At 62.4% G+C, this 57,671-nt stretch carries 47 protein-coding genes and 1 riboswitch (1 of these 48 cut by a window edge); of the genes, 20 read left to right on the plus strand and 27 right to left on the minus strand.

Features of this window, described 5'->3' with window-relative positions; all coding sequences use genetic code 11:
- The first annotated feature begins 205 nt into the window (after window positions 1-205).
- The 4 genes from GWQ27_RS08540 (at window position 206) to GWQ27_RS08555 (ending at window position 5,164) form a co-directional block, all read left to right on the plus strand.
- On the plus strand, window positions 206-1,033 hold the full coding sequence (locus GWQ27_RS08540; RefSeq protein WP_275907125.1) for a CPBP family intramembrane glutamic endopeptidase: 828 nt from the start codon (window positions 206-208) through the stop codon (window positions 1,031-1,033).
- A 241-nt stretch (window positions 1,034-1,274) separates the two neighbouring features.
- On the plus strand, window positions 1,275-2,834 hold the full coding sequence (locus GWQ27_RS08545) for a PAS domain-containing methyl-accepting chemotaxis protein (protein WP_275907126.1): 1,560 nt from the start codon (window positions 1,275-1,277) through the stop codon (window positions 2,832-2,834).
- A 225-nt stretch (window positions 2,835-3,059) separates the two neighbouring features.
- Window positions 3,060-4,376, plus strand: coding sequence for a sphingomyelin phosphodiesterase (locus GWQ27_RS08550; protein ID WP_275907127.1), 1,317 nt, complete (start codon window positions 3,060-3,062; stop codon window positions 4,374-4,376).
- Window positions 4,373-5,164, plus strand: coding sequence for a hypothetical protein (locus GWQ27_RS08555; RefSeq protein ID WP_275907128.1), 792 nt, complete (start codon window positions 4,373-4,375; stop codon window positions 5,162-5,164). The genes GWQ27_RS08550 and GWQ27_RS08555 overlap by 4 nt, the downstream gene beginning before the upstream one ends.
- Before the next feature lie 75 nt (window positions 5,165-5,239).
- On the opposite strand, the gene GWQ27_RS08560 is transcribed toward GWQ27_RS08555, so the two are convergent.
- Window positions 5,240-6,724 carry an alkaline phosphatase D family protein gene (locus GWQ27_RS08560; RefSeq protein WP_275907129.1) on the minus strand — a complete coding sequence of 495 codons (1,485 nt, stop codon included), beginning with the start codon at window positions 6,722-6,724 and terminating at the stop codon, window positions 5,240-5,242.
- A 90-nt stretch (window positions 6,725-6,814) separates the two neighbouring features.
- Entirely contained in the window at window positions 6,815-8,035 is a 1,221-nt protein-coding gene (locus GWQ27_RS08565) for a DEAD/DEAH box helicase (protein WP_169046801.1), read from the minus strand.
- Between the two features lie 149 nt (window positions 8,036-8,184).
- On the opposite strand from GWQ27_RS08565, the gene GWQ27_RS08570 reads away from it, so the two are divergent.
- Window positions 8,185-8,997, plus strand: a complete 813-nt coding sequence (locus tag GWQ27_RS08570) for a transporter substrate-binding domain-containing protein (RefSeq protein ID WP_265451796.1) — start codon at window positions 8,185-8,187, stop codon at window positions 8,995-8,997.
- 69 nt (window positions 8,998-9,066) lie between these two features.
- On the opposite strand, the gene tpx is transcribed toward GWQ27_RS08570, so the two are convergent.
- A complete protein-coding gene (gene tpx / locus GWQ27_RS08575) occupies window positions 9,067-9,567 on the minus strand; it encodes a thiol peroxidase (protein WP_005313625.1) in 501 nt (166 codons plus the stop codon).
- 238 nt (window positions 9,568-9,805) lie between these two features.
- Here tpx and GWQ27_RS08580 point away from each other — a divergent pair, with 238 nt between their 5' ends.
- The gene (locus tag GWQ27_RS08580; RefSeq protein ID WP_275907130.1) at window positions 9,806-12,229 is read left to right on the plus strand and encodes a zinc/cadmium/mercury/lead-transporting ATPase; all 2,424 of its coding nucleotides are present in this window, start codon (window positions 9,806-9,808) and stop codon (window positions 12,227-12,229) included.
- Between the two features lie 207 nt (window positions 12,230-12,436).
- On the opposite strand, the gene pulA is transcribed toward GWQ27_RS08580, so the two are convergent.
- Entirely contained in the window at window positions 12,437-16,471 is a 4,035-nt protein-coding gene (gene pulA / locus GWQ27_RS08585) for a pullulanase-type alpha-1,6-glucosidase (protein ID WP_275907131.1), read from the minus strand.
- Between the two features lie 267 nt (window positions 16,472-16,738).
- On the opposite strand from pulA, the gene GWQ27_RS08590 reads away from it, so the two are divergent.
- A complete protein-coding gene (locus GWQ27_RS08590) occupies window positions 16,739-17,149 on the plus strand; it encodes a hypothetical protein (RefSeq protein ID WP_275907132.1) in 411 nt (136 codons plus the stop codon).
- A 69-nt stretch (window positions 17,150-17,218) separates the two neighbouring features.
- Here GWQ27_RS08590 and dmeF read toward each other — a convergent pair whose 3' ends face one another.
- Complete coding sequence (gene dmeF / locus GWQ27_RS08595) at window positions 17,219-18,166, minus strand: CDF family Co(II)/Ni(II) efflux transporter DmeF (RefSeq protein ID WP_042869051.1); 948 nt, start codon at window positions 18,164-18,166, stop codon at window positions 17,219-17,221.
- Between the two features lie 71 nt (window positions 18,167-18,237).
- Here dmeF and GWQ27_RS08600 point away from each other — a divergent pair, with 71 nt between their 5' ends.
- From GWQ27_RS08600 to GWQ27_RS08610, 3 genes are all read left to right on the plus strand, one after another.
- Entirely contained in the window at window positions 18,238-18,513 is a 276-nt protein-coding gene (locus tag GWQ27_RS08600) for a metal/formaldehyde-sensitive transcriptional repressor (RefSeq protein ID WP_021138847.1), read from the plus strand.
- A 190-nt stretch (window positions 18,514-18,703) separates the two neighbouring features.
- Window positions 18,704-19,900 carry an amino acid aminotransferase gene (locus tag GWQ27_RS08605; protein ID WP_275907133.1) on the plus strand — a complete coding sequence of 399 codons (1,197 nt, stop codon included), beginning with the start codon at window positions 18,704-18,706 and terminating at the stop codon, window positions 19,898-19,900.
- A 58-nt stretch (window positions 19,901-19,958) separates the two neighbouring features.
- Window positions 19,959-20,882 carry a LysR family transcriptional regulator gene (locus GWQ27_RS08610; protein ID WP_275907134.1) on the plus strand — a complete coding sequence of 308 codons (924 nt, stop codon included), beginning with the start codon at window positions 19,959-19,961 and terminating at the stop codon, window positions 20,880-20,882.
- A gap of 111 nt (window positions 20,883-20,993) precedes the next feature.
- Here GWQ27_RS08610 and GWQ27_RS08615 read toward each other — a convergent pair whose 3' ends face one another.
- The 6 genes from GWQ27_RS08615 to GWQ27_RS08640 form a co-directional block, all read right to left on the minus strand.
- Window positions 20,994-21,317 carry a DUF1820 family protein gene (locus tag GWQ27_RS08615; RefSeq protein ID WP_005313662.1) on the minus strand — a complete coding sequence of 108 codons (324 nt, stop codon included), beginning with the start codon at window positions 21,315-21,317 and terminating at the stop codon, window positions 20,994-20,996.
- Between the two features lie 199 nt (window positions 21,318-21,516).
- Entirely contained in the window at window positions 21,517-22,437 is a 921-nt protein-coding gene (locus tag GWQ27_RS08620) for a YjjW family glycine radical enzyme activase (RefSeq protein ID WP_275907135.1), read from the minus strand.
- A complete protein-coding gene (locus GWQ27_RS08625; protein ID WP_275907136.1) occupies window positions 22,427-23,953 on the minus strand; it encodes a YjjI family glycine radical enzyme in 1,527 nt (508 codons plus the stop codon). Before GWQ27_RS08625 ends, GWQ27_RS08620 begins: the two co-directional genes overlap by 11 nt.
- 116 nt (window positions 23,954-24,069) lie before the next feature.
- On the minus strand, window positions 24,070-24,411 hold the full coding sequence (locus GWQ27_RS08630) for an AzlD domain-containing protein (RefSeq protein ID WP_017412656.1): 342 nt from the start codon (window positions 24,409-24,411) through the stop codon (window positions 24,070-24,072).
- Window positions 24,412-24,413: 2 nt separating this feature from the next.
- Window positions 24,414-25,133, minus strand: coding sequence for an AzlC family ABC transporter permease (locus GWQ27_RS08635; RefSeq protein WP_099991577.1), 720 nt, complete (start codon window positions 25,131-25,133; stop codon window positions 24,414-24,416).
- 136 nt (window positions 25,134-25,269) lie between these two features.
- Window positions 25,270-25,746, minus strand: a complete 477-nt coding sequence (locus tag GWQ27_RS08640; RefSeq protein WP_034284004.1) for a L,D-transpeptidase family protein — start codon at window positions 25,744-25,746, stop codon at window positions 25,270-25,272.
- A 265-nt stretch (window positions 25,747-26,011) separates the two neighbouring features.
- Here GWQ27_RS08640 and GWQ27_RS08645 point away from each other — a divergent pair, with 265 nt between their 5' ends.
- Window positions 26,012-29,161, plus strand: coding sequence for a S41 family peptidase (locus GWQ27_RS08645; RefSeq protein WP_275907137.1), 3,150 nt, complete (start codon window positions 26,012-26,014; stop codon window positions 29,159-29,161).
- Here GWQ27_RS08645 and GWQ27_RS08650 read toward each other — a convergent pair.
- The 5 genes from GWQ27_RS08650 to pgaA form a co-directional block, all read right to left on the minus strand.
- Complete coding sequence (locus GWQ27_RS08650; protein WP_275907138.1) at window positions 29,144-30,439, minus strand: ferric reductase-like transmembrane domain-containing protein; 1,296 nt, start codon at window positions 30,437-30,439, stop codon at window positions 29,144-29,146. The genes GWQ27_RS08645 and GWQ27_RS08650 overlap by 18 nt on opposite strands.
- Window positions 30,440-30,617: 178 nt before the next feature.
- Entirely contained in the window at window positions 30,618-30,932 is a 315-nt protein-coding gene (locus tag GWQ27_RS08655) for a hypothetical protein (RefSeq protein WP_017412598.1), read from the minus strand.
- The gene (gene pgaC, locus GWQ27_RS08660; RefSeq protein WP_169046810.1) at window positions 30,919-32,169 is read right to left on the minus strand and encodes a poly-beta-1,6-N-acetyl-D-glucosamine synthase; all 1,251 of its coding nucleotides are present in this window, start codon (window positions 32,167-32,169) and stop codon (window positions 30,919-30,921) included. The genes GWQ27_RS08655 and pgaC overlap by 14 nt, the downstream gene beginning before the upstream one ends.
- Window positions 32,166-34,130: a poly-beta-1,6-N-acetyl-D-glucosamine N-deacetylase PgaB gene (gene pgaB, locus GWQ27_RS08665; RefSeq protein ID WP_275907139.1), complete on the minus strand. Its 1,965-nt coding sequence runs from the start codon at window positions 34,128-34,130 to the stop codon at window positions 32,166-32,168. Before pgaB ends, pgaC begins: the two co-directional genes overlap by 4 nt.
- Window positions 34,130-36,514: a poly-beta-1,6 N-acetyl-D-glucosamine export porin PgaA gene (gene pgaA, locus GWQ27_RS08670; RefSeq protein WP_275907140.1), complete on the minus strand. Its 2,385-nt coding sequence runs from the start codon at window positions 36,512-36,514 to the stop codon at window positions 34,130-34,132. Before pgaA ends, pgaB begins: the two co-directional genes overlap by 1 nt.
- A gap of 669 nt (window positions 36,515-37,183) precedes the next feature.
- On the opposite strand from pgaA, the gene GWQ27_RS08675 reads away from it, so the two are divergent.
- Window positions 37,184-39,373 carry a glycoside hydrolase gene (locus GWQ27_RS08675; protein WP_275907141.1) on the plus strand — a complete coding sequence of 730 codons (2,190 nt, stop codon included), beginning with the start codon at window positions 37,184-37,186 and terminating at the stop codon, window positions 39,371-39,373.
- Window positions 39,374-39,441: 68 nt separating this feature from the next.
- On the opposite strand, the gene GWQ27_RS08680 is transcribed toward GWQ27_RS08675, so the two are convergent.
- The gene (locus GWQ27_RS08680; protein WP_275907142.1) at window positions 39,442-41,292 is read right to left on the minus strand and encodes a M3 family metallopeptidase; all 1,851 of its coding nucleotides are present in this window, start codon (window positions 41,290-41,292) and stop codon (window positions 39,442-39,444) included.
- Between the two features lie 280 nt (window positions 41,293-41,572).
- On the opposite strand from GWQ27_RS08680, the gene GWQ27_RS08685 reads away from it, so the two are divergent.
- Window positions 41,573-43,270: a methyl-accepting chemotaxis protein gene (locus GWQ27_RS08685; protein WP_275907143.1), complete on the plus strand. Its 1,698-nt coding sequence runs from the start codon at window positions 41,573-41,575 to the stop codon at window positions 43,268-43,270.
- Window positions 43,271-43,533: 263 nt separating this feature from the next.
- A riboswitch (cyclic di-GMP riboswitch) is annotated at window positions 43,534-43,619 on the plus strand.
- Window positions 43,620-43,685: 66 nt separating this feature from the next.
- Complete coding sequence (gbpA, locus tag GWQ27_RS08690) at window positions 43,686-45,110, plus strand: N-acetylglucosamine-binding protein GbpA (protein ID WP_275907144.1); 1,425 nt, start codon at window positions 43,686-43,688, stop codon at window positions 45,108-45,110.
- A 74-nt stretch (window positions 45,111-45,184) separates the two neighbouring features.
- Here gbpA and cbl read toward each other — a convergent pair whose 3' ends face one another.
- The 6 genes from cbl to GWQ27_RS08720 form a co-directional block, all read right to left on the minus strand.
- The gene (cbl, locus tag GWQ27_RS08695; RefSeq protein WP_275907145.1) at window positions 45,185-46,132 is read right to left on the minus strand and encodes an HTH-type transcriptional regulator Cbl; all 948 of its coding nucleotides are present in this window, start codon (window positions 46,130-46,132) and stop codon (window positions 45,185-45,187) included.
- Between the two features lie 185 nt (window positions 46,133-46,317).
- Complete coding sequence (locus tag GWQ27_RS08700) at window positions 46,318-47,385, minus strand: sulfate ABC transporter ATP-binding protein (RefSeq protein WP_275907146.1); 1,068 nt, start codon at window positions 47,383-47,385, stop codon at window positions 46,318-46,320.
- An 85-nt stretch (window positions 47,386-47,470) separates the two neighbouring features.
- Complete coding sequence (gene cysW / locus GWQ27_RS08705; RefSeq protein ID WP_275907147.1) at window positions 47,471-48,364, minus strand: sulfate ABC transporter permease subunit CysW; 894 nt, start codon at window positions 48,362-48,364, stop codon at window positions 47,471-47,473.
- A complete protein-coding gene (gene cysT / locus GWQ27_RS08710) occupies window positions 48,361-49,200 on the minus strand; it encodes a sulfate ABC transporter permease subunit CysT (protein WP_275907148.1) in 840 nt (279 codons plus the stop codon). Before cysT ends, cysW begins: the two co-directional genes overlap by 4 nt.
- 277 nt (window positions 49,201-49,477) lie before the next feature.
- Window positions 49,478-50,053, minus strand: coding sequence for an alpha/beta hydrolase (locus GWQ27_RS08715; protein ID WP_219591740.1), 576 nt, complete (start codon window positions 50,051-50,053; stop codon window positions 49,478-49,480).
- 68 nt (window positions 50,054-50,121) lie between these two features.
- Window positions 50,122-51,123, minus strand: a complete 1,002-nt coding sequence (locus GWQ27_RS08720; protein ID WP_275907149.1) for a sulfate ABC transporter substrate-binding protein — start codon at window positions 51,121-51,123, stop codon at window positions 50,122-50,124.
- A 208-nt stretch (window positions 51,124-51,331) separates the two neighbouring features.
- Between GWQ27_RS08720 and GWQ27_RS08725 the strand changes: the two genes are divergently transcribed.
- From GWQ27_RS08725 to GWQ27_RS08745, 5 genes are all read left to right on the plus strand, one after another.
- A complete protein-coding gene (locus GWQ27_RS08725) occupies window positions 51,332-52,594 on the plus strand; it encodes an MgtC/SapB family protein (RefSeq protein WP_275907150.1) in 1,263 nt (420 codons plus the stop codon).
- 79 nt (window positions 52,595-52,673) lie between these two features.
- Complete coding sequence (locus GWQ27_RS08730) at window positions 52,674-53,264, plus strand: sugar O-acetyltransferase (protein WP_275907151.1); 591 nt, start codon at window positions 52,674-52,676, stop codon at window positions 53,262-53,264.
- On the plus strand, window positions 53,261-53,602 hold the full coding sequence (locus GWQ27_RS08735; RefSeq protein ID WP_265434303.1) for a DUF1294 domain-containing protein: 342 nt from the start codon (window positions 53,261-53,263) through the stop codon (window positions 53,600-53,602). Before GWQ27_RS08730 ends, GWQ27_RS08735 begins: the two co-directional genes overlap by 4 nt.
- A 175-nt stretch (window positions 53,603-53,777) precedes the next feature.
- Window positions 53,778-53,990 (plus strand): hypothetical protein, encoded by a 213-nt coding sequence (locus GWQ27_RS08740; protein WP_111588049.1) that lies wholly within the window; start codon window positions 53,778-53,780, stop codon window positions 53,988-53,990.
- A 202-nt stretch (window positions 53,991-54,192) separates the two neighbouring features.
- Window positions 54,193-54,648 (plus strand): hypothetical protein, encoded by a 456-nt coding sequence (locus tag GWQ27_RS08745; RefSeq protein WP_275907152.1) that lies wholly within the window; start codon window positions 54,193-54,195, stop codon window positions 54,646-54,648.
- 66 nt (window positions 54,649-54,714) lie between these two features.
- On the opposite strand, the gene GWQ27_RS08750 is transcribed toward GWQ27_RS08745, so the two are convergent.
- From GWQ27_RS08750 to GWQ27_RS08765, 4 genes are all read right to left on the minus strand, one after another.
- A complete protein-coding gene (locus tag GWQ27_RS08750; protein WP_275907153.1) occupies window positions 54,715-55,356 on the minus strand; it encodes an FMN-binding negative transcriptional regulator in 642 nt (213 codons plus the stop codon).
- A gap of 240 nt (window positions 55,357-55,596) precedes the next feature.
- The gene (locus GWQ27_RS08755; RefSeq protein ID WP_275907154.1) at window positions 55,597-56,121 is read right to left on the minus strand and encodes a DUF4865 family protein; all 525 of its coding nucleotides are present in this window, start codon (window positions 56,119-56,121) and stop codon (window positions 55,597-55,599) included.
- Window positions 56,118-56,510, minus strand: a complete 393-nt coding sequence (locus GWQ27_RS08760) for a tautomerase family protein (RefSeq protein WP_275907155.1) — start codon at window positions 56,508-56,510, stop codon at window positions 56,118-56,120. Before GWQ27_RS08760 ends, GWQ27_RS08755 begins: the two co-directional genes overlap by 4 nt.
- Window positions 56,501-56,827, minus strand: coding sequence for a carboxymuconolactone decarboxylase family protein (locus tag GWQ27_RS08765; RefSeq protein WP_005313751.1), 327 nt, complete (start codon window positions 56,825-56,827; stop codon window positions 56,501-56,503). The genes GWQ27_RS08760 and GWQ27_RS08765 overlap by 10 nt, the downstream gene beginning before the upstream one ends.
- A gap of 96 nt (window positions 56,828-56,923) precedes the next feature.
- Here GWQ27_RS08765 and GWQ27_RS08770 point away from each other — a divergent pair, with 96 nt between their 5' ends.
- Window positions 56,924-57,671, plus strand: the 5' portion of a protein-coding gene (locus GWQ27_RS08770) for a LysR substrate-binding domain-containing protein (protein ID WP_111588054.1). The gene runs 146 nt beyond the window's last position; only the first 748 of its 894 coding nucleotides appear in the window; the start codon lies at window positions 56,924-56,926; its stop codon lies beyond the right edge, outside the window.

A 57,671-nucleotide genomic window follows, 5' to 3' on the forward strand; every position in this document is an offset into this window, starting at 1 on the left:
CCCGTGTGATTGCCGGGGCGGGTCGCTAAAACGCCCCCAACCTGGCAATGCCGTATCAGAAAAGCCGGAGCCTCAGCTCCGGCTTTTTCATGGCAGCTCCCCGCCGCAGGCTTACCCTTGCAGGGATCCGACCAGCCTATTAAGCCTTGTGTCATGATGTGACGACTTGTTAAGGTGCGGGACTTTTATCGGCCTTGGAGACTCAATGTTACCTCTACCTGATTCGCTCATCTGGGGAGCACTGGCGCTGGCCGTCTTGCTCTGTCTGGCCCGGCAACGCCTGCCCGGCCTGATCCTGCTGGGGGTCGCCCTGCTGGCCGCCCTCTACCTAGACCACCTCAGCCCTTCCGCCCTGCTGATCACGCTGGCGGGCCTGTTGCTGGCCTGGCGCACCCCCAACCTGCCCCAGCCCTGGCATGGTGTAGCCTTGACCCTGATACTGCTGTGGGCCATAGCGCTGATGCTGCACCTCATCCCCGGCTTCAACAATCTGAAGGTGCTGGATCAGGTGCAGGCCGGTCCCGCCAGCGTGCCCTTCAACATGTACCTCAACTTGGACAAGCCGCTGGTCTTCTTCGGCCTGCTGCTGGCCTGGCCCGCCTTGCTCGGCCAGGGCGGTGCGATCCGCTGGCGAGCGCTGGCCCTGCTGCTGCCGCTGGCGGCCCTGCTGATCACCGCCTGGCAACTGGGGGCGCTCAAGCCCGAAGCGGGCCTTCCCTACTGGTGGTGGCTGTTTGCCCTCAACAATCTGCTGTTCACCTGCGTGGCGGAAGAGGCGCTGTTTCGCGGCTTCATCCAGCAAGGGGTGGCCGCCCGCAGCCGGCTCTGGCTCGGCATCCTGGTCGCCAGCCTGCTGTTCGGCGCAGCTCACCTCGCCGGTGGCCCGCTGCTGATGCTGTTTGCCGCCCTGGCGGGCGCCTGCTACGGTCTGGCGTTCCACTTCAGCGGTCGTCTGAGCGTCGCCATCGTCATCCACTTCCTGTTCAACTTCGCCCATCTGGCCCTTTTTACCTACCCATTGGCCAGTCGCTGATCCCTGGCGCCCCGGTCGGGGCGCCATCACATTCCCCTTTGTCTGCCACCCGGCGCCCCTTTTCCCCATGACAGCAACCTGAACCCTGCGGGCTTTCTATTTGCACTATTTCACCAGGCTAGAGTGTCGATTAATTGACCCAAGCCAAGATAGTGTCATCTCCGCCCCATAGAATGAGCCGGTAACCATCACAAAAATAAAAACAAAATTATCAGTTACTTGACTCACTCAGGATGCTCACATGACTACAAGCCAACGGGAGGGGGAGATACGCTTCCCCGACCACCTATCCCTGATCTCGACCACGGATCCCACCAGCCACATCACCTATGCCAACCAGCACTTCTGCGAGGTAGCCGGTTACAACGCCGCCGAGATGGAAGGGGTGCCCCACAATCTGGTACGTCATCCCGACATGCCCAAGGCTGCCTTTGCCGACATGTGGCAGCGACTGCGCCAGGGCAAGAGCTGGATGGGACTGGTAAAGAATCGTGCCAAGAGCGGCAGCTTCTACTGGGTCAACGCCTACGTCACACCGATCCTCAACGACCAGCGGCAGATCATAGAGTACCAGTCGGTGCGTACCCGCCCGAGCGAACAGGACATCGCCTGGGCTGAGCAGCTCTACGCCCGCATCCGGGCGGGCAAGGCGCTGCCCTGGCCCAGCCGGCTCACCCTGGAGCCGGGCCAGCTCACCCAGCTCCTCTCCGGCACGGCCCTGCTCGCCCTGCTGACGGCCCTCGTTACTGGCCATCCCTTGTGGGGGGTTATTGGCACAACGACCCTGCTGGCTCAGATGATCCACGGCTGGCGGCTGCAACAGCGGCTCAACCGGCTGGCTACCACGGCAGGCGAGGAGATGGGCACCCCGCTCTGCCAGGTGCTCTACACCAAACGGCGGGACACACTGGCGGCTCTCGAGCTGGCCCTGCGCATGAAGCGGGCCGAGCTCAAGGCGGTGGTGGGGCGCAGCGCCGACACCAACCAGCAGATACTGCAGGCCGCCGAGGATGACAGGGGCAATATCCAGACCATAGACACCCACCTGCAACAGCAGCGAGCCCAGAGCGAGCAGCTGGCCGCCGCCATCACGCAAATGAGCCAGTCGATCCGTGACGTGGCCAACAGCGCCCATCAGGCCAACGCCCTGGTGGGCGAGGTACAACAGGTATCGGCCGAGGGATTGCAGGCGCTGGCGACCACACAATCATCGGTCAATCAGTTGCATGAAGAACTTGATGCCAACCATCAGGTGCTGGCGCAACTGACCGGTGACAGCCAGAAGATCAGCGGGATCCTGGCGGTGATCAGCCAGATCGCCGATCAGACCAATCTGCTCTCCCTCAATGCGGCCATAGAGGCGGCGCGGGCCGGTGAGCAGGGGCGTGGTTTTGCGGTAGTGGCCGACGAGATACGGGCACTGGCTCAGAAGACCCGCAGCTCCACCGGCGAGATCCACGAGATGATCCAGGCGCTGCAGCAGACCACCCGCCAGCTGGCTGATGGCATGACCCAGGGGGCCCAGACCTCGGAGCGTTGCCAGCAGCACGTGAGCACCACAGCCGAGGTGCTCAACCAGATCAACCGCATGCTGACCCAGGTCACCCACACCAGCGACGAAATTGCCCAGGCCGTCAGCCAGCAGGCGGATGTCACCAGTACCCTGGATCACGGCATCCACCAGATCCACCAGCTGGCCAGCCACACAGCCGACAACAGCAGGCAGGCCCTGGACGGCATCACGCTGTTGGTGGAGCGGCTGCATGCCCTCTCCCGCCTGATCAACCAGTTCCGCCACTGACCCGTCACCCGGGGTGCGTGCCGACCGGTACGCGCCCCCTTGATTACCAAGCCTGATCTAGATCCTCCGCTTGAACGGCCACTGACCCGCAGCCTTCCCCTCAATGCCACCCCCTCTCCCCATATGGGGCCTTTCATTTGTTTGTAACAAAAATGTAAATAAAATGACCTCTATGCCCGCCATAACAGTCACTTTCCATCGTGCCTCAACCAAAAGGACTTAATGATGCACAAGCCCCTCAGTTATGCCGCCCTGCTGCTGGTCAGCCAGTTTCCATTGCAGGCGCTGGCCGATACCGATGTCTACCTCACCAACAACGGCCCGGAACCCCTGCAGCTGGCAATCAGCCAGAGCGGCAGCGGCCAGCTGCAGGCGGGCAGCCAATGGATCCAGCACAGAACGGAGGTGGGCCCCTGGGAGAGCGCCATGGTGCTCAGCTTCAATCGCTACGAGGGGGTGAAGGCGGGCAAAAGCTATCTGTTCGAAACCCGTGTCACCACGGCCAGCGGCGACACCTATCGCCTCAACCAGTTGATGGAGGGCACCTGGTGGAACACCACCCTGCAGCACGGTGGCGACACCCCGACCGTCAGCTCGGGGTGGAAGAGCGACCGCGCCCTGCATCGTACCCAGGGGCCGCAGGAGCTGGCCTTTGCCGCCAAATTCACCGGCCGTTACGACGATCTGCACTACATGCTGACCCCGCCACAACCACGGGAACAACCGGAGCCTTCGGAGAGCAAGCTCAAGGTGGCCAGCTACAACGTCTGGGCCCTGCCGGTGATCGCCTCCAGCATTGGCGAACGGTTAACCTTGCTGCCCGATTACCTCAAGGGCTATGACGCCCTGCTGCTGCAAGAGGTGTTCGACGGCCGCCGCGAGGGCTTCCTGCAGGCGCTGGCCAAAGAGTACCCCTATCAGACCAAGGTGCTCGACAAGCCGGGGGTCAACATCCACGACGGCGGCGTGGTGATCGTCAGCCGCTACCCAATCGTGCGGGAGGCCCAGCTGGTCTATCCCCAGTGCACCGGCACCGACTGTTTCGCCGACAAGGGGGTGATGTACGCCGAGGTGATCAAGGGGGGCAAAGCCTGGCATCTGTTCGCCACCCACACCGCCAGCTTCGACACCGACGAGGCGAGACGGCTGCGCCAGATCCAGTTCGGCCAAATTCGTACCCTGGCCGCCAGCCTCAAGATCCCCGCCAGCGACACCGTCATCTATGGCGGCGACTTCAACGTCAACAAGCGCAAGTTCGCCGACGACTACGCCAGCATGCTGGCCAATCTTGACGCCCATGAACCCGGCTATGGCGGCTATACCGAAGCCACCTTCGACCCCAGGATCAACCCCTACGCAGGCGGCCCCCTCTCCGGTGGCGCCAACGTCGAGTACCTGGACTATCTGGTGGTGAGCCGGGAGTACGGCGCCGCCAGTCATAACCTCAACAGCGTCTGGATCCCGCGCAGCAGCGATGGCAGCCTCTGGCCCGCCAGCAACCTCTCCGATCACTTCCCGGTCAAGGGCGAGATCAGCCGATGAAGCGCCGCTACGGGATCCTGGCCCTGGCAGTCCTCTCGCTCTTGCTGCTCAACCTCGGCTGGCAGAATGAGCCAGGGTCCGCCCCGGCAAACGCCGAGGTTAATCAGCATGGGGGAAGTCAGCCGCAGCAGACGCCAGCAGCGCCGATGACAACCCTCATGCCCCGGCTCACCCCGGCGGTCAGCGGGGGCCAGTCCACCCAACAGCCCCCCAGCTGGCGAGAGATGCCTGCGGAGCTGAGCCAGCAGCTCGCCAGCGAGATCAGCGACACCGACCAGCCGCTGAGCGAGCGGCTGGTCAATCTGATCGCGCTGGAATCCCAGTGGATGAGTGAGGGGGAGAGCCTGACACGGTTGCAGGGGCGTTACGCCCAGGCCCTGGATCAGTTGGCCGGCGACAGCGAACAGCTGGCGCTGGCCGAACGGCTGGCAGCCCTGACCCGGCTGCAAGATGAGTGGGCGGCGGATCACCCGGATCTGGCGGCGGATCTGTTCAACCCGGATGCCCGCCTCTTGCAGGCGCGCCAGTTGTGGGGGGATGAGGAGCTGGAGACATTGGCCCGCCACTTCCTGCCTGCGGATCGGGCCGAGGCCAGCGTGGCGTTTGCCGGTGCGCGCCAGCAACAGCTGGATCAGCGCGGCCGCTACCAGCAGCAGCTGACCGAGCTGGAGCAACAACTGGCGGCCAGTCAGGGGAGCATGGATCCCGAGCGCTGGCAGCAGCACAGAGAGGAGGTGCTCGGCCAGTTTAGGCGCGACTTCTTCGCCCAGGCACAAGGCAAGCCCTGAGCATGAAACGGCCCGGGGAGCATGACGTGGAAAAGAAAAAAGGGCCCGCCGGGGCCCTTTGTGTTTGTCCGACCATCAGGCCAGCGGATAGCTGGCGGCCAGCCCGTTCTCGCAATGCCAGTTGACCCACAGCTTGTGGTCGCTGCCCATCAGCAGGGTGGCGAAGTTGCGGGTGCGCAGGTAGACGGGGGCGCCGAACGGCTTGATGAGCTCGGCGCGTATCAAGCGGTTCTCGTCGAGGTATTCGGGATTGTCGTTGGTCATGGCGAGGATCCCCATCCACTGAAACTGGGTGGGACAGGGATGGACTATGCCGGAGGAGACCAGCTGGTGCGCATTGGTGACCCCTTCCCGCTTGTCCTGGATGACGCCCAGGCAGCCCACGTGCACGTCGCCGGAGAGGATCAGTGTCTTGCTGCCCTGATCCTGCTGGCGCCGCAGTCGGGCGTTGTCCAGCAGCCGCATGATGAGACGGGCCCGCTCCCCCTGATGGGCCTTGGCCCGCCAGTGATCCTTGAGATCGTCGGTCAGCTCCTCTTCCCAGGGGGTGGCATCCAGCGCCGCCTCTGTGAAGGAGAAGTCCCGATAAACCACGGGCACCCCCGCCATGACCAGCAGGTGGCCCGCGTCGCAGGCGGCCAGCGCACCGTTGACCTGCTCCCACTGGGACCGGCTCATCACCTGGGCCTGGGTGCGGGTTGCTCTGTTGTCCAGCGCCAGGATCCGGTAACCCCGAAACGTCAGCAGCCAGGAGTGGTGATTCAAATTGACCGGGTCCAGCAGGGAGGCATTGGCGCTGCTGCGCAGCTGGAACAGCCGGAAATAACGGGACGCGGCAGCATAGATGGCCCGATAGACATCACAGCCCTGCAGATCCTCGGGATAGCTGCCCCAGCCATCGAAGATGTCGTGGTCATCCCACATCATGGCGCTTGGCACCCGGGCCAGCAGGCGGGCCACCTCGGGCCGGCTCCACTGCTTGCAGTAGAGATCGCAATAGAAGCGATCGAGCTGCTCCTCCATGGTGCGGGTCGCCTTGCGTTTGACCTTCTCCGTCCTGTCCAGCTCGTTCCAGGCCTTGAGGCTGGGAACCGTGGTCCAGAGGGAATCGGCATAGACCTGATCCCCCCCCATCAGCAACAGCGAGAAGGGATGCGCGGCGTGTTCGGCGGCAAGCCTGTCCCACATCACATAGGGCTGAGGCGTGGAGGTGAGCAGCTTGAAGTCGGAAAAACCGTTGCAAGAGGCGTAACCGATGCGCACCGGCTCCGCCAGCCCCGGCAGATGAAACTGCCAATGGTCGTCCCCGGCCAGATCCCGGGCGGGTTCCCCATCTAGCAGGATGCGGTACTCCACAGCAGCACCCTCGGCGGCCGGGCTTGCCGTCCAGCTGGCCCGCCACAAGCCCCCTCTGGGGGTATCCGCCTGCTTGCTGGCAGGCAGCAAGGCGCCGTTGATCCTGATGCTGGCGCCCTTGCAGCCGGGCCCAGCCAGAAAGCAGATGCTGTACTGCGTCTCCGCTTCGAGCCCCAGCAGGGGCCCCATTAACAGGCTTGTCATCTTCTATCCCTCCATGGTTAAACCCATGGAGCATAGTGAAACCGGCGTCCTTTGGTACTGCCCAATCGGGCAGTCCAACTCACCCTTGAACTAGACCTTGCCCTTGAACTGCTTGACGCTGCGCTTGTTGGCGGTGCGACGGTTAGCCTGCTTGTCGCGAGGTGGGCGCTTGCCCTCCCCGCTGGCGGGCAGGTCGGTCACCGGGAAACCTGCGAGTTCCCCCAGCGGCAGCTCACGGCCGGTCAGGGTGCGGATCGCCGCCAAGATATCGCTCTCGCCGTGACACACCAGCGAGATGGCCAGCCCCTCGCACCCGGCGCGAGCGGTACGGCCGATACGGTGAACATAAACGGGGGCGCTGGCGGGCAAGTCCAGGTTGATGACCACAGGCAATGCCTCCACATGTATGCCCCGCGCCATCAGGTCGGTGGCCACCAGCACCCGCACCTTGCCAGCCTTGAAATCGTCGAGTGCCAGCTCTCTAACCGCCTGTTCCTTCTCCCCATGCAGGGCGGCAACCGGGATCCCCGCCCTGGCCAGCTTCCTGGCCACGCCGTCGGCATCGTCCCGCGCACTGATGAACACCAGCACCTGCGGCCAGGCCTGCTCCTTGAGCAAGCTGATCAGCGCAGGCACCTTGCTGCTCTTGTTGACCAGATAGAGCCGCTCCTCGATCTCGTTGACCAGGCTGTTGAGGGGATTGGCCTCGATGCGGGTCGGTGCTGTCAGCAAGCCATTGGCAAGGTCATCCAGCTCGGCAGGTAGTGTGGCGGAGAAGAGCAGGGTCTGACGCTGCGAGGGCATCTCATTCATCAGCCACTGGATATCGGGCCAGAAACCCATCTCCAGCAGGCGATCCGCCTCATCCAGCACCAGCTGTTGCAGGCCATCCAGCCCCAGCACTTGCTGAGTGAGCAGATCCCGCAGTCGCCCCGGCGTCGCCACCAACAGTTGCGGCCCCAGCGCCAGCTCTGCCTGTTGCCGCTCCTGTGTCACGCCACCGCACAGGGTCAGGACGCGTAGCCCCAGCGCCTCGGCGACCCCTTGCAAGGCAGCGCTCACCTGCATCGCCAGCTCGCGGGTCGGCACTACGACCAGTCCCTGCACTAGGCAGGAGGCGGGATCCAGCCGTTGCAGCAGCGGCAGCCCGAACGCCAGCGTCTTGCCGCTGCCGGTCTGGGCCAGCGCCAGCAGGTCCTGCCCCGCCAATACCAGGGGTATTGCAAGCTGCTGGATGCGAGTCGGCGTGTGCAGGGTGGCAGGCAGGGCAGCCAGCAAGGCGGGATGGAGGTCGAGTTCGCTAAAGGTCATGGGGGTACGCGGATAAAGAAGTGGGAGGCGAAGTCTAGTTAGCGGGGCATAAGAAGTAAAACCCTATCCGCAAGCGGCAAGAGGAAGAGCACTGTGCCCGGGTCATGGCTGTCTACAATAGTATTATTCACCTCGAAGGCAGACAGACCATGCTCAGACATATCCCCATGCTATTGCTCGGCCTGCTCGGTATCACGACCATAGGTCTCTCCCAGACCTCGTCGACCACCTCCAGCCCCCCAGCCCAGCCGGTCCGCGTCATCAAGGCCCACCTTGGTGAATTGCCAGGCCTTATCAACGCCGACAAGACAGGCCCCTTCGTCGATCTGGTCCATGAGATTGACGCGCTCTACCCCGATATGACTATCGAGATCACCATCTACCCCATTGCCCGCGCCATGGCGGGGGTGATCAACGGCAAGGCCGATTTCAGCCTGCCCGCCATTCGCAATCTGCACGATGCAGACATGCTGCCCTATCGCTTCAGCACCCGCAGCTTTGGCAAGGTAGCCCATGTCATCTACAGCAATACAGCGAATCCTGTCACCACCGACATGGCCTATGGCATCGAAGCGACGCAACGGGATTTGTTAATCGAGGCCGTACCCGGTGAGCTCCCCTTTCAAGTACAACGTTCCATGAGTATCGAGCAATCCCTTCGCAAGCTCTCCCGTGGCCGTATCGATGCCTTTATCTGGGCACAGGAGGAAGCGGACCTGATGCTTCGCCAGCTGGGGTTGACCAATATCCAGCGAGAATTTTTTGGCGACTTTGAAGATGTGTTTATTATTCAGAAGGGCGCAGCCGGCAATGAGATGGATGCGTTTTTGGCGCAAGCCATAGAAAGGTTGGCGGCATCAGGCAAGCTGGAGGAGATATACAGCAAGATCCACAGACCCTACGAACACTGGCAGCCACACCCTGAGCCATTACCCGCCACCCAGCCTGTAAAGACCCCCTGATAACCGGGTTCCATCCATAAAAAAATCCCGCCACGGGCATACCGTGGCGGGATTTTTGCGCTCGGAAGCTTACAGGGCAGCCAGGGCGGCCGCGTAGTTCGGCTCATCGGCTACTTCGGCAACCATCTCGCTGTGCAGCACCTTGTTGTCTGCATCCAGCACCACGATGGCGCGGGCAGTCAGGCCCACCAGCGGACCGGAGGAGAAGGCCACACCGTAATCCTGCATGAAGGCAGCACCACGCAGGGTGGAGAGGGTCACCACCTTGTCCAGACCTTCGGCGCCGCAGAAACGGGACTGGGCGAACGGCAGATCGGCGGAGATGCAGAGCACGACTGTGTTCTCCAGCGCGCTGGCCTGTTCGTTGAATTTGCGCACCGAGGTGGCACAAGTCGGGGTATCGACGCTCGGGAATATGTTCAGGATCTTGCGCTGACCGGCGAAGCTCGCCAGGGTCACGTCAGACAGATCCTTGGCAACCAGGGAGAAAGGCTTGGCCTGCTCACCGGCAACAGGGAAGTGACCGGCTACGGAAACGGGGTTGCCTTGCAGAGTAACGGAATTGCTCATGTTATGTCCTTGATTATCGAGGGAGGATAGGGCCACCCAGTATAGGCGCCCCGGGCGAGGACAAACACCCGTCAATCACAAGGATATAGCGGCACTTGCTCCTGGACCGAACTGGCAGCCCCTCTCAAACGAGAGAGGGAGATAAAGAGGCTTGACCTTGGACTTAACACCAAGGTTTACACTCGGCTCAGTTATCCAAGGTTCCGCACCGGCGGGATCCATCCAAGAGGGATTCATCATGAGCAAATCCTGCTGCAGCCATCAACATACAGCGGCCACCGGCAAGGCCGTCACCAGCCAAGTCGAACATCAACACGACAGCCACTGCTGTGACAATGTCGAACCGGTCAGTTGCTGCGCCAGCAAGGCACCCCATGATCATCAGGATCAGGGGGTGAGTGAATCGCCGGGGGATGAAGAGCCCCCCAGAGGAAGTTGTCAAAGCCAGAGCTGCTGCAGCCCGCAGCCGCCTCATGACCATGACCATGACCATGACCATGACCAGCATGATCACCATGAGCACACCACCGACACCACCGAGCCGTTAGTCGCGCCGGAGCAGGACAGCCGCCGCCACAGCTGGCAGGTACTGGGAATGGATTGCCCCAGTTGTGCCCGCAAGATAGAAACCGCCGTCAGCCGGGTGGCGGGCGTGCAGCAGGCCCGCGTGCTGTTTGCCACCGAGAAGCTGGTGGTGGATCTCGCCCCCGGCCTCTCCCCCGACCCCGTCACCGCCGCCGTGTTGGCCGCGGGTTTCCGGCTCAAAGACGCAACTCAGCCCAGGGACGACAACGCCAGGCGCAGCAGCCCGCAGATGGCCATGCTCGCCAAATATTGGCAGCCCCTGTCGCTGGCCGGCCTGATGCTGGTGGCGGCCCTGCTGCCGAAAGAGTTCGGCCAGCCGCTGTTTACCCTGGCCACCCTCTGGGGCCTGTGGCCCATCTCCCGCAAAGCCTGGGCCCTGACCAGGAGTGGCTCCCCCTTCGCCATCGAGACCCTGATGACGGTGGCTGCGCTGGGCGCCCTCTTCCTCGGTGAAACCGCCGAGGCGGCCATGGTACTGCTGCTCTTCATGCTGGGGGAACATCTGGAGGCCTACGCCGCCGGCCGTGCCCGCGCCGGCGTCACCGCCCTGATGGCGCTGGTGCCCGACAAGGCACTGCGTATCCGCACTAGGGCTGACGGTGACATACGGGAAGAGGTGGCTGCCGACCAGCTGCGTCCCGGCGACATCATAGAAATCGCCCCGGGTGCCCGCCTGCCGGCGGATGCCCGTTTGCTCGACGCCCTTGGGGCGTTTGACGAAAGTGCCCTGACCGGTGAGTCCATTCCGGTGGAGCGTCGCCAGGGCGACAAGGTGCCCGCCGGCAGTCTGGCGGCGGATCGGGTGTTGCGCCTCGAGGTGGTGTCCGAACCCGGCAACAACGCCATCGACCGCATACTGCACCTGATCGAGGAGGCCGAGACCCAGCGCGCCCCCATAGAGCGCTTCATCGACCGCTTCAGCCGCTGGTATACCCCTGCCATGATGCTGGTTGCCCTGCTGGTGGTGATAGTGCCACCGCTGGCCTTTGGCCAGAGCTGGGACGAGTGGGTCTATCGCGGACTGGCGCTGCTGCTTATCGGCTGCCCCTGCGCCCTGGTGATCTCTACCCCGGCGGCAGTGACCTCCGCCCTGGCGGCGGCAACCCGCCAGGGGGCCCTGATCAAGGGCGGCGCCGCGTTGGAACGACTGGCCCATATAGACACAGTCGCGTTTGACAAGACAGGCACCCTGACCCTGGGCAAGCCGCAACTGACCGAACTGGTCAGCCTCAATGACCAGCCGGAGGCCGAACTGTTGGCACTGGCCGCCGCCATAGAGCAGGGATCCCATCATCCGCTGGCCCGCGCCGTGGTGGCCGCCGCCCGTGAGCAGGGGCTGACTCTGGCCGCAGCCCGGGATCTGCGCGCCCTGCCAGGCATGGGGGTGGAGGGACGCATCGACGGCACCCTCTGGCAACTGCTGGCACCGAGCCGGATTGACCCGCTGAGCAATGCCCTCAACGCACAAATAGCCACCCTTGAGCAGCAGGGCAAGACGGTGGTCGTGCTCGGCCAGCCGGGCGCAGCACCGGCGGCCCTGTTGGCGCTGCGGGACCAGATCCGTCCCGAAGCGGCAGCGGCCCTGGCGGAGCTCAAGGGGCTGGGACTGCGCAGCATTATGCTGACCGGTGACAACCCCCGCGCCGCCGAGGCGATTGCCAACGAGCTCGGCATGGGCTGGCGCGCCAGCCTGCTGCCGGAAGACAAGGTGGAAGAGATCGCCAAGCTGGCCGCCAGCCAGAAGGTCGCCATGATAGGGGATGGCATCAACGACGCCCCCGCCATGAAGCGGGCCAACATTGGCATCGCCATGGGTGGCGGCACAGACGTGGCGCTGGAGACGGCCGATGCCGCCCTGACCCACAACCAGCTCGGCGGCATCGCCGCCATGATCCGGTTGTCGCGGGCGGCACTGGCCAACATCCACCAGAACATAGCGCTGGCGCTGGGACTCAAGGCCATCTTCCTGGTCACCAGTCTGCTCGGCATCACGGGTCTGTGGATTGCCGTGCTGGCGGATACCGGTGCCACCGCCCTGGTGACGGCCAACGCCCTGCGTCTGCTGCGCAAGCGCTGATCCAGCCCGCAAACGAGATCGCCATATGCAAAGCCGTCCCCCGACAGGGACGGCTTTTCTCTTTCCCCCCACCTCACACCTGCAAAGAAAAAGCGCGGCTGCCGGTTGGCAGTCGCGCTTTGTTTACTCTCTCGGAGTTATCCCACCCTTGGCAAGGTGGAATTCAACCCGGGGCTGCCGAGCCAGCCCCGGACTCTATGGGTGTGCTTACTTGGCACTGCACTCCTGAATGACGGCGGTACCGGCCTTGGTACCAGCCGGGTCAACCTTCACCAGCACGCTCCACAATCCTTGCGGCAATGTGATGCTGTTGTTGGCACTGCCAGCCTGGGAGAAGCCGAGAGAGTAGCCCGTCTCGGCAGTGACAGCGCCACCGCCGTTGAGCAGGTACTCCTTGCTCCAGTCTTCATTGGCGACCTTGAACTCGCTGGTGCCAATGTAGTTGAACGCGGCCTGATAGATGGCGAGGTCGCCGTCCATCCCCTTGTAGCTCAGCTGATACTGGGGCTGGGCAGCCCAACCGGACAGCTCACCCTTGACGAACAGGTTGTAGCCGAGTGGATTGCCCGCCACCGTATCCAGCACCTTGCAGCTCTGCACCGGCTCGGTGAAGCTGACGCTCAGGGTCGGTTTGTCCTTGTTCATTGCCGTGAACACAAACTTGTAGCTGCCCGCCTTGTCAGCGTTGAACGGCAGATCCCCGCCATTGGCACAGAGCACGCTGACCTGACCTGTCGCCAGCTGGTCGGTGTCACTGCACTTGCCGTAGTTGATCGGGCCGTCCCAGTCACTACCGGCAATCTTCACCTGGGTGGTACCAAGCTGATCGGTCGTCACTTCGGTGGTGAACTCGTAGGTAAAGTTGCCACCAAAGATCATTTTGTTGACCGGATCCCACTCGTTCAGGAAACCACGCACGAAGACATCGGTGTCACCAAAGGGCGGAACCGTGCTCAGGTCTATCTTCTTGCTCACCGGCAGACCCGCGCCCTGGGCTCCGGCCTGCGGTTTGACGAACACGGCGACAGACCAGGCTCCCAGGGTCAGTTGACCACCACTGGCAAGGGCGCCATCGGCGATGCTGCTACCGGCATGGTGGGCCGGGCTCAGCTGCAGCGTGCTCAGATCGATGGGCTGATCCTTGCCATCACGGAAGTCGCTGATGCTCTGGGGCTGGTTGGTGGCGTTGATCATCACCACCAGACCCTCGATGGCGGGATCCAGATCCGCACCGGCATTGACGCCATCATCCACCGTCATCACGATAAGTCCCGGCACCTGGTCAGGCCCGGTATTGCGGAAATCAACCCGCTTGATCACCTCGGCGCCGCTGCCAAGGCGCAGCAGACGGGAGGATTGGCGCAGCTCGGCCAACTCCTGATAGAAGCCCACCATGGTCGCCATGTCGGCCCCGCTCGGCTTGACGTGCTTGCCAAGTACCTGCTCGATCAACGGGTAGTTGTCCCCATCCTTGTCCTTGCGCGGCAACCCCTTGTCGAAGTTGTTGTCGGCAAGGGTGTAGTCGACCCGGTTGTACCAGTCACCCGAGTCGTAGCTGTCCCGCTCCATGGACTTGGAACGCAGCAGCTCGACACCTGCGTGGGTAAAGGGAATGCCCTGCCCCAGCATGGCGGTGGCCAGCGATACCCCCTGCATCCGCACCAGATCGGCTCCTTCCGGCGCCTTGTAGATCAGGTTGTCGAACAGGGTCTGGTTGTCGTGCTTGTCGACATAGTTCTGGATCTCGGTCGGATCCTGGGCATAACCCGCAGCTTGACCGTTGTAGTCGATGTCGGAGCCCTTCTTCGGCATGCCGTCCTTGTCGGTCAGCACGAACTCCTTGAGGTTGCCGGCCATGCCGAGGCGAACCAGGTCGGATTGGTGCAGCGCGGTAGCCAGCTCGACGCCGTCCATCTCGTTGGCATCCACCAGGGCGCCGTTGCCAAAGCCCTGGGTCTTGCGAATGGTATCGCCGCCGTCAAACGGACTGCCGCCGCGCACCGCATCACGCAAGCGGTCGGAGAAAGAGCCGATGCCGGTGCCGGCCAGGTGCTTCTGGGTCGCCTGCACGAAGCGCTTGTCATCCTGCACCTCGCCGAAGTTCCAGCCCTCGCCGTAGAAGTACATCTCGGGGTTGACCTGCTTCACTGCGGCCAGCGCCTGCACCATCTGATCTTTCGGGTGGTGACCCATCAGGTCGAAGCGGAAGGCGTCGATCTTGTAGTCGCGGGCCCAGGTCACCAGAGAGTCATCCATCAGCTTGGCGAACATGGCGTGTTCCGGCGCCGTGTTGGAGCAGCAGGTGGAGTTCTCGACCGAGCCGGTCTCCGGATTGAGGCGCTGGTAGTACCAGGGCACTATCTTGTCGAGCACCGACTTGGGACCGAGGCCGGCTTCGTTGGTGTGGTTGTAGACCACATCCATCACCACGTTCATGCCGATGTTCTGCTTGATGGCCTTGACCATCTCGCGGAACTCCAGGATCCGCTGGCTGCCTTCGGCATCGGTGGCATAGGAGCCTTCCGGCGCAGTGTAGTGATAAGGGTCATAACCCCAGTTGAAGGAGTCAACGCCACGCAGATAGCCGGAGAGCTCCTGCACCTGCGGGTTCTCCTTGCTGTCGGCCCCTTGCAGATCGGCCAGCACGGCTTCTATGGTCTGGCCACCGCCGCAGTAACCGCCAAACTTGGAATCCTTCACCTCGGCATTGACCTGACACAGCTTGCTGAAGTCATCCTGGAGGTTGGCGACCTTGGCCGGATCCTCGTTGACGGTGGCGATGTCGAACACAGGCAACAGGTGCAGATGGCTGACGCCGCTCTGGGCAAGGGATTGCAGATGCTTGACCGGTACGCTGTCGCTGTCGGTCAGGCCGAGGAACTTGCCTCTGTGTTCCGGCTTGGTGGACTCATCGTTGCCGGTCAGATCCCGGACATGGGCCTCATAGATGGTGATGTCGGCAGGGTTCTGCTGGCTGTGGGGGGCCTTCAGGCTGTCCCACCCTTCCGGCTTGAGGGCCGGATCATCGAGATCCACCACCTGACTGAACTCGGAGTTCATCGCCAGGCTCAGGGAGTAGGGGTCTGTTACCTGATAGGATTCCAGCTTGCGACTGAGCGGGTGATAGACCTGGATATCATAGCGGTAGAATTTTCCGACCAGCTCCTGACCTCCTTGCACGCTCCAGCTGCCGCTGGCGTCGTCTTGTGTCATGGTGCGCTCGCCGAGGGCCTTGTGCTGCTCGTCGAACAACGCCAGCTTGACCGACTTGGCGGTTGGCGCCCACAGCCGGAAGGTGACATTGCCCCCTTCAACGATGGCGCCATAGGCCAGCTTGGTGGCTTCCTCTGCGTAGAGGGCATCGAGGGCGCCGGCGCTCTGCACCAGAGTCGCCCCCTGCAAAATGCCGTCGGCATCCGTGCCAATGGCCACCAGCTCGCCCTTGAGCAGGGGCTTGAGATCTTTGCCGGATGGCAGGGCGAAGGCCGCTGCATCCTTGAGGTGCGGGTACTTGGCCTGCTGCTCGGCGGTCAGGCTGGTCGCGGTCAGGCTGAGATAGGGGAAGTCGAACACACCCTCGGCATTGGCCTTGATGGTGCCCGACTCCGTGTAATAGAGGCGCACATGGGGCTTGTCCTTGCCCCCTTGCCAGATCAGGGTGTTGCCATCGATCAGATGGGCGCTGGCCCCGGCCACGCCAAAGGCGGCGGTAAAGGCATCGGCACGACTGTCGAAGACTTCGCTCTTGCCTGCAACTATGGCCACGGTGCGATCAGGGTGATCGCTGAAGACCACCTTCATGTCGGCGCCGGTCAGGTTGGCGAGATCGCCGTTGCGGGCAATAAAGTTGATACAGCCTTCCAGCTTGGCCAGCGGAACCACCCAGCTGGGGCCGAAACTGTCGACCGCCGTCGGGGTATTGGCCTTGTCATCCCAGCCCGAATTCAGACCGCTCTCGGCGGTAGCGTTACAGGCGTCGTTGTTCCACAGGTGCAGGCTGTGGTTGGCAAAGGGCCCTTCTATTCCGCGCGCGGCGCTGGTCTGGGTATCCACCAGGGCGATCACCGCCTGATCGGGGCCGGCAACCAGTTGCTCGGCAGGGGGTTGCACATCGGGCAGACGGGCGACAGGCCCATCCGTAGGTTCAGGGGTAGAGGGTGAAGAGCTGTTGTCATTGCAGCCGGACAAAAGCGCGAGCAGTGAGGCTGTTACCAGCGCCACTTTGGTCTTTTTCATATCCATTTTTTTATAATTCCCGCTGTAGTTAGTCTCGATATCCGAGTACCCGGTCATTGCCGAGCGATGCCATATTAATCAGCGGCAATCGTTTCAAATGTGAGCAGCAGGGCAAAAAAACCAACCCTTTTCAACAAGATAACGTTTTCATAACGAAAGTTGGATCCGGCTCACAGACCCGGCCACCATTTGGCGCCATATCTGGTCGAACCCGCTGGCACCTTGAAAAAAACCAGTTTTCAATCAGCCAGATAGCGTGAGCAGGAGCAACAGATGAAAAGGATTGAAGAGCAGGCCAAACGGCTGGATCAGGAATATCAGGGGATTGCGCAGCTGTTTGACCAGTTTTGCCAGCAGGCGGGCGGGCTCGCAGAGCAGTATCACTTCTTCAATTGGCCCGACTTTGAAGACACCCCTCCCCTGAGTCGGGCCTTCACCCTGCTGGGAGAACCCCGTGATCTGCGGCTGCGCTGCCTGCCGGGAGAACGCGGCACCTTGAGCGGCCTCATCCAGGTGCGCGGTGAGGATGGCACAGTGCATGCCAGCCTGGGTTTTCGGGCGGATGGCCACCTGCAGCTGGAGTCGGGACACTTGCTGGACAACCCGCCAGGGCTGCTGCTCAAGCTGCTGCTGGGGGCCATCTGGCAGCACAAGCCGGACGATGACCACAGCCAGCATCACTGACGCGAACCACAGAAGGGGCCTTGGCCCCTTCTTCACATCCTGTCTTGAGCATCCACTCGACGCGTCTGCTTATGGCTGGGCGATCTCTATGGTGACGTGGACCAGTTCCTCATGGATGGCGAGCCGCTCACGGATCTGGCCAGCCGGGATGGGCGTCGCCATCAATAGAGAGAGTACGCAGGCATACTGCTCCTGCCCCACCCGCCAGACGTGCAGATCGCGGATCTCGGCGTCCGGCAAGTCGGCTATCACCTCGCGGATCTCCGCCACCAGCGGGGTATCCATCTCGGCATCCAGCAGTACCCGGCCCGAGTCGCGCAACAGTCCCCAGGCCCACACCGCCACCAGCACGGCCCCCGCTATGCCCATCAGGGGATCCAGCCAGTCGGCTCCCCACAGCATGCCACCCACCAGCGCCAGGATGGCCAGCACAGAGGTGGCCGCATCCGCCAGCACATGGATGTAGGCGGCACGCAGGTTCAGATCCTGATGGCCGTGATGATCAGCATGGTCATGATGATCATGGCCGTGATGGTGGTCATGGCTGTGACCGTGATGATGGCCATGATCGTCCTTGAGCAACCAGGCACAGGCGAGGTTCACCAAGAGGCCCACCAGCGCGATGGCGATCGCCTGTTGATAGTGGATCGGACTGGGATCCAGCAGCCGGAACACCGACTCGAACAGCATCAACCCGGCCACCCCCACCAGCAGCAAGGCGCTGGTGAAGCCCCCCAGCACCTCTATCTTCCAGGTACCGAAGCTGAATCTGTGGTCGCGGGCAAAATGACGTGCGGCACGATAGGCCAGCACGGAGAGGCCCAGCGCCAGCGCGTGGGAACTCATGTGCCAGCCATCCGCCAGCAGCGCCATTGAGTTGTAGAACCAGCCACCGCTGATCTCCGCCACCATCATGATGACGGTGAGCAGCACGGCCCAGCGGGTTTTCTGTTCCGCCAGCGGATTACCCTGGTGCACGACGGGTTGATGGCAGTGGGATGAGACGAGGGATGACATGGATTTCTCCTGAGAGCGATGATGCAATATACTATACCCCAGTATAGTTTTATTGATCGAGAGGATCCTCCATGTCACACACCATTCACGGCAAGAAGAAGCTGCTGGCGCGGGTGCGCCGCATCAAGGGCCAGACTGGGGCGCTGGAAACCGCACTGGAGCAGGAGGGTGACTGCGCCGCCATTTTGCAGCAGATCGCCGCCATCCGCGGCGCCGTCAACGGCCTGATGCTGGAAGTGCTGGAAGGTCATATGCGCGAGCATCTCGGCGCCGAAGAGGCCACCCCGGCCGAGCGGCTGGAGGATCTGGATCAGGTGGTGCGGGTGCTGAGATCCTACCTGAAGTAAAGGCTCCCCGGCCTGCTCGCCACTGGCGCCAGCCATGGGAGCAAGTCCGGACCCGAGCCCTTTACAGCAAAGGGGACCATGGCCGTGCACGGCAGGTCCGTTTCAGACTTGAGCCCTCGCCCGCTTTACGCCATCATGACCGCCGATCATTGATCCCCTTACCCTGGATTCCACTTCGCAAGGACCCCCCATGTTTGAACACGTCGATGCCTACGCTGGCGACCCCATACTGACCCTGGTCGAGACCTTCCACAAAGACACCCGTGAGCAAAAGGTGAATCTGGGGATCGGCCTCTATTACGACGAGCAGGGCCGCATCCCGCTGCTGGCGTCCGTGCAACAGGCTGAAGCCCGGCGCGCCGCTGCACCAGCTCCGCGCCCCTATCAACCGATGGAAGGGGCCGCCAACTACCGCACTGCGGTGCAGCACCTGCTGTTTGGCGCTGACCATGAAGCGGTCAAGGCCGGCCGCATCGCCACCATCCAGACCATAGGCGGCTCCGGCGCGCTCAAGATCGGGGCCGACCTGCTCAAGCGCTACTTCCCGACCTCCGAGGTGTGGGTCAGCAATCCGACCTGGGACAACCACAAGGCCATGTTCGAGGGGGCCGGCATCCAGGTGCACGACTACCCCTACTACGACGCTGCCACCGGCGGCGTCCAGTTTGATGCCATGATCGACTGCCTGAGCGCCCTGCCGGCCAGGAGCATAGTGCTGCTGCATCCCTGCTGTCACAACCCGACCGGCGTGGATCTCTCCTCTGCCCAGTGGGACAAGGTGATCGCGCTCGTGGTGGATAAGGGGCTAATTCCCTTTATGGACATCGCCTATCAGGGCTTCGGCGATGGTCTGGAAGAGGATGCCTACGCCATCCGAGCCATGGTAGCCGCCGGCGTCAGCTTCTTCGTCAGCAACTCGTTTTCCAAGAACCTCTCCTTCTACGGCGAACGCTGCGGCGGCCTGTCGGTCATCTGCAAAGATGCCGAAGAGGCGGGTCGGGTGCTGGGCCAGATGAAGGCGACAGTGCGTCGCAACTACTCCAGCCCCCCCACCCACGGCGGCCAGATCACAGCGGCCGTGATGAACGATGCCAGCCTGCACGCCCTCTGGGTTGATGAGGTGAGCGAGATGCGCATCCGCATCAAGGCCATGCGCCAGAAGCTGTTTGAGGTGCTGAGCGCCAAGGTGCCTGGTCGTGATTTTGGCTACTTCATCAGCCAGCGCGGCATGTTCAGCTACACCGGCTTCACGCCGGAGCAGGTTGACCGCCTGCGCGAAGAGTTCGCCATCTATCTGGTGCGCTCCGGTCGCATGTGCGTGGCGGGCCTCAACAGCCGCAACGTCGACTATGTGGCCGACGCCATGGCCGCCGTGCTCAAGGGCTAACCCGTGCAAGCCCCGCTCAAGCGGGGCTTTTTGTTTGTCCCTATGTTGTGGAGCTGTCATGGATCTGATTGCACTGTCCAGGCTGGGAGGCCGTCATCTGGTCACCCTGCATCTGCTGCTCGACAGCCAGAGCGTCACCCGCACGGCCGAGCGGCTCTGCACCACCCCCTCCACCGTCAGCAAGACCCTCAACCAGTTACGGGATCTGCTCGGCGATCAGCTGCTCTACCGCCAGGGCAACCAGCTGTTGCTGACCTCCTTTGCCGAGCGACTAGGTCCTACCCTGCACCGACTGCTGAGCGAGCTGAACAATCTCACCAGCCAGGACGGTTTTGACCCCGAAACCTGGCAGGGACAACTGAGGTTTGCGCTGCGGGAAAGCAGCATGGTCTGGCCGATGGGGCCGATTCTGGGCCAGCTGATGCAGGAGGTACCGGGCCTGGAGCCCAATGTCTGGAACAAGGATGAGCAAGGTCTGACGGCACTGGCCGCGGGCAAACTCGACTTTGTTATCCTGCCCCACGACCAGAGCCAGCCCCTGCCCCGCCAGCCGGGTCTGGTATGGGAAACCCTGCGGGAAGACAGGCTGGTCTGTCTGCTGCGGGCGGACCATCCGGCGCTGGACAAGCCCTGGGATCTGGATGCCTACCTGAGCTGGCGCCATATCGCCATTCGCGATCAGGAACTGGCCAACCCCTTCTTCGAGCAGAGCCTGGCCCAGCTGCAGGTACGCCGGCAGATTGGTGCCACTCTGCCGGATTTTGGCAGCGCGTCAGCCCTGCTGCGCCAGAGCGATCTCATCCTGACCGCCATCGAGGGTTGGGCGTTACAGAGCGCGGCTTTGGGGTTAGCGATCCGTCCAGTCCCGTTCGACTATGGCGCCGTCACCCACAGCCTGGTGTGGTATGGGCCGGCGGGCGAAGAGCCGGCGCTGCGCTGGTTCAGACAGCGGATCCTGACACTGGCCAGTGAGCTGGGTTAACGCACCGGGGCTGCACCCATTGCAGATCCTGCGGGCGCCATTACCGACCCGAAGAGGAGATGGCCCCACCAGGGGAACTCCCATGGCAAGGCTCGCAGAGAGGAGAAAGCCTCAGGGCTTCCTGGTATAGATGGGGTTGGGGAAGGGCGCGATGTTGTTGCCCAGCTCAGTGATGCGGGCGGCCCCCTGTTTGCGCACCTGATCGACCCGCAATACATGGTGCATGGGGATCATGGTGCGGTCGACGTCGGCAAATTCACTCTTCAATTTCTCGTGGCTGGGATCGACGATCAATGCCGTGTGGTTATCCCACACGAAGTGAGCGATCTCGATAAAGCCGAACAGCTGACCCTGACTCACTTCCCTGACATAGACTTCATAACGCTCGCTGTGGCAAATGAACTGCACTCGGTATAAGGCGTTGGATTCACTCATGTTCGTCTGTTGATTGTGGGCGAATGCCCCATTCTAGCCGCCCCCTCGCAGAGCTCAAATAGACAGCAATCACAGTTACGTCATCTTCAGACTCAGACTGCAAAAAAGCCGCCACCAGACTCAACATCAGAGCAGGGGGCTGGCAAAAGCATCCCATCAAATTGCTTTGCGATCAGTTAATGAGCCAGCAAGCACAGGGTCAGATAATGGCCGGCAGGGAAACGGGTCCAAGTCCCCTGTCGCTCACCGCCCTGGCAAGGCGGGTCAGCTCATCTCTGCCCGCCTCCGGCCAGCTCGTCGCCACCCCGCGCACACCATGCTGACGAAAGCCGTTGAGGCGAATGGGCACTGGTCCCAAGTTCTGCAGAAAGCTGGCCAGACCCGTTTCCAGCTTGCCGTCGGCATCCAGAAAATCGCTGCGTCCCGGCACATGGAGCAACCGCAGTTCGGTCAGCTTGCCGTGGCTTGCCAGCAGTTGCAGCGAGGCCAGCACCCGCTCGCGGCCAACACCTGTGAGTGAATGGTGCACCGAGTCGCGCCACCCCTTGAGATCTATCATGGCGCCGTCCAGTACCGGCAGCAGCCGCTGCCAGCCCGTCTCGGCCAGGGAGCCGTTGCTGTCGAGCAGACAAGTCAGGTGCGAGAGATCCTGTGCCTGCCTGATGGCCGTGAACAGGGCGATCACAAACGGCAGCTGAGTCGTGGCCTCGCCGCCGGAGACGGTAATGCCGGTCAGCAGAGGACCGTAGCGGCGCAGCAGGGCCAGCACCTCGGCTACCGACATCTGGCTGGTCTTGGGGCTGGCATGGCGCGGGCAGCCGTCGATGCAGCGATCGCAATCTGTGCAGAGTGCCGCCTGCCAGCGCACTTTTCTCTCGCCAGGACGGCCCTCGACGAGCGTCAGGGCACCGCTCGGACAAGTTGCCACGCAGTCACCGCAGTGATCGCACAACCCCATGGTATGAGGGTTATGACAGCCGGGGCAGCGAAAGTTGCACCCCTGCAGGAAGAGCACCAGCCGATTGCCGGGGCCGTCCACGCAGGAGAAGGGCAGCCAGCGGCTGACCGTTGCGGTGCGCTCCGTTGGCTCCCTCCTTTCCTTGCCGCATTCAGTAGTCACACAGGGTCGCCTCACGGCCAACCACTCTCGGCGCTCGCTGACGAATGGCCGTCAGTTCACTCGCCTCGGCACCGAGACAGGTGGTCTGCAGCCGCGACCCTTCGGTCGCGAAACGGGCCACGTCGCTCTTGCGGATCATGTAGCCGGTCACCCGTACCAGATCGCTGTCCGCCACGTTGGCGGTAAACTCGCGCATGCCGATGGCGAGGGCCCCCTTGCAGAGCTGAAGCAGCGCCTGCGGGTTCTGGCGTATGGTGGGATCCAGGGTCAGGATCTCGCTGATCCCGGAGTGATAGAAACCGTGGTGCGGCGCCAGGGCCAGCACATGGCTGGCGGGATCCGGCTCCTGACCATAAGGGATGCGCACCCCGGGAGTCACACCGCGATCCACGCTGAGCCCGCCCTGAGAGTGGAGCAGGGCGCGACCACCCCAGGCGTGTACCTGTGGCGTCTCGGTCACATGGCGGGAGAGCTGGGCCGAGATGCGATAGCCAAGCTGGTTGGCCTCCTCGTCATGTCCGTAGCGCTCGGGCAGATTCTCCTTGTCCATCAGCAAATTGACCGCCTCCGCCATGCCATAGATGCCGAACATGGGCACGAAGCGGTCTTCGTCGATCAAGCCCTCCTGCACCAAAAAGCTGTCGAAGAAGCCGGACTCCTGATGGAGGAAGGCGGCGCGCGCGCCGATCAACTGAGAGGCGAGACGGCAGTAGTGGGGTAGCAGACAGCCCATGAAGTCGTCTATGCCGTGGGCCTGCTCGGCCACCCGCTTGAGGGAGAGTCGCACCAGGGTATTGGCGCCACCGGCCTGGGGCAGAGCGTTGTAGCAGCTGACGATGCCAAAGCCACGCTGGTCGAAGGTGTTGCTATGGAGCGGATAGTTGGCAATGTGCGGCTTGCTGCAGCTGGCTATGTTCTGCACCGCCAGCATCAGCAGGTTGTCCGGAGTCTGCGCCGGATCGTGGAACAGGGTCAGGTTCGGCGCCACCTGCTTGAGCTCGCCGTCGATGCGCAGGATCAGGCGGCAGAGACGGTTGTCATCGGGGCCTATGTTGACGTGCATGAAGGCGTCCGGCAGTACCCGATCCAGGTAGATCCAGAACCCTTTCAGCTTGCGATGGAGGGTCTCGTCATCCAGCTCGCCCGCAAAGGGCAGCAACAGATGATCGAGGCGCCCCAGCCAGACCGGCATGCCGGTGACGGAGGGCACATGGTGGTAGAGGATGCGCAGGGCATCGAGCGCCTCGTCAAAATCCTTGGGGGGCGCCAGCTCCAGCCAGGCGGAGCCCTGACTCAGGAACTTTGCATAATCCGGCAGCACGTAGCGCGGCTTGTAGGGAGCATGTCCCTCGAACATGTCACAGAGAAACCCCTGCGTCAGCGCCTCGGCGACCGCCGGTGGCAACTCTGGGTAAGGCAGCGCATTTTCGGCGGCCAGCGCCAGGGCATGGTTCTTCTGAGCGGGCGAGAGCAGGGGATCGCGCACTATGCGCTGACAGGTTTCGGTGAAAGACATGGGGAGCTCCTTGGCGGATAGTCCCTAAATCCTCACACTTGAGAGGTGTTTTTTGAAGTGACATTCACAACATGGCGGATATCCATAAAGGACATCCACCATGCCAGATCACGGACCTACCCCAGCCAGGGCAAGAGGGCGGCCATGCCTCCCTGCCAGCGCAGCAGGAAGAAGCCCCCCATGCCCACCACGACCACCAGCAGGGTCGGCAGCCGCAGCAGGGTCAATGCCGTCACCAGCAGGGTGGCGGCCAGGTAGTCCGGATCCCAGTCCAGCCCCTTGCCCGGCTCATAGCTGAAGACGATGGGCAACCAGATGGCGGTCAGCACCGACTGGGCCGAGAAGCTGAGGAATGCCCCCATCTCGGCGCCGGGTTGATAACGGGTCAGCCGCGAGAAGAAGGCGAAGCGATTGAAAAAGGTGATCAGGGCCAGCAGGCCTATCATCAGCCAGCTCATTGTCATCTCCTCATCCGGTGCAGCACATAGCCCACCACCATGCCGGCCAGCGCCGATATGATGATGTAGACCTCCGCCAGCAGCGGCTTGGTGAGCAGCGCTGTGCCGCCGCTGACCAGGGTCGCCGCCACCATGGGCAGGTTCTTGAGGGCGGGTATGGTCATGGCGATAAAGGTGGCCGCAATGGCGAAGTCCAGTCCCATCTTGTCCAGGCCGTCTATGTACTGACCGGCGGCGATACCGAGCAGGGTCGCCAGATTCCAGAACAGGTAGAACACGAAGCCCGCGATCAGGGCATAGCCGGGATGGAAGCGGCCGCTGCGCTCCCTGTCCTTGAGCGCCACCGCAAACATCTCGTCGGTCAGAAAGAACGCCAGACTGGCACGCCAGCGCAGGGATAGCGGCAAGACATCACGGCGGAAGGTAAAGCCATAGAGCAGATGCTGGGAGGTGATGACGAAGGTGGATCCCATGATGGGCAGCAGGGGCGTACCCGCCCCGAACAGTGTGGTAGCCGAAAGCTGGGCAGCACCGGCATAGACCAGCAGGGACATGCATTGGGCCTGTAGCGGGCTCAGCCCCACCTGCAATGCCAGGGCGCCGCACAATATCCCCCAGGGGATGACGGAAATGGAGAGCGGCAAAATATCGATGGTGGCGCGCCACCAGAGCGTACGGGCGCTCTCGGTACCGGCGGGAAGGGCACTCGTTGCTGACGGCATTGGGTCATCCTTGTTGCATCCACGGCGAGCGGGAAAAACTAGCACGACACAAGGCCGCAGACCAAGGACTAAAACGGATACTGCAAGGGTTCATAAATTCAGTGCGCCCCCATGAAGGGGGCGCGCAGAGAGGCAATCAGGGCTGGATGATGATGGGGGTGCCGGGCTCGATGGCGTTCCACACTTCGTCCAGATCATGGTTGAGCATGGCGATGCAGCCATTGGTCCAGTTGGACGGCTGCAAACGTGTGTTGCCTATGCTGTTGCGCTGACCATGGATCATGATCATGCCACCCGGATTCACGCCCATTTCGTTGGCCGTCTTGATGTCGTCCAGATTCGGGTAGTTGATGTGGATGGCTTTGTAATAGTTGGAATTGGTTTTCTTGTAGTCGAGGATGTAACGCCCTTCCGGCGTACGCTGATCCCCTTCACGCTGCTTGTGTCCCTTTGGGGCCGGCCCCAGGGCAATCCAGTAGCGTTTGACCTCCTTGCCATCCTTCATCAGGGTCAGGCTGTAGGAAGACTTCTTCACCACTATCATGTCGGCAGACAAGGTGGCAAAACTCAATGCGGGCCACAGCCCCAGCAAACACAGTAATACGGCTCTCATTCCATCCCTCGACAAGCCTCTGGTTAGGGCTTTTCTTGTTACCAAATCATCTGAATGGCACCACCCCGTGGGGCGGGCGAGCGCCATCATATTGGATCGCCATCAATACTCAATATATCCAGAGAAACATATCCCGTGCCATCTTTTATAAATTGTTACAATTAACAGCCAAAACAAGGGGATATCCCCCCTATATCGGGATAGTGCCCCCCGGGCGATTGGGGGGAAGATAAGGCGCTTTTTCACCTACTTGGAAACTTCCATCATGCGATGCCGACTCTCCTTGCTGATCCTGCTGATCTGCTCCCCCTTGCAGGCGGCCGAACCGCTCTGGCTGCGCGAGCCTGCGCTCTCCCCCGATGGCAAACAACTTGCGTTCACCTGGCAGGGCCGAGTCTACCTGAGCGCGGGGGATGGCGGACTCGCCATGCCGCTCACCGACAGCGACTACCTGAGCCAGCGCCCGCTCTGGTCACCGGATGGCAAACAGATCGCCTTCGCCGCCAACTTATATGGCAACGAAGATGTGTTCGTGGTACCGAGCGCAGGGGGCGAGATGGTGAGACTGACCCGTGACTCCCGCCCCGATCTGCCCCAGGCATTCAGCGCCGATGGCAAGCAGTTGTTGCTGAGCAGCCAGCGACTGACTACGCCCGAATCGGATCACTTCGTGGCGGAAGGATTCCAAGCCAGCGCCCTCTACTGGACTCCGGTCGGTGGCGGCGCCCTGACGCCGGCACAACCTCTGCCCGCCACCCTGGCTCGCCCCCATGGCAAGCAACTGGCCTATCAGATGCCGGGCATGGATCAACCGTTTCGCAAACATCAGCACTCGTTTGCCGTCTCCCGCCTCTGGCTGTTCGATGGCAAAGCCCATCACCAGCTGACCGAAGACAGAGTGGCCGCCAGCGATCCCGTCTGGGATGACAAGGGTGAGGCACTCTATTACCTGAGCGAGCGCAGCGGCGATTTCAACGTCTGGCGGCGGGATCTGGCCAGCGGTCAGGATCGTCAACTCACCCACTATCAGGGTCACCCTGTGCGCGGCCTCTCCGCCTCCCGCCAAGGGGATCTGGTCTGGTCCTGGCAAGGGGAGCTGTACCGTCTCGATGCGGGCAGCAAGACACCGCGCAAGCTGGCCATACAGCCGCTCTTTGCCAACGCACCCGCCGAGAGGAGCTGGATGCCAGGCCCCATCGACGAGGCCCTCGCCCGCCAGGATGGTGACGAGGTGATACTGGTGAGCCAGGGGGACTTGTATGCCATCGATACCCGCCGCGAGCGAGTGCGCCAGCTCACCCGTCATCCCAGCGAGCAGTCATCCCCCCTGTATATGGACAAAGAGAAAGGGCTCATATATCTCTCGGAGCAGGATGGCCCGGCCGCCCTCTATCGCCTGAACAAAGCGCAGCCGGATGGCTTGTTCAGCGATCCCGGCACCCTCACGGAACAGAAGCTGCTGGCCATGCCGGATGCTGCCATCAGCAAGCCGACCCTCTCCCCCGATGGCAAGCAGGTCGCCTTCGTGGTGGATGGTCAGGCCGTCCACCTGCTGGATCTGGCCAGCGGCAAACAGCGACCGCTGGTCGCCGCCGAGTTCAACCCCTCCCGCCACACAGTGGAGCTCGCCTTCGCCCCCGATTCCCGTCATCTGGCGCTGACCATTCAGCCTGACTCGGCCCAGCAGGAGATCGCCGTCATCGACATCGCGGACCCCAAAGCCGAGCCGATCAATGTCAGCCTCAACGGCTATCGGGATATGAGTCCTGCCTGGAGCCAGGATGGCGGCATCCTCTACTGGCAATCCACCAAATACGGGGTTCTGGGTGCCGATGGGGAGCCGCTTGGCGGCAGCCTGCTCGGCCTCTACAGCAGCCGCGCTGCCAAGAGCGACTTCATCGCCGAGCAGACGCCCCCCAAAGCGGGTTACGGCTTCGAATCCGACCGGTTGGCACACAGAGAGGCGCTGCAATTGCAGCCCCCAGGCCTCATCCTCGCCAGCCGCATCGTCGATGATCACCTTATCTCGCTGGTGGAAGAGAGTGACACCAACGGCGAGAGCGAGATCAAGGGCTACGCCCAGGATCTGCGCAAGGGCGAGACCCGGGTGCTGTTTGACGGCCAGCCCGGTCCGGCGCAGGTCAGCCTCAATCAGGATGCCAGCCTGGCCACCCTGGTGCGGGAAGGAGAAGTGACCCTGATAGACACAGGTTCAGGCGAGGCAAGGTCACACCCTTTCGACCTGCTGCAGACCGGAAGCTCGCTGGCGCTCATGACCGCCGCCTATGACCAGATAACCCGGCTCACCCGCGACGAGTTTTATCGTGCCGACATGAACGGCGTGGATTGGGATGGCTATGTGGCCGCCTATCGCCGCCAACTGGCCGGTATCAACAATGGCAGGGACTTTGGCCATCTTCTGGCGGAGCTGGCCGGTGAACTGAACGTTTCCCACACCTGGGGAGTGGGTCCGGCGTCATCCCCGCGAATGCCCGACAACACAGCCAGCCTCGGCGGCTACTGGCAAGATGGCAAGACGGGGGTTGAACTGGTCGCCCTGCTGGCCGGCGGCCCGCTGGAACAGGAGACAGACCTGACACCGGGTGCCCGTCTGCTGGCCATCAATGGCACCGAGGTTCCTGACCTGAACGCGCTGGATGCCCAGCTCAACCACCAGGCCGATCAGCGGCTGGCCCTCACACTGCTGCCCAAGGGGAGCAAGGCGCCGGTGCAGCTCGACATCACCGCCATGGATTTGCAGCAGGAGTACAAGTTGCAACTGGATGGCTGGGTCGCCAAGCGCCGCGCCCGGGTGGCGCAGTTGAGTCAGGGTCGGGTGGGATATGTCTATCTGCCGGAGATGAACAGCGCCGTGTATGAGGAGATGGTCGCCGATGCCCTCGGCCGTCAGCGCAACCGCGAGGCGCTGATCGTGGACGTGCGCTTCAACAAGGGGGGCTATCTGGCCAATACCCTGGTGGAGTTCCTGACCGGCAGCGGCAGTGACAAGGGCATGGCGCGCAGCTGGCCACGCCACGGCAAGGGGGAGACAGACGCCGCCACCCGCCAGTGGACCAAGCCCTCAGTAGTGCTGGCCAATGCAGGCAGCTACTCGGAAGGCTCGGCCTTCCCCCAGTACTACCGCACCCTCAAGGTCGGCCCCATCATAGGTGAGCCAGTCCCGGGCACTGGCACCATGGTCTATGCCCATGACTCCAGACTGATCCCCGGACTCGCCTACGGCATCCCGACCCTGGGGCTGCGCAACCCGGATGGCAGCTTCTACGAAAATCAGGAGCTGATCCCGGATCTGCAGGTCGCGCTCACACCAGCCGACATGATCAGCGGACGAGATCCCCAGCTGGAGGCAGCCGTCGAGGCAGCCCTCGCCCAGCTGTCAACGAAAGCGAAATAGCTCGCGATGCAGGCGCCCTCCCGGCAACAGCCGGGTCAGGGCGTCTGCCATTCCTTCCGGACCGCAGAACCAGACGTCACCGGGCTTGCCCTGTGCAAGACCGGCCAGGTCCAGCCGCCCCGCTTCCTTGTCCAGATGCAGCCGATAACGAACCCCGGTACGCTGACACAACTCGGCCAATCGCTGGTGATAGACGGCGCCGACCAAGTCCGGAGCACACTGGATCAATGTGATCCCCTCCCCCCGTTCACCACGGGCCACCAGCCCCTCCAGCCAGGCGACGAAAGGGGTAATGCCGATCCCGGCGCCGAGCCAGAGCGACTGCCCCTGCCGGGGGGGACAGACAAAGGCGCCATAAGGCCCCGTCACTGTCACTGGGCCATCGACCCGAGCCGCCTCGACCAGCTGGCGGGTATGATCCCCCAGCGCCCGCACCGCAATCACCAGCTGACGCTTGTCGGGCGACACCCGCACCAGGGTGAAGGGGTGTGGGCCTTCCTTGGCATCAAACTCGAAGAAGGCAAACTGGCCTGGCCTGTAGTGCGACAGCGGCGTCTCCAGCTGCAAGGTGAATTCACGGGTACTGTCCGCCAGGGTGCGCAGCGCCACTATGCGGCCCTGATGGCGATCCCGCTGACCGGTCAAGCCCAGCAGGGAGTAAACCGCAGCCACAGCCCCTGCGCCGCCCAGCAGTGAGATCCCGAGCCCCACGGGTGTCAGCAGGCCAACCTGGGGCAACAGGCAGAGACCGTGTACCCACCCCGCCAGATAGATGAGCGGCGCCAGACGGTGGATCACCCGAAAGCGGCCATAGCTCACCAGCGACAACAGGCTCACCACCACCAGGGCTATCAGCAGATAGAAGCTCCACTCCCCCAGTGTATTGCCAAGGGCATGCAGGGAGAGGCCATTGCCAGCCCCTGCTCCCGCCCCGCCACCAGCCCCCCGGCGGGCAGGCCGGGTCAACCAGCCGGCCGTCACAGCCCACTTGGGTGCTTCCACCAGCAGCCAGTGACTGGTCAGGGCCAGGGTCGCGGCCATGGCGCTGTGACGATGGAGCCGCAACATGCGATCCAGCCCGCCACACCAGACTTCCAGCCTCGGCAAACGCAGCGCCAGCAACAGGGTCAGCGCCATGTAGCCTAGCCCCAGCAGGCCGGTCAGCAACAGCATCTCATGGCGCCAGGGCCAGATGCCGTTGGCATCCCCTGCATATCCAGCCCACCAGATCAGTGCCGCCAGCACCGGCAGCAGCCATAACGCTCGCTTGGTCACCATTTGTTGCTCCTTGTCCCGTCATCTCATGCATTGCTCACCCGGCTCGCCCAATGGCCACGCCGGTATCCTGATCCCATTACACGCCTGTGCCATGACAAGACTTTGCCAGCCACCGGCCATTTGGTGACAGAGTGTGACAAGAGGGAAGATACAAAAATGGGGCCTGATGGCCCCATGGTTAACCGGCTTTGCGCAGTGCCCGCTTGCGCATCAGGCGGTAAAGCAGCTGATTGTATTTGGCCCAGGAGTGGATCAGCAGGAAGATGCCTAGCAGCAGGGCCAAAAATAGCTGCCCGGCGCCCTGCGCATCCAGCGAGCCGATAAAGCTGTCCCCTTCCCCTTTATCCAGATAGTTGAGCCAGGGTTGCAGCGCCAGAAACAACCAGCCAATCCAGGTCACCAGCAGGATCAACAGATCCCGTAGTCGGTACTGCCAGCTGCAACGGGCACCGTTGCGTATGATCATCTCGTTGGCGAACTTATTTTTTGTCACGGAAGGACTCTCCTCTGTCAGGGCTTTCCCATACGGCAAGCTGGCCACGACGACGCAGGATCGCCTTGGGCACGGCAACGATCACTGTCACCAGATTGAGCAGCCAGTAGATAAGCGGATACCAGATACACCAGACGAAGCTGCGGGCCATTGTCTTGTCATAGTGGTTGTCGATGAAGATGCTGACCCCGAACTGCAGCAGGCAGATGGCGGTCATGATGACACCGGTCCACTGGAACAGCTGACCTTCGGCCAGCTCCCCCAGATCGGGCCGGATCAGCCAGATCAGCGCCAGCAGCAACATGCTGTAGCACCAGAGGACACTGGAGAGGTACTCCAGCAGCAGCAACCAGAAGTGGCGGTTGCGCCAGCGCATTGCCTGCAGGCCGTAACGCAGTATCACTTCGGCCCCGCCCTGGGCCCAGCGCAGCCGCTGCTTGTAGAGACCGCGCACCGTCTCCGGCATCAGCACCCAGCACAGTGCCTGGGGCTGGTAATGGATGAGCCAGCCCGCTAGCTGGAGTTTCCAGCTGATGTCGATGTCTTCGGTGACCATGTCCGTGCTCCAGCCACCCACTGCCTCCACCGCCGACTTGCGAAAGGCCACCACCACCCCGGACACGGTAAAGACGGTGCCATAGATGCGCTGGGCCCGCTTGATAAGGCCTATGATGGAGCTGAACTCACCAGTCTGGATCTTGCCGATAATGGTGGAGCGGGTACGCACCCGCGGGTTGCCGGTGACGGCCCCCACCTTGGGGCTCTCGATGAAGTGTTTCACCATCCAGCGCACAGCGTCATGGTCGAGCACGGCATCGCCGTCTATGCCCACCAGTATTTCCCCCTTCGCCCGTTCGAGACCATTGTTGAGGGCCATGGCCTTGCCCTGATTGTGCTGGTGCAGCACGGTAAGGCGCGCATCCTGCGCCGCCAGCCGATCCAGTCGCTGCCCAGTGTCATCCTTGCTGCCATCGTTGATGGCCAGCACCTCGAAATCGGGATAACGCTGGCGCAGCAGGTGGCTGATGGTCTCCTCCACATTGGCCCCCTCGTTGTAGCAGGGCACCATCAGGGTCACCTTGGGATAGCGAGGCAACACCAGCCCGGTTCTGGCGAGCGCTATGTCCCGCCGCTCCCACTGGAAGTAGTAATAGAGGCCGCCACAGATCCACACCATGGCCATCATGCTGGGGTAGGCCAGGGTAAAAATCGCAATGCCTGAGAGAAATCCGCTCACCGTGCCGCCCCCGCTTGTGTGGCCATGGCCGCACTGACGGGCACGGCGGGGGCCACCGGCAGCTGGACTGGCTGAGGCAGGGTCTGCACCGAGAAGACGGGCTTCAGCACGGCGGGATCCGGCTGATTGTTGTGAAAATCGTCCGGGTAGTAGCCGAAGTTTTTCACCCCCTTGCGCTGGATGATCTGCATCCAGCGCGCCAGCTCCTCATCCGGGATCGGCTGATCGGTGCGCCAGTTGCGGCTTTGCAGCTCGAACACCAGCCGCTCGGCCGGCACCTGGGCCAGGGATGTTTCCGCCAGCCGGGCCAGCCACTCATCCGGGTTTTCTGCCTGTTCCATGTAGGGCATGGCCATCACGGCCGTGTAGTCATAGGCCTTGGCGAACGCCGCCATGCTCTGGGCAAACCACTGCTGGGCGTCAGGCTCGGTCACCAGGGCCGCGTAGATGTTGCGGGCTGTCTTGAGGCCGTCAGCCCCTCCCTGGCGATAACGGGCGGCAGCGTCGCGCAGCGCCAGCGTAAAGTCGATCAGCAAGTCAGTCTTGTGCTCCCCCTGCGCCCGTAGGGCCTGGGTGGAGCGCGCCAGCGGCATGGGCCCTTCGTAATCGCTGAGGAAGGCGTCATCGTGGAACAGCAGGCCGTCGAACTTGGTGTAAAAACCGAGATCCTCGTAGATATCCAGCAGCAGCTGACGGCTAACGGCATCCCAGGGGGATAGGCGCAGATACTGCCCCCTGGCGGGGGCGCCGGTGTGACTGTCGGTCACATAGGTGTGGTTCGGCCCCATGTCATAGGCCATCACCGGCATCCAGGCATACACCTTGACCCCGACCCGGGTCTTGAGCTGCCAGGCGACCCGATTGAACAGATCCGCCCTGACCGGCATGTGGCGATTGGGGAAGTAGAGCGCCTCCGCGACCCCGTCGCCGTTGTCATCGGCATAGGCCTGCAGATAGACGGTGGTGATGCCGTATCCCTTGATCCGCTCCAGCAGCAGGTCGATGTTCTTGTTCAGCTGCTGCGGATCCTTGTCATAGACATAGTCCAGATCCACGTGCACCAGTCGCTCCTCCTGCCGCTCCCAGGTATTGCCTCCCATGATCTCGTCCAGGGTCTCCAGGCTGGTATCCTCCTCCAGCAGATAGCGGCGCACAGTGGCTCCGGAATCCCCCAGGGTGTTGAGCCCCTCAATCAGGGTGAAGCTGTAGGGCATGCCGCTGTCACGGGCCAGGTTCAGCACCGTCTGGTTGAAGGCGCCATAGGGCCAGACCATGATGCGCGGTGCCCGGCCGGTCTGCTCCTTGAGCTGGCGGACAGACGCGTCGAAGTCGGCTTTCACCCGCACCTGATAGTCCGCCATGGTTTCGTAACCGGCCGGACTCCAGCCCGCCGTGGTCACCGCCGGCTGCACATTGCCCTGGGGATTGGCGAGCAAGCCGTAGTGGGAGGCGAAGGTGTGGGAGGCTATCTCCACCAGTCCGGAGGCCTGCATCTCGCGGATCTGCGGCCAGCCGACGAAGTAGCTGCGCGGCAGCCTGTCGTTGCCATAGGGCACCAGCTTGTCGTCAGGCACATCCAGCCAGCTGCCCACCAGGGCATAGACGGCCGGGTAGTTGTAGAGCTTGAGCAGCGGGTAGACCAGCCGGTAGAAGCTCTCGTAGCCATCGTCGAAGCTGAGCAAAATGGCCTTCTCCGGCAGGGCTGCCTTGCCAGCCTTGGCATCCAGCACCTGCTGGAAGCTGACCGGGTGATAGCCCTGCTGCTTGATCCAGTTGAAGTGGCGGATCAGGGTGTCGCGCCGTATGGTCTGGGGATAGAGCTTGAGGTTGGGGGTCAATTTCAGATCGACGATGTCGTGGTAGCAGAGCACCACATAGTCATCGGTTTGACGGGCAGCCTGTGCGGCCAGCGGCATGAGCACGGACAACAACAGGAAAAGAGGGGCAAGCCAGCGTCTCATCACATGAAACTCCATTGCAGATTGGCGAAGACGAAATTTCCATATTCGGGGTTGCCGTCGTAGACGGCCTGGCGCCGGCCCAGGCCATAGCCCAGGCTCAGTGCGGGGGAGAACACCCAGTCGTGGCGATAGCTGAGTTGCCAGCCCGGGTCGCCGCCATACTCCTGCTGCCAGTACTGATTACCGCTAATGACAAGGCTCTGTAGCAGGGCGCGACGGCCATCCAGCGGCAGCCGGTAACGCCCCGCCAGTTCCAGCTCCAGATTGCGATCCCGCAGGGGATTGAAGTAATCCACCGCCACCGCCTCGTTGCGGGAGGTGGCAGCCCGCAGTGTGGTGTCGAACCACCAGCGATCCCGACGCCAGAGATCCTGACGCAGCCAGCCGGAGGCGGTGAGCCGCCGATTGCCATCGCTGATGTCCATCCGTTCCAGCCGCAGGCCCGCCTCCCGGGTCTCGTCCTGGCGCCAACCCAGATCGAGCTGATATTGATCTGCGTAGTTGCCCCGAGCCAGCGCCCGCAGCGGGGTATCGGCGCTGTTGAGGTTGATGGCAGCACCCAGAGTCCAGCGATCGCCCAACCGCCAGTCGAGGCGGCTCCACAGATAGCCCTTGTGATTGAGCTCACTGCCCATTCCCCCTTCTAGGGTCAACAGCAGCGGATAGAAGGAGACTTCGGCCCCGAGCCCGCTGTAGGCGGCACGCTCCGGCTGCCCGTCAAATTCACCGAAGCTGCCCTGACGACGGACAAACAGCCGATCACCGCCATCATTGCGAGCGCTGTAAAAGCGGCTGTCGTAACTCCAGTCACGACTGGCCTGTACCGAGCCCCCTTCATTGCGACCATGGGTCAGCTCAGTGGTCAGCATGGGGGCCTGCTCCAGAGCCAGCCGCTGTTGCAAGTCCCGGCGATCCTTGGTCAGGTTGCCGAGGGCCCGCACCGCCTGCGGTGTCTGTTGCCACTGCCCCTGATCGAGGCGGGCGTGGAGGCGACCCGGCTCGGCGAGTCGGGTACGGCCAGTCGGCAGCCAGCGCACCGCCTGCTGATAGGCCTGCTCGGCGCCATCCGGGTGACCGCGCCAACGGCGGATGTCCCCCAGCTGCAACCAGAGCCAGGGATTGGCAGGGGCCGTTTTCAGCCAGCCTTCCAGCTGCGCCTCTGCCTGCCCGGCCTGACCCCGCCAGGCCAGCAGCAGGGTTCTGAGCTGCAGCACCTTCTCGTAGTCATCGTTGGGCATGCGCATATTGCCGGTGAAATCCCAGCGGGTCGGCGGCTCCTGCCAACCCGCCAGCAACCCCTGGGCGGCGCCGTAACGCTCCGCATCCGAGTAGGCGTAGAAACGCTTCTCCAGCAGCGTCTTGTCTTTGGCCCGCTGCGGGGTCGCCAGTTGCCGATAGATAAGGGAAGCCTCGTCCACTCGCCCCAGCCCAACCAGCGCATCGGCACGCGCCTCCTGCACGTATTCCGGCAGCGGCCCCTCGGCTTGCAGGGCGGCAGACTCCCGCTCCGCCTGGGCAAACTCACCGAGGGCAACCAGGGTCACCACCAGATCACGGCGGGCACTGAGGTAGAGCACATGATCGCGGGGAGCCCGGGCCAGGATCTTGTCCTGCAGGGCCAGGGTGTGAGTGAGGGAAGTGCGAGCCAGCGCCGGATCCTCGGTCTGCGCCGAGATCCGCAGCAAATTGACCGCCTGGTAGTAGTCGAGCCAGAGCCGATCCACCGGCTTGAACAGGGCAGGATACTGCCCCATCAAGTCGGCAGCGGCGGGACCCGCCCCCAGGCTCACCGCTACCCGATAGAGCGCCAGCACCTGTTTACTGTTGCCGGGTTCCAGCGCCAGCCACTGCTGGCGGGCCAGCATCTCCCCCATGGGATCCTCGGCCTGACGGGCGGCATAGATACGCGCCTCCAGCACGGCCCGATCGCGACCGAAACGGGCCTCGTACTCTCCTGCCGCCTGATGGGCCAGCACACGGTTGCCCTGATCGCTGGCGGTGAGAAACAGGCCAAGCCAACCGGTGGGATTGCCCGGGTCACGCCCCTGCAACACCCGGTAATAGCTGATCGCCTCAAAGTAGCGCTTCTCGTCCCGGGCGGCGCGGGCCACCCCTTCCAGCGTGCTGTTGGCAATGGGACTGAACTCGCAGGGGGCGCAGGCTGCCAGCGCCCCCTTGCGATCACCGCGCCACAGCTGCACGGCGATCAGATCGTCCAGCACCTTGCCGTCGCCGGTTTGTCGATAGAGGGCATCCAGTCCTTGCGCCGCGGCGTCAAGCTCCCCTGCCCTGGCCTGGATGACCCAGGCTTCCCGTACGCTATCCACTCCGCCAGCCAACACCAACAGGGGCAAGAGCGCCAATAACCAAAAGATGCGATTCATTCGCAACATTCCACCTTTGACACGCGCCGGGCAGATCGGTCCTTGAATGCCCTGACGATTACGCACATATGTCCGACCCTGCTGCCGTGGCAACGCAGGGTGACTTCCTGACGGATGTGCGGTTGTGATGGTGAAAGGCGAGGGATGAACCAACGCCTTCCTCAATGCGCGGTCCAGCTGTCTCCGGGAAGAGACCTGTGACTTTCCGAACCCGATTCGCATCGGGGGTGGCGAGGCGGCCAATTCTGCAGCGGTGGGCGAGTTAGTCAATCGAGTCAGACAGGAACCATTCTCGATAAGCCACCGTCTGTTGCCTGTCCCTGTGGACTCAATTTTTCACTATTACTATTGAGGTAATTAACAGAATTCCATTTTGATTGGCCTGCATCGATGGTCCATCAAGCAATGGGGTTAAGCTTCCCCCCTTGATTGCCCCCTGCAGCGAATCTGGCGCATCCGAATCCAGTATTGGCTGACTACGACAGACTACGTCACGACCACAAACAAGCCCCATCTGATAACCTCCCTGACAGGAAATCATCGACCTCAACCGCTTCTGGCCCCTGGCAAGAGGCCAGGGCTTGCCGCCGCTGGTGCGGGCAAATTTGGCTGTACCGCAGAACGGGCAAGGGCGTACCCTGATGCCATCGACTTGGCCAAGGATCTTGAATGAAGGGTTTACGGATAAAGGCGCCAGTACTGGGCTGCCTGCTGATTTCACTGCTGGCGGCGCCTCTGGCCGCCGCCCCCCTGATACTGCAAGGGGAGACGCTGAGCTATCGCATCGCCCCCGATACCCTGGCCATCTCGGTCAACAAGGTGCCGGTCAGTGCCGGCCAACCCGCCCGTCAGGTCGACAAGCTGACCCGGGGTGAGCAAGAGGCCAGCTGGCACTGGCCTGCCCAGGACGCCAGGGTCGAGGTCAAACTGGACGGTGATGATCTGCTGCTGATCCTTGTCAGCGACACACCCCGTCAGCTGGCCTGGTACAGCCTGCCGAAAAACCAGACCCACCTCTCCATGGCCTTTGGCGAGGGCAGCCGCTTCTCGGTGCGTGACAGCGACTGGCTCGGCTATGTCGGCGACGAACTGGCTGAACTCAACACCCATTACGACCTCAAGCTGCCGCTGTGGAGCCAGGATGCAGGCAAACAGACCTACAGCTGGATCCTGCAAACCCCCTACGACAACCAGCTCAACTTCACCCGCAAGGGGGGGCGCCTGCAACTGAGCGCCCGCCACGAATTCAGCAGCTTCAACCAGCAGGCTCCCATGGTGGTGCGTCTGAGCGTGGGGGATGACTGGCTGGCAGGGGCCCGTCGCTACCGGGAGTGGCTGCAGGGCGAAGGCGCCTGGCAGTCCCTCACCGACAAGTTTGCCCGGATCCCCGCTGGCCGCCGCCTGATTGGTGCCAGCCATGTCTATCTGTGGGGAGATGCCCTGCTGGATCGACAGGATGTGAAAGATTGGCCAGGCCTGCAGGCCAGACTCAATCAAAAACCTGCCTGGCTGCAAGCGTTCAGCGGCGAGGAGCGGGAAGCGCTGGCCGCAACGACCCCCGAGCCCTGGCAGCAGACATTGATCATGGCCGGGCTCAACCGGCTGATTGCCAGCCAGCTCCCCCTGCCCGCCCAGCAGGGCCCCGTCAGCCAGAGCAAGGTGCTGGCCCTGCGCCAGCAGTGGGTCAGGGGTCAGCTGGGGGATCTGCTGGTTGCGCAGACTCGCTGGGGACAGGGCCTGTCACTGCCTGTGATAGAGACGCTGCAACAGGCGGGACTACACAAGCTCTGGCTCGGCACCCCGCAATGGACGGCGGCCCTGCAACAGGGTTATGCCGTCACCGCCGCCCAGCGCCTGGGCTATCTGGTGGGCAGCTATGACTCCTACGATACCGCCATCCTTCCCGGCAGCAACGACAGCTGGCTCACCGCCCAGATCCCTCCCAAGATCGGCAAGCGCTGCGCCATCATGGAGGCCAACGGCAAACCCAAACCTGGCTTTGGTGGCGAGGGAGCCTACCTCAATCCCGGTTGCACCCTGCCCTTCGCCAAGAGCCGCATGAGCGAGCTGGCCAAAGCCAGCGGCATCAACAGCTTGTTCCTCGACGTGGACGGCACCGCCATGGCTTCCAACGATTACAACCCGGCCCATCAACAGGGCAGCCAGGCCATGATCGCCGCCCGCAATGCCCGCATGGCCTGGGTGGGAGAGCGGCTCGGGCTGGTGCTGGGCTCGGAGGATGGCAATGCCCTCACCAGCAAGCCGCTGATGTTTGCCCACGGCATCCAGAGCTGGGGGTTCGGCTGGCAGGATGCCAGCATGCGCAAGCAGGCCAAGTCCCCCTATTACCTCGGCAAGTGGTGGCCGGACGAAGCGCCGCAGGTCTTCTTTCAGCCCGCGCGCCTCAAGCCACGCTACCTGAAAACCGTGTTCAATCCGGCGGACAGGTTGCCCCTCTATCAGGCTGTGTTCCACGACTCTGTGCTCAACAGCCATCACTGGCTGCTGGACAACCTCAAGTTTCCGGGCATCAAGGAGGAGCGCGCCCTGCTCGGCCTGCTTTACAACACACCGCCGCTGGTCAACCTGAGCCGCAGCACCCTGGAGAGCCGTCTGCCCGAGCTGGTCAGACTGAGCGATCAATTCGCGCCGCTGCACGAGGCATTGTGGGACAAGGCGCTGGTGGGATTTCGCTGGCGCGACGGGGCGGGCCGGGTGCAGGAGACCCGCTTCTCGGATGGCAGCCGGCTGGTCGCCAACTTCAGCAACAGCTCCATCATGGTCGATGGCCAGAAACTGCCGGGCAAGCACCTGCTCGTCGCCCTCAAGGGCAAGCCGGTCACCCTGCTGACGATGTGATCAACTCGCTCGCCATATAAAGAGAGAGCCCTGCCAATTGGCAGGGCTCTTTTGCAGGCGGGGTTCATCTAGCCCAGGGTGGCGGGCTCGACTTCGCTCTGGCGCCGGATCCAGCCCTCGAAGTCCGCCAGCATGCGCGCCTCCGACTCGCGGTTGTCGGCAATCAGCTCACTGCCATGCACCACCCGGATGCGGGCATTGAGGGGCGCCCCCTCACCGGCCGGCGGCCTTTGCTGCGCCGCCGCCATGCAGGCTTGGGCCTGCGCCCAGGCGTCGGCCACGCTCTGGTTGCATACCTCTGCCAGCGGCACTGCGCTGAATCCCTCGCCGGTCAGGCTCTGCAACGTCTCATCGTGGGTCATGCCGTTGCCCGGCCCCCAGTAGTGAGCCGCCAGATCCGGACCGATACGCGGGTTGTCGGTGAGATAACCATCGCGCTGAAGGAAATAGGCGCGGGTCTGCTCCACCGCCATCAGTGCCAGCAGATAGCCGTGATAGGCACAAGCCGACTCCTGATTCAGCAGATGCGGAATGGCCAGCAGCGGCCTCGGGCTCTCTGTCCCCAGTATCTTGCGCTCCCACTGACGGGCCAGCGCCAGCACGGCGTCCGGAGTGCGCTCGCTCTCCTCCATGGCGTAAAGATCCCGCTCGAAGTAGGAAACCAGCGCTATCTGGCGCTCGTTGAAGGCACGAAACGGCTGACGCGCCGCTATCATGGCCTTGATGAGCTCATCAGGGATCACCTCTCCCGCCGCATTCCTGGCATAGCGCTTGAGCCAGTCCGCATCGTCCAGCAGGCTGTCGCAGAACATGGACTGGGTCTCGGCATAGGCCATGGAGGTGGGTGGAAACTCCTGTGAAAAGCAGGGGGCGTTGCCGGTCACATTGGCAAAGTGAGCGGCATGGCCCCCCTCGTGGAACAGGGTATTGAGGCCACTCCAGCCGCTGCCCACCTGAGCCGGGTTGGCCAGACTGGTGAAGTTGACCACGGCGGGAACCCACTTGTCCTCCTGCCAGAAGCTGGGCACAGGGCCGTGGCAGAAGCCGTTCTCGTATTTCCCCTCCCGGGTCAGCAGATCCAGGGTCAGGGTCGCATCCCGATACTGGATGCCAAGCCGGCGGAAGCTCTCGGCCCAGTCCTTCAGCGCCCGCGAGAAAGGCACATAGGGGTCGAGCTGGCGGGTCACGTCGCCGCTGACGAAATAGCGCAGGTTGTGGGGCAGCAGCGCAGCCTCTCCCTTGGCGCTTTTCAGCTCTGCCAGACTCTGCTGCACCCGCTGCTCGGTGCGGGCGATAAAATCATCCAGCACGGCAAACAGCTGTTCCGGGCTCATCTGCTCGTTCTTGCGCACCTTGTAATCGAAATAGTCGCGATACCCCATGGCACGGGCGAAGCGGTTGCGGATCGCCACTACCTCGAGAAAGCCGTTGTCGACCACCCACTGCTCCAGGGTATGGAACATGGCCAGCGCGCTCTGGCGCACCGCCTCGTTCGGGCTGGCGGCAAGGGAGGTGCTGGCGGCGGGCAGACTGCCGACGACCTGCTGACCCTGCTCATCCAGCAAGCCGAGTTTCAGCTCCCGGCGACGGGCAAACAGCGCTGCCTCGGCCGCCACCAGCTCGTCCATCAGGGCGGCGGCAGCCGGATCCTCGATGACGTTGCACTCGAAGAAGGCAATCCAGCCCCCCAGACCACGCTTGAGATCCGCCTCTTCGGCCTGGGCCAGCATCTCTCTGAGCTCCGGCAGTCGGGCCGGGTTGGCGCAAAACGCCTTGTAGGCCTGCTCGGCGGCGGTGAAACCTGCCTGATCATCACTGGTGCCCATGTAGGTGGACCAGAACAGGTCCTCCTTGCGCCTGTGTACCTGCAGGTAATCGGCATTGAGCTGATTCAAATAATTCCTGGCAATGGAATGCATAAATTCCCTCTTGTATGGGGCAGACCCGCACGGGTGCCCGCTCCTTTTGGTGAAATGCCAAGCCATTCACATTTTTTGGCAAATGATGCGCCGGGATGCGCACAACCACGCTACCAAAAGCGACGGTTTCTGTCTGCTGGCTATACTGGTTGTCAAAACACTCAATTAGCATTCAGTCACCACAAGTTATTGAAAGTTAATTAAATGTTAATAACGAAATAATCAGGGCCATCGTCATGTCTGGCCACAGCAAGACCCACAGGGAAATCAGGGAGACCTTATGTTCAAGCTTGGTGATATCGCAGTGAGCCGCAAATTGATGTTGCTGCTCTCACTGGCGCTAGTCGGTTTCATCGCACTGCTGCTTATTTCGGCCAGTGCCTTGCATCGCAATCTGATGAGTGAGCGGGAGGCCAGGCTGCAGGCCGTGCTGGATCTCGCCATGAGCCGCATCCAGTCACTCGCCACCACCTTGCCCGCCGCACAGGCTCAGGCAGAAGCCAAGGCCATGCTCAACAGCATGCGCTTCGATGGCGACAACTATCTGTTCGTACTCGATGAAACTCGCCACGTTGTGGTACACCCCGTCAAACCGGAACTGGTTGGCCAGCAGATGGGCCAGAGCGGCACCGAGACGGCCGGCGATCACTGGCAACGCATGGTGGATCTTGGCAAGGGGGGCCAACATGGCCGCCTTGAATACCAGTGGATAGGGCCCTCTGGTGATGCCGCCCAGAAGATGTCACTGGTCGCCGGCTATCAGCCCTGGGGCTGGATCCTGGGTTCTGGCGTACTGCTGCAGGACATTCAGGCCACCATCTGGTCCCAGTACCAGCTGATGGGCGGCGCCACCCTGCTGGTGATCCTGCTAATGGGGCTGCTGGGGTTTGCCATCAGCCGCTCCATCGTCAATCCCCTGGCCGAGATCAAGCGAGCCATGCAGCAGGTGGCGGCCGGGGATCTGGTGATCAGCATACCGGTACACGGCAAGGATGAAATGGGGGTCGTCGCCGCCTGCACCAACCAGGGGCTCGACGCCATTCGTCACGCCCTGATCGAGGCCAGCCAGGGGGCCCGCAACGTGGCAGATGCCGCCCTGCGGATCGCCTCCTCGGCAGAGGAGACCAATCAGGCGGTCAACAGCCAGCGGGATCAACTCTCCCAGCTCGCCACCGCCATGAACGAGATGAGCGCCACCATTGCCGATGTGGCGGGTCACGCCGAAAATACCGCCCGGGATACCCAGGAAGCCACCAGCGAGGCCGGGCTGGGCAACCGTGACGTGCATGCCAGTGTCAATGGCATACAGGCGCTGGCCACCGAGGTGGAACAGGCCACCCAGCAGGTCAATCAGCTCAAGGAGGGAGTGATGCAGATAAGCGAGGTGACCGCCGTCATCAGCGCCATCTCCGAGCAGACCAACCTGCTGGCCCTCAACGCCGCCATTGAAGCAGCCAGGGCCGGGGAACAGGGACGCGGCTTTGCCGTGGTCGCCGACGAGGTACGCCAACTGGCGAGCCGCACCCGCCAGTCCACCGAGGAGATACAGAGCACCATAGCCCAGCTGCAGCAGCGGGCAGTGACCGCCGCCAGTGCCATGGATGCCAGCCGCAAGCTGGCGGAGAGCAGCGTCAGCCAGTCCGAAAAGGCAGGGCAGGATCTCTCCCTCATCGTCAACCACATCCAGCATGTGAGCGACATGGCGATCCAGATAGCCACAGCGGCGGAACAGCAGAGCGTGGTGGCCGAGGATATGAACCGCAACGTCAGTGGCATCAATGATTCGGCCCAGGAGATGTCACAATCCGCCACCTATCTGGCGAAAGAGAGCGAGCTGCTGGCAGACCTCTCCCGCAGTCTGGATGAGCGACTGGCGGTGTTCAAACTGGGCACTGCCATCGATCAGACCCTGGCACAGCGGCTGGCCCCCCTGCATCAGCAATCACATCAGGCCGAACGCCCGCGCGCGCGCCACTGAATCGTCTCGCCTTGTCGCACTCCATCCTCTGTCAGCCCGCTGGCAGAGGATTTTTTCATTGATGAAAAATGTCGAATTTTTGCATTTTATCGACATGATGGGCGACATTCAGCTTAGCTTGTCGATTAAATACACCATTAAAAACATAACGTTAAGTTTTAGCTCTACTCCGATGAGTCAAGCTGTAAACATTTACACTTAATTAACTAATCAAAATTAGTCATGATGGTAGTGTCGCAAAGTGCGACACCATGACCCTTTATGTAGTCATTTGGCAAACTGGTTGAAAGGCCAAGACGCAAAACCTCCGGTCTAAAGACATGTCGTCCAGGATAGCGGGGTTGCCACACGCAAGTGTGTATCGGGGAACTCCCCTGCCAACTTGACTGCCCACATCTATCGAACAGAGGAATGTATGGCAGCAAAAATCCAACTCAATCACGTCGCGGCAGCGCTGGCGCTGCTGGCCAGTGGTGGCGTACTCGCCCACGGCTACATCAGCCAGCCCGAGAGCCGTAACTACCTGTGCAACAAAGGTGGCAACAGCCAGTGTGGCGCTGTGCAATGGGAACCCCAGAGCGTGGAAGGCCCCTCCGGCTTCCCGCAATCAGGCCCTCAGGATGGTCAGATTGCCTCGGCGGGCAGCTCCCGCTGGAGTGAGCTGAACGCCCAGACCAGCGATCGCTGGACCAGGCGTGAAGTACAGGCCGGGCCATTCGCCATCAGCTGGACCTTCACCGCCAACCATGTCACCCGCAACTGGCGTTACTACCTCACCAAACAGGACTGGAACCCGAACCAGCCGCTGACCCGTGCCGCCTTCGATCTCACCCCTTTCTGCGTGGTGGATGGCAACATGGTACAGCCACCCAAGCAGGTCACCCACAACTGCAACCTGCCGGAGCGCACCGGTTATCAGCTGATCCTGGGGGTGTGGGAAGTGGGTGATACCAGCAACAGCTTCTACAACCTGATCGATGCCAACTTCAAGGGCGGCACCCAGCCCCCCTTGAGCTGGAGCCAGGGGGGCACCATTTATCCCTCCACCGATCTGGCGGCCGGTGACAAGGCCAGAGCTCTGGTGTTCGACGCCAATGGCGTACGCCCCGATCTGCAGACCGAGTTGACCATCACCACCACGGAACAAGGCCAGAAAAACAACTGGGCCCATGCCCTGGCCAGCAAGATCAATGCGGAGCAGAGCCAGATCCGCGCCGGTCAGCAGAACGCCGACAATCAGTTCAACCCCGTCTACGGCCAGAACCCCGTCTACCTCAAGGCAGGCAGCGCACTGGAACGGGTCGAGATCCAGCTCGAACAGCTGCAACCGCCGGTGGGCAACGACATCAGCGTGAGCGGTCTGGAGAGCGAATACCTGCTCGACGACGGTAAGGTGACCCTCGACTTCACCATCACTGCCCAGGGGGATCTGACTGTCACCAATACCTTGTATGACCATGGTGGTGTGGCCAAGGGCCAGTCTGCCGCCGACATCAAGGACAGCAGCCAGAGCTTCACCATGCCGCTCACCGGGCTCAGCGCGGGTCACCACCAACTGGTGATCGAGGCCAAGCCGAAGGCGGGTGGCGAAGCCCTGCAACAGACCCTGGACCTGATGCTCAAGGACTCGGCAGGTGGCGGTGACTACCAGTTCACCTTCCCGCAGGGACTGACCTCCTACACGGACGGCACCAAGGTGTTGCAACCCAAGAACGGCAAGGTCTATCAGTGCAAGCCCTTCCCCTATCGAGGCTGGTGCAGCCAGTGGTCGGCCAGCGCCACCCAGTATGAGCCCGGGGTCGGTAGCAATTGGCAGGATGCCTGGATCCTGGTCAACTGATCCGCAGGCGCAGCATGACGCCATCAACGAAACGGGGAGCCACTGGCTCCCCGTTTCACATCTTCTGGCAAGGTTCAGATCTGGTAGTCGATGACAGGCTCACCGCCCATGGCGCGGGCCTGAATGTCTGCCAGCGCCAGCTCCGGATTGCAGAGCTGGATAAACTGCCAGGCGAAGTTGTGCTGGAACTGCCCCTGCTTGAGGCCGATCCAGGCGGTGTGGGGCGCAAACAGCCGGCTGCCGTCCAGCTGCACCAGTCCCTTGTCGCGCTGGGTGTCGAACGCCATGTCCGCCAGTATGCCCACCCCCATCTCCAGCTCGACATAGGTCTTGATGACGTCGGAGTCCTGCGCGGTCAGCAGGATCTGCGGGGCGATACCGGCCTCGGCAAACGCCTCATCCACCCGCGCCCGTCCGGTCAACCCGGCCTGATAGGTGATGATGGGCCAGTGTGCCAGCGCCGCCAGGGTCAGCTCCCGCTCGGCAGTGAGGGGGTGCTGCTCGGGCACCACTATGTTGTGATGCCAGCGGTAGTAGGGAAACGCCACCACCCCTTCGCTCTTGTCGAGCCGCTCGCTGCTGATGCCGATATCCACCTCGCCGGTCTGCACCAGCCGCACTATCTCCTCAGGGCTGCCCTGACGCAGCTCCAGTTGCACCAGCGGAAACTGTTCGCGAAACGCCTTCACCACCCGCGGCAGGGCGTAACGGGCCTGGGTGTGAGTGGTTGCCACCAGCAGCCTGCCGGACTCGCGGTTGGCAAAGGTGCTGGCCAGTTTGCGGATATTGTTGGCGTCATTGAGGATGCGCTCGGCGATCACCAGCAACTCCTTGCCCGGCTCTGTCATGCCGAGCAGCCGCTTGCCGTAGCGGATGAACAACTCGATCCCCAGCTCCTCTTCCAGCTCGCGGATATGGCGGCTGACCCCGGACTGGGAGGTAAACAGGGCATTGGCCACCTCGGTCAGGTTGTAATCCCGCCGTGCTGCCTCTCGAATGATTCGCAACTGCTGAAAATTCACGTCATCGCCTCCTGCGCTGACCGGCCGGTCGGGTTGGTCCCGCCGCCGTTTTTGTTATTGCCAGCCCGACCCTGTGCCGGACTGCAAGCCTGATACTGTTATCGCGATAAGAGGGTCACGCCCTGATCCTGTCGGTTGGCAAGGGTGGCGGCGAGTCGCTCTCGCCTGGATGCAAACCCTGGCCATCAAATCTGGTAGTCCGGGTAGAGCTGGGCCTGTTTGGCCACCAGCCGCACCCCCTGGCCCGGACTGAAGGCGCGGGCCGCCTCCTTGCTCAACTCGGCCTCGAAGTGTGCACCGTTTGTATCCCCAATGCCACGCAACTCCACCCGGATGCGCGGTCCCATGGGCAGCAGTCGGGTGATGGTGGCGCGGATCCCCCCGCTTGCATCCGCAGGCACTATCTCCAGCTCGTGGGGACGCACATAGGCGATCGCAGCGCTGCCCTCCGCCAGATGAGAGCTGATGGGGCCTCCCAGCCACTGTTCGCCAATGCCAAGCCCCTGACCTGCCACCCGACCGCGAAACAGGTTCACGCTGCCGAGAAAGCTGTGCACAAAGGCACTGGCGGGCTGGTCATAGACCTCGGCCGGTGTGCCTATCTGTTCGACCTTGCCGGCGTTCATCAGCACCACCCGATCCGCCACCTCCAGCGCCTCCTCCTGATCGTGGGTCACGAACAGGCTGGTGACATGCAGCTCGTCGTGCAGCTCGCGCAACCAGCGGCGCAGCTCCTTGCGTACCTGGGCATCGAGGGCACCGAAGGGCTCATCCAGCAGCAACACCTTGGGTTGCACCGCCAGGGCGCGGGCCAGGGCGACCCGCTGGCGCTGACCGCCGGAGAGCTGGGTCGGGTAGCGCGCGGCCACGTGGCTGAGCTGCACCAGATCCAGCAGCTCCTTGACCCGTGCGCGGATGACAGCCTCGGTGGGACGCTCTGACCTCGGCTTGACCCGCAGGCCGAATGCCACGTTCTCGAACACCGTCATGTGGCGAAACAGGGCGTAGTGCTGGAACACGAAACCCACGTTGCGCTCACGCACATCAAGGTCGGTTGCATGCTCACCGCGGATAATGACGTGGCCAGCGTCGGCCTGCTCCAGCCCGGCTATGATGCGCAGCAAGGTGGTTTTGCCACAGCCGGAGGGGCCCAGCAGCGCCACCAGCTCGCCATCGTGAAAGTCGAGGTTGATGTCGGCCAGCGCCGCGTACTGATTGAAATGCTTGTTGAGCCCTTGAACCTGAATGCTCATAGATGCCTCTTTTCAATAATCGTTATATCGAGATCAATGGGGTATGGGGCCCGGCAGGTCGCGCAGCCGGGCCTCTCTCGCAATATCAGTGGGGCTTGTCAGGCTGCCCGCGTAGCCGGGCCAGCAGGGTTTCTCCCAGCAGGGTGAAGATCCCGAACAGCGCCAGCAGGCTTGCCACCGCGAAGGCGGCGCCGGTCTGGTACTCGTTGTAGAGGATCTCGATATGCAGCGGCAGGGTATTGGTCTGGCCGCGAATATGGCCGGAGACCACTGAGACAGCCCCAAACTCCCCCACAGCCCGGGCGGTGCAGAGCAGCAGGCCATACATCAGGCTCCAGCGGATGCCGGGCAGGGTCACTCGCCAGAACATCTGCAGGCCGCTCGCCCCCAGCATGATGGCCGCCTCCTCCTCTTCCGGGCCGCGCGCCTCCATCTGGGGCAACAGCTCGCGCACCACGAAGGGCACGGTAATGAAGGTGGTGGCCAGAATGATGCCCGGGGTGGCGAAGATGACCTTGATGTCGTGCTCGCTCAGCAAGTCGCCAAACCAGCCGCGACTGCCGAACAGCAGCACCAGCATGAGCCCGGCGATCACCGGCGAGACAGAGAACGGCAGGTCGATGAGGGTGATGAGCAGCTGCCGACCGGGGAAGCGGAAGCGGGCGATGGCCCAGGCCGCCGCCAGCCCGAACAGCAGGTTGAGGGGCACGGCGCAAAGCGTGACCAGGGCGGTCAAGCCCAGGGCGCTCTGGGCATCCGGCTCGCTGATGGCGTGCCAGAAGAACGCGAGGCCCGGGCTCAGCGCCTGAATGAAGACGGTGGCCAGCGGCAACAGCAGCAGAGCGGCAAACCAGCCCAGTCCAAGGGCAATGAGCAGCCATTTGATCCAGACGGGCTCACGAGTAACGGAAGGGTGGCGGGCCAGCGGGGCTGGCGCCACACCCTGGACCAGATCCAGTGTCGAGTTGGATGCGCTCATACGCGAGTCCCTCCTATGCGTGCCCAGCTCCAGGCCTGCAACTTGTTGATGAGCAATAACAAAATAAATGAGACCAGCAGCATGATCACGGCGATGGCAGAAGCGCCTGCATAGTCGTACTCCTCCAGATGACTCATGATCATCAGGGGGGCAATTTCGGAAACCATGGGCAGGTTGCCGGCGATAAAGATGACGGAGCCGTACTCCCCCACGCCACGGGCAAACGCCAGGGCAAAACCTGTGAGCAGTGCCGGGATCAGGGTTGGCCACAGCACGCGCAAAAAGGTTTGCCAGCGGTCAGCCCCCAGGCTGGCGGCGGCCTCTTCCTGTTCCGTCTCTGCCTCCCGCAGCACTGGCTGCAGGGTGCGTACCACGAAAGGCAACCCGATGAAGGTGAGGGCAATCACCACGCCGATGGGGTTGTAGGCAAGCTCTATGCCCAGTGGGGCGACCCACTGCCCGATCCAGCCGTTGGGGGCGAAGATGGCGCACAGGGCAATACCGGAGACGGCGGTAGGCATGGCGAACGGCAGATCGATCAGCGCATCCACCAGCCGGCGACCGGGGAAGCTGTAACGCACCAGCACCCAGGCCAGGATCAAGCCGAACAGGCTGTTCAGCAGCGCCGCGATGAAAGCGGCACCGAAACTCAGGCGAAAGGAGGCGAGCACCCGGGGTGAGCCGATCACCTGCCAGAATTCCCCCGCAGTAAGATTGTTCACCGCGAACAACACCAGCGCCGAGAGCGGCAGCAACACCAGGATACCGAGATAGAGCAGGCTGAAGCCAAGGGTCGGACCAAAGCCTGGCAAGACGGAGTAAGAACCAAATCGCATAACGCTTCCGTTTGTTATGAAAAACATTCGATACAGCGATTCTGCGCACGCCTGTTTGAGACAACAAACACCAATAACGCCTTTGCTAAGCACTTTTTTATCTAACCAGGGCGGCACTGGTTTTTAGCGCCATAAAATGAAAAAAAGGTCTTTTATATAAATAAAAGACCTAAAAAATGGAGCGTCGTGCAATGTACCAAGCAATCAAAATCAGGCTGTTGTCATGTCGGGTGCTCTCTCTCCTTCTCTGCAAATTGAACGGGTATTGGCAACCCTTTCACCGAAAACTGAGGGCCGCGCGTCGCTCCCACACAGCAGGTGCAGGCTCGACCACCATCTCGGCCCGGCGATAGAGGGTGCCGAGCAGGTTGAGCCCCAGGCTCCACTCCCCATGACCGGACTGGGCATTGATATGGCCCACCTCACCGGCATCGAACAGCGGCACCTGCCACTGGCGACTCCAGTATTCGGCTCGCTCGAAACTGAGCCAGGGATCGTTACGACTGGCGATCAGCTGGGCCGATACCTTGAGCGAACCGGCCAGCGCCTCATCCACTATGCCGAAATGGGCAGGATCGGCTGGCGCCACGATAAAGAGCGAGGCCACCTTGTCGGGCTGCTGACGCGCCGCCGTGATAGCCACCAGGGCGCCGAAGGAGTGGGCCACCAGATGGGCCCGGCCGCGCCGGCTACGCAGCTTGCTCGCCAACTTGGCGCTCCAGACCGTCAGGTCCGGCTTGTCCCACGGCAGGCCAACCATGCGCTGCCAGTGGGGGAAATATTGATGCCAGCGGCTCTGCCAATGATCCGGCCCACTGTTGTGCAGACCGGGAACCAGGAGGATCTTGTTCATCTTGGTGCTCCTATCAGCTGGCACAGGGGCCAGTGCGGGGTGAACATGCCACAAGGAAGCAGGGGGCCTTAGCCGCCCGGCTGGTAAATCTGGTCAAACAGCCCGCCTTGGGCGAAGTGCTTCTGCTGGGCCTTGTCCCAGTCCCCTTCCAGATCCTTGACGGTAAACAGGGTCAGTTGCGGGAACTGGGCTGCCGTCTCCTTCTGGATCGCCGGATTGCTGGTGCGGTAGTGGTACTTGGCGATGATGCGCTGCCCCTCGTCAGAGTAGAGATACTCAAGGTACCCCTTGGCGACAGCCTCGGTGCCATGCTTCCTGGCCACCTTGTCGACCACGGCTACCGGCGGCTCCGCCAGGATAGAGACGGACGGCACCACAAGTTCAAATTTGTCGCTGTTGCCAGCCTGACCCAGCACCAGCAGGGCTTCGTTTTCCCACGCCAGCAAGACATCGCCGAGACCGCGCTCGATAAAGCTGGTGGTGGCGCCACGGGCCCCTGAATCCAGCACCTTGACGTTCTTGTAGAGATCGCCGACGAACTGTTTGGCCCCCTCCTCACTGCCGCTTTTCTTCAGGGCATAGCCCCAGGCCGCCAGGTAGTTCCAGCGCGCCCCGCCGGAGGTCTTGGGGTTGGGGGTGACGATGGCCACATCCTTGCGCACCAGATCGCCCCAATCCTTGATCTGCTTGGGATTGTCCTTGCGCACCAGGAAGACGATGGTGGAGGTGTAGGGGGACGCGTTGTTGGCAAGGCGACTCTGCCAGTCGGCGGCGATAAGCCCCTCCTTGGCGATGGCATCGACGTCATAGGCCAGCGCCAGCGACACCAGATCCGCCTCAAGCCCATCCACCACGGCCCGCGCCTGCTTGCCGGAACCACCGTGAGACTGGCTTACCACCACATCGTCACCCGTCTTCGCTTTCCACTCTTTGGCAAAAGCGGCGTTGTACTCCTGGAACAGCTCGCGGGTCGGATCGTAGGAGACGTTGAGCAGACGGATCTCGGCGGCATTGGCCTGACCGAAGGCCAGCAGGGAGAGCAGGGTCAGGGCTGTCATTCGTAGTTTCATGGTGATACTCCATATCCTTGGGTTGAATGCAGCATGCCGCGGGCTTGTTATGCCGAGAACCAAGAAATAACGCTTTGCTTATCTCTTTTGCTCATATCAATCCGCCGAACGGCGCCACTCGCACACTCTGTGAGCCATGCCTCTCTGCCCCGGTACAGCCTGTGCCATCATGGGTTCAAGGCAATCACACAGCGAAAAGGAAGTCGTTTTGTGGATCAATGCAGACCCCGTCAATGGCGCTCTGGTGTCGCTGGCCATCGGCCTCATCATAGGGCTGGAGCGTGGCTGGCAGGTGCGCCAGCTGGGGGACAACCAGCGCATCGCCGGGATGCGCACCTATGGCCTCATCGGCCTGCTCGGCGGTGTCTGCGCCCTGCTGTTGCCGACTCTGGGCCCCTGGCTGCCGCTGCTCGGTCTGCTGGCGGTGGTCATGGGCTGCGGCCTCTCGGTCTGGCTGGCCCAGCGCTGGCAAGGGGAGTTCGGCCTCACCAGCTCGGTGGCCATGCTGCTCACTTATCTGCTGGGGCTGATGTCCGTGCTGCTGAGCCCGAGCGAGGCGGTGGCCTGCGCCGTGCTGGCCGCCCTCTTGATGGGGCTCAAGGGCAAGATCCAGCAAGGGATGCTGTTTCTGAGCGAAACCGAATTTCACGCCACACTGCGCTTTCTGCTTATCTCCCTGGTGCTGCTGCCGGTGCTGCCCAACGAGGAGATGGGGCCCCTCGATGCCTTCAACCCCTTCAAGATCTGGCTGATGGTAGTGGTGATCGCCGGCATCTCGTTTTGTGGCCACTTCGCGGTGCGTCTGCTCGGCACCCGCGCCGGGCTGGTGCTCACCAGCATGCTGGCGGGGCTCGCATCCTCCACCGCCCTCACGCTGCAGTTTGCCCGCCTCAACAAGGAGCAGGGCGGGCTGGAACGGCTGCTGGCCACCGGCATACTGCTGGCGGGGGCCACCATGTGGGTGCGGCTGCTGGTGCTGGTATTGCTGATCCACAAGGAGCTGGCGATGCGCCTCGCCGCTCCCCTGCTGCTGCTGGCAGTCATTGTCTACGGCTTTGCATTCTGGTTCTGGCGCCAGCGGGAAGCGCTGACCGACGGGCCCGTGCAGCCCCGAACCAGCAATCCGCTGGATCTCGCCACAGCCATCAAGTTCGGCCTGCTGCTGGCGCTGATAGGTTTCATGGCAACACTGTTGCAAAGCCGGGTGGGTGACTCGGGTGTCTATCTGCTGGCACTGGTGTCCGGGATCACGGACGTGGACGCCATTACCCTGTCGCTCTCCCAGCTCTCCCACAAGGATCTGGGGCTGGAGGTCGCGGCCCGGGGCATACTGCTGGCAGGGCTGGTCAACTCGCTGGTGAAAGGCGTGTTGGCACTGGGTATTGGCGGGCGCCGGCTGGGACTCATGGTGCTGCTGCCCTATCTGGTTTCTGCCCTGCTGATCCTGCCGCTCATCTGGCCAAGCGCCTGATCTTGCAGCAAGTGACAGCCTGACGCTGCAAGACGGGTGGCGTATACTGGCTCCTCTTGGCACATGAGGAGAGACGAGCATGGCAAGCAACTGGGACAAGATACTGGCGGGCGGCGCCCTGGATAGCCAGAGCGAAGAGATAGCGAATGACAGGATCCGGGGTCAGGCGCTGCTGGCACAACTCAATGCGTCATCCGCCGGGGATCACCCCCTGCGCCAGCGCCTCTGCGGCGAGCTGTTCGGCCACTGTCCCGCTTCCAGCTGGATAAGCACTCCTTTCACTTGTGAATTTGGCCGCAATATCCATATCGGCGAGCAGACCTTCTTCAACTTCAACGTCACCATTCTCGATGTGGGTGAAGTGCATATCGGCAACCATGTGCTGCTGGCCCCCAATGTGCAGATCTACACGGCCACCCACAGCATGGATTACCTGGAGCGCCGCAACTGGACCGCTTACAACAAGCCGGTACACATAGGCGATGACTGCTGGATTGGCGGCGGCGCCATCATCTGCCCCGGTGTCACCATAGGGGCGCGCTCCATCATAGGGGCTGGCGCCGTTGTGACTCGCGACATCCCCGCCGACTCGGTGGCCGTGGGCAACCCCGCCAGGGTGATCCGCAGTCTGAGCCCTGACGCCCCCCGTGGCTGGGAGCTGGCACTGTGATCTGGCTCGCCCTGTTTCCCCTGCTCTGGACCGCCTGGCTTGGCCTGGCTGACGCCAACTGGTGGCCGCTCGCCATCCTCACTACCATGAGCCTGCTGACGGTACTGGCCTACGCCCACGACAAGCGGCAGGCCATTCGCGGTGGCTGGCGCATCCCCGAATCTCGCCTCCATCTGCTGGAGCTGTGCGGTGGCTGGCCCGGGGCGCTGGTCGCCCGCCACTGGCTGTGTCACAAGACCCAGAAGGGCAGCTACCGGCTGGTGTTCTGGTTTATCGTGCTGCTGCACCTCACCCTGTGGGGACTCTGGCTCGGACGCCCCCTCTGGCAGGGGGTCTGAGGGGACAAGACCCGCTACCACCACAAACATGGCTGGCATCAAGTTCCTGGCAAGGGATGGCATAAGCCCGGGTATCACAGGGCTCATGCTCACCACCAGAGCGGGCATTGCGGCCCCTCACCGGGTATGAGACAACAGGGCCATGTCTCGCATATTTATCGACAAGGAGTCACTCATGACCATGTGGACAGGCATAGTCCTGATCGTCTTTATCAGCATGCTGTTCGGCTATCTCACCAAACGTGCCCGCTACCAACTGGGAGATGCCCGCATCACTGACCGCCTCGGCAAGCAGGATGTGATCATCAACAAGTTGCAGGAGCGTATTGCCAACCTGGAAGCCATCGTCATCGAAGAGGAGAAGCGTCGCCCCTTCAGGGACCTCTGATCCGGCAACCTCGGCGGCAAACCGGCCAGCCTGGCGCTGCAAGGGTTTGCCGCTTCTCCCGCAATCCTTCCCCTCCCCCATATAGCCCCAGAAACTAAATTCACAGCAGGATCAGGACCCTGTCTTAGATTGCTGCATTTTTCGCCAAGCTGGCTCAATCCCTGCTCTGTCATTGTCATCAGCCGTACCGGAGAGTGACATCATGATCAGCACCCTGCTTCCCATCGCCTCGATAGCCCTCAAGCTGGGCAGCTATCTGCTGAGCAGCAACGCCAAAGCCCAGCCCGAACCTGAGCCGGTACAGGAAGAACGCCTGCCCCCCACAGTCCAGAGCCTGTTCCAGCGGCTGGGGGTCAAGGATGCCGACAGCGAGCAGAACCGCCCCGCCATCAACCAGTTTATGAGCGAGCTGATGCAGACCCTGGGTCAGGAAAACAATGGCCACTCTCTGACCGAGGCCATAGACACAGCCCGCGACCAGCTCGCCAACGGCACCCAGAGCACCCGCTTGGATGCCCTGCAAAGCAGACTCGATACCCTCAAAGGCACACTGGGCAGCAGCGACCTCAATCTGGATCAACTGCTCGGCGCCTTCAAGCAGACCCTGCCCAATGGCAAGGGCGGAGGGGTCGGCAAGCTGCTCAATGCCAGTGCCTGATTGCAAATAAACACATAAAAACGGCAACCTTGGGTTGCCGTTTTTATTGAGACCAGACGGGATAATCTATTGCTGTGGCAGCGACGATGGTGGACTCAACATAGACTCGGCCATCTCTACCTGCCCACGCGCTTGCAAGGTGTCTGCCGCGCCCTGACGATCCGCCTCCGCCTTGTTTTGACTCAGTTTGAACTTGCCGACCAGCTCGGTTATCTCGATTTCGATGCCGACCACGGCCTGCACCATGGCCTCAATATATTCCCTCGGCGCATCCGCCATCTTCCAGGGGGCAGACTCGATGGCCTCATGAGTGCGGGTCAGGTTCGCCAGCAGACGGCGCACGAAGCGCGCATCATCGTGGATACGAATTCGGCCGTGGGCGTGTACCACGCTGTAGTTCCAGGTCGGCACCTGCTGGTGATGCACTTGCTTGCTCGGATACCAGCTGGGGGAGATATAGGCATCTGCAGCCTTGAAGATCACCAACACCTCGTCGCCATTGCCGGCCTCTTGCCAGAGCGGGTTGTTGCGGGCGACATGGGCACGCAAGATCCCATGCTCCCCCTCATCGGCATCGAACTCGAACGGCAGGTGGTTCGCATCTAGCCCCCGCTCACCGTGGGTGATCAGGGCCCCCAGCGGATGGGCCAGGATCAGTTGATGCAGCGACGCGAGGTCGGGCGTTTCGAAATGGGATGGCAGATACATGCAGGCTCCTTTATCCGGGGTGGTGTGTCCGTACGCAATACCTCGAGATCATGCCCCGCCAGGCGAGCGCCGTCATCTCGAATCTGCCTGCCGATATCCTACGAGAACCTTGATCGTATGCGGCTGACAACGACCATCAAGCGCTAAACACCAGCACTTCACTGCAAACCAGGTTTAACGCCGCATGCAGGTGAAATGACGAGTGAGGACATGGATCCCCCTCATGTCGTCGTCACCCACTCAGGCTGGAACGCCTTTGGCGAGATAACCAATGTGATAGGCGTCGGCCCCTGCCGGTATCGTCGGCGGCAGCGACGGCAGGAAATCCACCTCCAACCATTGCCAACGGGAAACATCCCATCCGCTCAGCATGGCCCCGGTATGCAACTCGGCCAGGCTGCAATGCGGCGCAATGCAGGTGCGCCGCAAGATGGCCACCCTGGCCTGGTCAAGCGCCTCCATCTGCGGGGCTGACAGCAGATGCCAGGTCTCGATATGGGGCCAGCCAAAGTGCCTTGTGAGCGCCGCGAAACCCTCGCTGACAAGGAAACTGTGCATCGCCTCGACGCTTTGCCACACATAGAAGGGGGCATAGCGATTCTCCCGGCATGGCAGCGCGGCCTCGTCATGGCGACCATAGAGATAGGCCTTGAACAGCAAGCCGGGGAAGCCGTCGAGTCTGGCGCCATTGCTGGCAATCCGCGCCTCGATGAGCCCCATGTCGTAGTCCGCCGGCAGGGTGAATCTGTAGTGCATGGCGATCATAAGATCACCTCCGGCCGAAACATCAGACCCCGTCCGAAGCTCCACTCCTCGCTGCCGTTCAGCTGGATCACCACCATGAGGTTGTCGGGATGGATGCCCAAATCCGCATGAAGGCGCTCGGCAAGCCGCAGATAGAGTCGCTGCTTGACCTCAGTGCTGCGCGGCCTCCCCGCCAGGATCTGGAAGAGGATGAAGTCTCCGTCCCGCTGGCCGGTCTGATAGTGGGGATGATAAACAAGCGCCTTGGCTGGCAAGACCTCCAGGATCTGGAATTTGTCCTCCCGCGGTACATCAAACACCTCCACCAGGGTCTCATGATAGAGGTCGGAGAGCTGTTGCAGGCGCACGTCACTCATCCCCTCGCGCAGAGTGATACGGGTCAGCGGCATGGGTGCGGCTCCTCACGGCTGGGCAGGTAGCTCACGGCGGTGACCGCCGCAGGCAATCCGGCGTAGAAAGCGAGATGGGTGAACAGCTCCTCCAGCTGCTCCCGTGTCAGGCCGTTTTGCTGGGCAAACGCTATGTGCCACGGCAGCTGTTGCACCCGGCCCAGCGATGCCAGTATGGCCAGGGTGATCAGGCTGCGTTCGCGCGCAGACAGGGCGGGCCGCTGCCAGATATCGCCAAACAGCGTCTCTTCCGCCAGCTGGGACAGTCTCGGCGCTGCCCGCGCCAGGTCGTCACGATCAAGAACAGGATGGGTCATGGCAATCTCCTTGGTTGGTGAAGCCACTCTCTATCACTGCTACAATTTTAAAAATCAAAACGTTCAAGACAAACAATCCCAATTATCAGGACTATCATGCAACCCCTTCCCCTGAACCTGGATCTCGATGCTCTGCGCAGCTATGTCCTTGGGCTGGACTGTGGCAGCTTTGCGCTGGCGGCGCAGCGGCTGTGCCGTTCCACCTCGGCGGTCAGCGCACAGTTGAAAAAACTCGAACAGCAATGCGGTACCGAACTGGTCATGAAGAGGGGCCGCCACCTGGTCCCGACGGCCAGTGGCGAACGACTGCTGGGATATGCCAAACGGCTGCTGGAGCTCAACGACGAAGCCGTGCTTGCCCTGAAAGGGGAACTGCTGCAAGGGGAGATCAGGCTGGGGGTTCAGGAAGATTTTGGTGAATCCCTACTGCCTGCCGTGCTGGGCCCCCTCTGTCGTCAGCACCCCGCGCTGCGCATGACGACGCGCATCGATCGCAATGCACAGCTGATGAAAGGGATCAGGGAGGGAACCCTCGACATGGCCCTGGCCTGGCAGCACCCGGAAGAGAGGATGGACGCCCATCTCATCGACATAGTGTCACTCCAGTGGATTGCTCACCCGAACTGGGATCCGGCGCCCCTGCTGGCACGCGGAGAGCCCTTGCCCCTGGTGCTCTTCGATGCCCCCTGCCTGATGCGTTCACGGGCCATCAAGGCTCTGGACGATGCAGGTATCCCGTGGCGCATCGCCTTCACCAGCCAGAGTCTGGGCGGGATCTGGGCGGCCTTGCAGGCAGGGCTAGGGATCACAGTGCGCTCTGCCATCGGCATGCCGGCGTCTCTCT

The sequence above is a fragment of the Aeromonas sp. 5HA1 genome, from assembly GCF_029237245.1.
In the GTDB taxonomy this organism is placed as follows: domain Bacteria; phylum Pseudomonadota; class Gammaproteobacteria; order Enterobacterales; family Aeromonadaceae; genus Aeromonas; species Aeromonas salmonicida.

Excerpts from the sequence above, each read along its gene's own strand:
- GWQ27_RS08540 (WP_275907125.1), top strand. The coding sequence starts at position 206 with ATGTTACCTCTACCTGATTCGCTCATCTGGGGAGCACTGGCGCTGGCC.
- GWQ27_RS08545 (WP_275907126.1), top strand. The coding sequence starts at position 1,275 with ATGACTACAAGCCAACGGGAGGGGGAGATACGCTTCCCCGACCACCTA.
- GWQ27_RS08550 (WP_275907127.1), top strand. The coding sequence starts at position 3,060 with ATGCACAAGCCCCTCAGTTATGCCGCCCTGCTGCTGGTCAGCCAGTTT.
- GWQ27_RS08555 (WP_275907128.1), top strand. The coding sequence starts at position 4,373 with ATGAAGCGCCGCTACGGGATCCTGGCCCTGGCAGTCCTCTCGCTCTTG.
- GWQ27_RS08560 (WP_275907129.1), bottom strand. The coding sequence starts at position 6,724 with ATGACAAGCCTGTTAATGGGGCCCCTGCTGGGGCTCGAAGCGGAGACG.
- GWQ27_RS08565 (WP_169046801.1), bottom strand. The coding sequence starts at position 8,035 with ATGACCTTTAGCGAACTCGACCTCCATCCCGCCTTGCTGGCTGCCCTG.
- GWQ27_RS08570 (WP_265451796.1), top strand. The coding sequence starts at position 8,185 with ATGCTCAGACATATCCCCATGCTATTGCTCGGCCTGCTCGGTATCACG.
- tpx (WP_005313625.1), bottom strand. The coding sequence starts at position 9,567 with ATGAGCAATTCCGTTACTCTGCAAGGCAACCCCGTTTCCGTAGCCGGT.
- GWQ27_RS08580 (WP_275907130.1), top strand. The coding sequence starts at position 9,806 with ATGAGCAAATCCTGCTGCAGCCATCAACATACAGCGGCCACCGGCAAG.
- pulA (WP_275907131.1), bottom strand. The coding sequence starts at position 16,471 with ATGGATATGAAAAAGACCAAAGTGGCGCTGGTAACAGCCTCACTGCTC.
- GWQ27_RS08590 (WP_275907132.1), top strand. The coding sequence starts at position 16,739 with ATGAAAAGGATTGAAGAGCAGGCCAAACGGCTGGATCAGGAATATCAG.
- dmeF (WP_042869051.1), bottom strand. The coding sequence starts at position 18,166 with ATGTCATCCCTCGTCTCATCCCACTGCCATCAACCCGTCGTGCACCAG.
- GWQ27_RS08600 (WP_021138847.1), top strand. The coding sequence starts at position 18,238 with ATGTCACACACCATTCACGGCAAGAAGAAGCTGCTGGCGCGGGTGCGC.
- GWQ27_RS08605 (WP_275907133.1), top strand. The coding sequence starts at position 18,704 with ATGTTTGAACACGTCGATGCCTACGCTGGCGACCCCATACTGACCCTG.
- GWQ27_RS08610 (WP_275907134.1), top strand. The coding sequence starts at position 19,959 with ATGGATCTGATTGCACTGTCCAGGCTGGGAGGCCGTCATCTGGTCACC.
- GWQ27_RS08615 (WP_005313662.1), bottom strand. The coding sequence starts at position 21,317 with ATGAGTGAATCCAACGCCTTATACCGAGTGCAGTTCATTTGCCACAGC.
- GWQ27_RS08625 (WP_275907136.1), bottom strand. The coding sequence starts at position 23,953 with ATGTCTTTCACCGAAACCTGTCAGCGCATAGTGCGCGATCCCCTGCTC.
- GWQ27_RS08630 (WP_017412656.1), bottom strand. The coding sequence starts at position 24,411 with ATGAGCTGGCTGATGATAGGCCTGCTGGCCCTGATCACCTTTTTCAAT.
- GWQ27_RS08635 (WP_099991577.1), bottom strand. The coding sequence starts at position 25,133 with ATGCCGTCAGCAACGAGTGCCCTTCCCGCCGGTACCGAGAGCGCCCGT.
- GWQ27_RS08640 (WP_034284004.1), bottom strand. The coding sequence starts at position 25,746 with ATGAGAGCCGTATTACTGTGTTTGCTGGGGCTGTGGCCCGCATTGAGT.
- GWQ27_RS08645 (WP_275907137.1), top strand. The coding sequence starts at position 26,012 with ATGCGATGCCGACTCTCCTTGCTGATCCTGCTGATCTGCTCCCCCTTG.
- GWQ27_RS08650 (WP_275907138.1), bottom strand. The coding sequence starts at position 30,439 with ATGGTGACCAAGCGAGCGTTATGGCTGCTGCCGGTGCTGGCGGCACTG.
- pgaB (WP_275907139.1), bottom strand. The coding sequence starts at position 34,130 with ATGAGACGCTGGCTTGCCCCTCTTTTCCTGTTGTTGTCCGTGCTCATG.
- pgaA (WP_275907140.1), bottom strand. The coding sequence starts at position 36,514 with ATGAATCGCATCTTTTGGTTATTGGCGCTCTTGCCCCTGTTGGTGTTG.
- GWQ27_RS08675 (WP_275907141.1), top strand. The coding sequence starts at position 37,184 with ATGAAGGGTTTACGGATAAAGGCGCCAGTACTGGGCTGCCTGCTGATT.
- GWQ27_RS08680 (WP_275907142.1), bottom strand. The coding sequence starts at position 41,292 with ATGCATTCCATTGCCAGGAATTATTTGAATCAGCTCAATGCCGATTAC.
- GWQ27_RS08685 (WP_275907143.1), top strand. The coding sequence starts at position 41,573 with ATGTTCAAGCTTGGTGATATCGCAGTGAGCCGCAAATTGATGTTGCTG.
- gbpA (WP_275907144.1), top strand. The coding sequence starts at position 43,686 with ATGGCAGCAAAAATCCAACTCAATCACGTCGCGGCAGCGCTGGCGCTG.
- GWQ27_RS08700 (WP_275907146.1), bottom strand. The coding sequence starts at position 47,385 with ATGAGCATTCAGGTTCAAGGGCTCAACAAGCATTTCAATCAGTACGCG.
- cysW (WP_275907147.1), bottom strand. The coding sequence starts at position 48,364 with ATGAGCGCATCCAACTCGACACTGGATCTGGTCCAGGGTGTGGCGCCA.
- cysT (WP_275907148.1), bottom strand. The coding sequence starts at position 49,200 with ATGCGATTTGGTTCTTACTCCGTCTTGCCAGGCTTTGGTCCGACCCTT.
- GWQ27_RS08715 (WP_219591740.1), bottom strand. The coding sequence starts at position 50,053 with ATGAACAAGATCCTCCTGGTTCCCGGTCTGCACAACAGTGGGCCGGAT.
- GWQ27_RS08720 (WP_275907149.1), bottom strand. The coding sequence starts at position 51,123 with ATGAAACTACGAATGACAGCCCTGACCCTGCTCTCCCTGCTGGCCTTC.
- GWQ27_RS08730 (WP_275907151.1), top strand. The coding sequence starts at position 52,674 with ATGGCAAGCAACTGGGACAAGATACTGGCGGGCGGCGCCCTGGATAGC.
- GWQ27_RS08740 (WP_111588049.1), top strand. The coding sequence starts at position 53,778 with ATGACCATGTGGACAGGCATAGTCCTGATCGTCTTTATCAGCATGCTG.
- GWQ27_RS08745 (WP_275907152.1), top strand. The coding sequence starts at position 54,193 with ATGATCAGCACCCTGCTTCCCATCGCCTCGATAGCCCTCAAGCTGGGC.
- GWQ27_RS08750 (WP_275907153.1), bottom strand. The coding sequence starts at position 55,356 with ATGTATCTGCCATCCCATTTCGAAACGCCCGACCTCGCGTCGCTGCAT.
- GWQ27_RS08755 (WP_275907154.1), bottom strand. The coding sequence starts at position 56,121 with ATGATCGCCATGCACTACAGATTCACCCTGCCGGCGGACTACGACATG.
- GWQ27_RS08760 (WP_275907155.1), bottom strand. The coding sequence starts at position 56,510 with ATGCCGCTGACCCGTATCACTCTGCGCGAGGGGATGAGTGACGTGCGC.
- GWQ27_RS08765 (WP_005313751.1), bottom strand. The coding sequence starts at position 56,827 with ATGACCCATCCTGTTCTTGATCGTGACGACCTGGCGCGGGCAGCGCCG.